Source organism: Streptomyces sp. NPDC058751 (assembly GCF_042746485.1).
In the GTDB taxonomy this organism is placed as follows: Bacteria; Actinomycetota; Actinomycetes; order Streptomycetales; family Streptomycetaceae; genus Streptomyces.
Genome location: NZ_JBHYPZ010000009.1, coordinates 172,342 through 214,724, shown reverse-complemented (window position 1 = coordinate 214,724; position 42,383 = coordinate 172,342). Strand labels below are relative to the sequence as shown.

At 71.1% G+C, this 42,383-nt stretch carries 43 protein-coding genes and 1 pseudogene (1 of these 44 running past the window's edge); 32 read left to right on the top strand and 12 right to left on the bottom strand.

Annotated elements, in window-relative coordinates:
- Positions 1 to 451: 451 nt before the first annotated feature.
- Entirely contained in the window at positions 452 to 3,160 is a 2,709-nt protein-coding gene (locus ACFW6B_RS11830; RefSeq protein ID WP_386594646.1) for a BTAD domain-containing putative transcriptional regulator, read from the top strand.
- 40 nt (positions 3,161 to 3,200) lie between these two features.
- On the opposite strand, the gene ACFW6B_RS11825 is transcribed toward ACFW6B_RS11830, so the two are convergent.
- The gene (locus ACFW6B_RS11825; protein ID WP_386594644.1) at positions 3,201 to 4,034 is read right to left on the bottom strand and encodes a PIG-L family deacetylase; all 834 of its coding nucleotides are present in this window, start codon (positions 4,032 to 4,034) and stop codon (positions 3,201 to 3,203) included.
- 373 nt (positions 4,035 to 4,407) lie between these two features.
- Between ACFW6B_RS11825 and ACFW6B_RS11820 the strand changes: the two genes are divergently transcribed.
- The 6 genes from ACFW6B_RS11820 (at position 4,408) to ACFW6B_RS11795 (ending at position 10,824) form a co-directional block, all read left to right on the top strand.
- Complete coding sequence (locus tag ACFW6B_RS11820; protein ID WP_386594642.1) at positions 4,408 to 5,427, top strand: sugar ABC transporter substrate-binding protein; 1,020 nt, start codon at positions 4,408 to 4,410, stop codon at positions 5,425 to 5,427.
- Entirely contained in the window at positions 5,424 to 6,479 is a 1,056-nt protein-coding gene (locus ACFW6B_RS11815; RefSeq protein ID WP_386594640.1) for an ABC transporter permease, read from the top strand. Before ACFW6B_RS11820 ends, ACFW6B_RS11815 begins: the two co-directional genes overlap by 4 nt.
- Positions 6,480 to 6,487: 8 nt before the next feature.
- Complete coding sequence (locus tag ACFW6B_RS11810; RefSeq protein ID WP_386594638.1) at positions 6,488 to 7,405, top strand: ATP-binding cassette domain-containing protein; 918 nt, start codon at positions 6,488 to 6,490, stop codon at positions 7,403 to 7,405.
- A 177-nt stretch (positions 7,406 to 7,582) separates the two neighbouring features.
- A complete protein-coding gene (locus tag ACFW6B_RS11805) occupies positions 7,583 to 8,155 on the top strand; it encodes a TetR/AcrR family transcriptional regulator (RefSeq protein WP_386594636.1) in 573 nt (190 codons plus the stop codon).
- 305 nt (positions 8,156 to 8,460) lie between these two features.
- The gene (locus ACFW6B_RS11800; RefSeq protein ID WP_386594634.1) at positions 8,461 to 9,642 is read left to right on the top strand and encodes an acyl-CoA dehydrogenase family protein; all 1,182 of its coding nucleotides are present in this window, start codon (positions 8,461 to 8,463) and stop codon (positions 9,640 to 9,642) included.
- A gap of 141 nt (positions 9,643 to 9,783) precedes the next feature.
- Positions 9,784 to 10,824 (top strand): vWA domain-containing protein, encoded by a 1,041-nt coding sequence (locus ACFW6B_RS11795; RefSeq protein WP_386594632.1) that lies wholly within the window; start codon positions 9,784 to 9,786, stop codon positions 10,822 to 10,824.
- A 180-nt stretch (positions 10,825 to 11,004) separates the two neighbouring features.
- On the opposite strand, the gene ACFW6B_RS11790 is transcribed toward ACFW6B_RS11795, so the two are convergent.
- Entirely contained in the window at positions 11,005 to 11,781 is a 777-nt protein-coding gene (locus tag ACFW6B_RS11790) for a DUF6082 family protein (protein ID WP_386594630.1), read from the bottom strand.
- 635 nt (positions 11,782 to 12,416) lie between these two features.
- Between ACFW6B_RS11790 and ACFW6B_RS11785 the strand changes: the two genes are divergently transcribed.
- The 9 genes from ACFW6B_RS11785 (at position 12,417) to ACFW6B_RS11745 (ending at position 19,801) form a co-directional block, all read left to right on the top strand.
- The gene (locus ACFW6B_RS11785) at positions 12,417 to 14,279 is read left to right on the top strand and encodes an ABC transporter ATP-binding protein (RefSeq protein ID WP_386594668.1); all 1,863 of its coding nucleotides are present in this window, start codon (positions 12,417 to 12,419) and stop codon (positions 14,277 to 14,279) included.
- 495 nt (positions 14,280 to 14,774) lie between these two features.
- Positions 14,775 to 15,110 carry a hypothetical protein gene (locus ACFW6B_RS11780; protein WP_386594629.1) on the top strand — a complete coding sequence of 112 codons (336 nt, stop codon included), beginning with the start codon at positions 14,775 to 14,777 and terminating at the stop codon, positions 15,108 to 15,110.
- Positions 15,107 to 15,763 (top strand): M15 family metallopeptidase, encoded by a 657-nt coding sequence (locus ACFW6B_RS11775; RefSeq protein ID WP_386594627.1) that lies wholly within the window; start codon positions 15,107 to 15,109, stop codon positions 15,761 to 15,763. Before ACFW6B_RS11780 ends, ACFW6B_RS11775 begins: the two co-directional genes overlap by 4 nt.
- A 42-nt stretch (positions 15,764 to 15,805) precedes the next feature.
- Entirely contained in the window at positions 15,806 to 16,585 is a 780-nt protein-coding gene (locus ACFW6B_RS11770; protein WP_386594625.1) for a class I SAM-dependent methyltransferase, read from the top strand.
- Entirely contained in the window at positions 16,555 to 17,322 is a 768-nt protein-coding gene (locus ACFW6B_RS11765; RefSeq protein ID WP_386594623.1) for a hypothetical protein, read from the top strand. Before ACFW6B_RS11770 ends, ACFW6B_RS11765 begins: the two co-directional genes overlap by 31 nt.
- A 151-nt stretch (positions 17,323 to 17,473) precedes the next feature.
- Complete coding sequence (locus tag ACFW6B_RS11760; RefSeq protein WP_386594621.1) at positions 17,474 to 17,788, top strand: hypothetical protein; 315 nt, start codon at positions 17,474 to 17,476, stop codon at positions 17,786 to 17,788.
- 64 nt (positions 17,789 to 17,852) lie between these two features.
- Positions 17,853 to 18,374, top strand: a complete 522-nt coding sequence (locus ACFW6B_RS11755) for a DUF6234 family protein (protein ID WP_386594620.1) — start codon at positions 17,853 to 17,855, stop codon at positions 18,372 to 18,374.
- Positions 18,375 to 18,770: 396 nt separating this feature from the next.
- The gene (locus ACFW6B_RS11750) at positions 18,771 to 19,238 is read left to right on the top strand and encodes a hypothetical protein (protein WP_386594618.1); all 468 of its coding nucleotides are present in this window, start codon (positions 18,771 to 18,773) and stop codon (positions 19,236 to 19,238) included.
- Between the two features lie 209 nt (positions 19,239 to 19,447).
- Positions 19,448 to 19,801, top strand: coding sequence for a hypothetical protein (locus ACFW6B_RS11745; RefSeq protein ID WP_386594615.1), 354 nt, complete (start codon positions 19,448 to 19,450; stop codon positions 19,799 to 19,801).
- 835 nt (positions 19,802 to 20,636) lie between these two features.
- On the opposite strand, the gene ACFW6B_RS11740 is transcribed toward ACFW6B_RS11745, so the two are convergent.
- Positions 20,637 to 20,909, bottom strand: a complete 273-nt coding sequence (locus tag ACFW6B_RS11740) for a hypothetical protein (RefSeq protein ID WP_386594613.1) — start codon at positions 20,907 to 20,909, stop codon at positions 20,637 to 20,639.
- A 430-nt stretch (positions 20,910 to 21,339) separates the two neighbouring features.
- Between ACFW6B_RS11740 and ACFW6B_RS11735 the strand changes: the two genes are divergently transcribed.
- On the top strand, positions 21,340 to 22,017 hold the full coding sequence (locus ACFW6B_RS11735; protein ID WP_386594611.1) for a hypothetical protein: 678 nt from the start codon (positions 21,340 to 21,342) through the stop codon (positions 22,015 to 22,017).
- A 426-nt stretch (positions 22,018 to 22,443) separates the two neighbouring features.
- Here ACFW6B_RS11735 and nhaA read toward each other — a convergent pair whose 3' ends face one another.
- Entirely contained in the window at positions 22,444 to 23,775 is a 1,332-nt protein-coding gene (gene nhaA / locus ACFW6B_RS11730) for a Na+/H+ antiporter NhaA (protein WP_386594609.1), read from the bottom strand.
- Positions 23,776 to 24,675: 900 nt separating this feature from the next.
- Between nhaA and ACFW6B_RS11725 the strand changes: the two genes are divergently transcribed.
- Positions 24,676 to 25,527 carry a DUF4394 domain-containing protein gene (locus ACFW6B_RS11725; protein ID WP_386594607.1) on the top strand — a complete coding sequence of 284 codons (852 nt, stop codon included), beginning with the start codon at positions 24,676 to 24,678 and terminating at the stop codon, positions 25,525 to 25,527.
- Positions 25,528 to 25,751: 224 nt separating this feature from the next.
- Entirely contained in the window at positions 25,752 to 26,009 is a 258-nt protein-coding gene (locus ACFW6B_RS11720) for a hypothetical protein (protein ID WP_386594605.1), read from the top strand.
- A 161-nt stretch (positions 26,010 to 26,170) separates the two neighbouring features.
- On the opposite strand, the gene ACFW6B_RS11715 is transcribed toward ACFW6B_RS11720, so the two are convergent.
- From ACFW6B_RS11715 to ACFW6B_RS11705, 3 genes are all read right to left on the bottom strand, one after another.
- The gene (locus ACFW6B_RS11715) at positions 26,171 to 26,932 is read right to left on the bottom strand and encodes an anti-sigma factor (protein WP_386594603.1); all 762 of its coding nucleotides are present in this window, start codon (positions 26,930 to 26,932) and stop codon (positions 26,171 to 26,173) included.
- Entirely contained in the window at positions 26,932 to 27,528 is a 597-nt protein-coding gene (gene sigK / locus ACFW6B_RS11710) for an ECF RNA polymerase sigma factor SigK (RefSeq protein WP_386594601.1), read from the bottom strand. The genes ACFW6B_RS11715 and sigK (ACFW6B_RS11710) overlap by 1 nt, the downstream gene beginning before the upstream one ends.
- A gap of 93 nt (positions 27,529 to 27,621) precedes the next feature.
- Positions 27,622 to 28,062: an ATP-binding protein gene (locus ACFW6B_RS11705; protein ID WP_386594599.1), complete on the bottom strand. Its 441-nt coding sequence runs from the start codon at positions 28,060 to 28,062 to the stop codon at positions 27,622 to 27,624.
- Between the two features lie 198 nt (positions 28,063 to 28,260).
- Between ACFW6B_RS11705 and ACFW6B_RS11700 the strand changes: the two genes are divergently transcribed.
- The 6 genes and pseudogenes from ACFW6B_RS11700 to ACFW6B_RS11675 all read left to right on the top strand — a co-directional run.
- On the top strand, positions 28,261 to 28,635 hold the full coding sequence (locus ACFW6B_RS11700; protein ID WP_386594597.1) for a hypothetical protein: 375 nt from the start codon (positions 28,261 to 28,263) through the stop codon (positions 28,633 to 28,635).
- Between the two features lie 248 nt (positions 28,636 to 28,883).
- Entirely contained in the window at positions 28,884 to 29,564 is a 681-nt protein-coding gene (locus ACFW6B_RS11695; protein WP_386594595.1) for a helix-turn-helix domain-containing protein, read from the top strand.
- 57 nt (positions 29,565 to 29,621) lie between these two features.
- Positions 29,622 to 29,825, top strand: coding sequence for a chaplin (locus ACFW6B_RS11690; protein ID WP_386594593.1), 204 nt, complete (start codon positions 29,622 to 29,624; stop codon positions 29,823 to 29,825).
- A gap of 241 nt (positions 29,826 to 30,066) precedes the next feature.
- The gene (locus ACFW6B_RS11685) at positions 30,067 to 31,698 is read left to right on the top strand and encodes a molybdopterin-dependent oxidoreductase (protein ID WP_386594591.1); all 1,632 of its coding nucleotides are present in this window, start codon (positions 30,067 to 30,069) and stop codon (positions 31,696 to 31,698) included.
- Between the two features lie 117 nt (positions 31,699 to 31,815).
- On the top strand, positions 31,816 to 32,475 hold the full coding sequence (locus ACFW6B_RS11680; protein WP_386594666.1) for a fasciclin domain-containing protein: 660 nt from the start codon (positions 31,816 to 31,818) through the stop codon (positions 32,473 to 32,475).
- 225 nt (positions 32,476 to 32,700) lie between these two features.
- A pseudogene (locus ACFW6B_RS11675) lies at positions 32,701 to 33,465 on the top strand (class I SAM-dependent methyltransferase); the annotation flags it as partial.
- Here ACFW6B_RS11675 and ACFW6B_RS11670 read toward each other — a convergent pair.
- A complete protein-coding gene (locus ACFW6B_RS11670; protein WP_386594670.1) occupies positions 33,409 to 33,531 on the bottom strand; it encodes a hypothetical protein in 123 nt (40 codons plus the stop codon). The pseudogene ACFW6B_RS11675 and the gene ACFW6B_RS11670 overlap by 57 nt on opposite strands.
- A gap of 37 nt (positions 33,532 to 33,568) precedes the next feature.
- Between ACFW6B_RS11670 and ACFW6B_RS11665 the strand changes: the two genes are divergently transcribed.
- On the top strand, positions 33,569 to 33,838 hold the full coding sequence (locus ACFW6B_RS11665; RefSeq protein WP_386594589.1) for a class I SAM-dependent methyltransferase: 270 nt from the start codon (positions 33,569 to 33,571) through the stop codon (positions 33,836 to 33,838).
- Between the two features lie 30 nt (positions 33,839 to 33,868).
- On the top strand, positions 33,869 to 34,135 hold the full coding sequence (locus ACFW6B_RS11660; protein WP_386594664.1) for a DUF1295 domain-containing protein: 267 nt from the start codon (positions 33,869 to 33,871) through the stop codon (positions 34,133 to 34,135).
- On the opposite strand, the gene ACFW6B_RS11655 is transcribed toward ACFW6B_RS11660, so the two are convergent.
- Positions 34,062 to 34,820 carry an anti-sigma factor domain-containing protein gene (locus ACFW6B_RS11655; RefSeq protein ID WP_386594587.1) on the bottom strand — a complete coding sequence of 253 codons (759 nt, stop codon included), beginning with the start codon at positions 34,818 to 34,820 and terminating at the stop codon, positions 34,062 to 34,064. The genes ACFW6B_RS11660 and ACFW6B_RS11655 overlap by 74 nt on opposite strands.
- Positions 34,817 to 35,401: an ECF RNA polymerase sigma factor SigK gene (gene sigK / locus ACFW6B_RS11650; RefSeq protein WP_386594584.1), complete on the bottom strand. Its 585-nt coding sequence runs from the start codon at positions 35,399 to 35,401 to the stop codon at positions 34,817 to 34,819. Before sigK (ACFW6B_RS11650) ends, ACFW6B_RS11655 begins: the two co-directional genes overlap by 4 nt.
- Before the next feature lie 1,102 nt (positions 35,402 to 36,503).
- Here sigK (ACFW6B_RS11650) and dhaK point away from each other — a divergent pair.
- The 3 genes from dhaK (at position 36,504) to ACFW6B_RS11635 (ending at position 38,601) form a co-directional block, all read left to right on the top strand.
- On the top strand, positions 36,504 to 37,496 hold the full coding sequence (dhaK, locus tag ACFW6B_RS11645) for a dihydroxyacetone kinase subunit DhaK (RefSeq protein ID WP_386594582.1): 993 nt from the start codon (positions 36,504 to 36,506) through the stop codon (positions 37,494 to 37,496).
- Between the two features lie 96 nt (positions 37,497 to 37,592).
- On the top strand, positions 37,593 to 38,192 hold the full coding sequence (gene dhaL / locus ACFW6B_RS11640; protein WP_386594580.1) for a dihydroxyacetone kinase subunit DhaL: 600 nt from the start codon (positions 37,593 to 37,595) through the stop codon (positions 38,190 to 38,192).
- Positions 38,185 to 38,601 carry a PTS fructose transporter subunit IIA gene (locus tag ACFW6B_RS11635; protein WP_386594578.1) on the top strand — a complete coding sequence of 139 codons (417 nt, stop codon included), beginning with the start codon at positions 38,185 to 38,187 and terminating at the stop codon, positions 38,599 to 38,601. The genes dhaL and ACFW6B_RS11635 overlap by 8 nt, the downstream gene beginning before the upstream one ends.
- 144 nt (positions 38,602 to 38,745) lie before the next feature.
- On the opposite strand, the gene ACFW6B_RS11630 is transcribed toward ACFW6B_RS11635, so the two are convergent.
- Together ACFW6B_RS11630 and ACFW6B_RS11625 are read right to left on the bottom strand one after the other, a co-directional pair.
- Positions 38,746 to 39,411 (bottom strand): TetR/AcrR family transcriptional regulator, encoded by a 666-nt coding sequence (locus ACFW6B_RS11630; protein WP_386594576.1) that lies wholly within the window; start codon positions 39,409 to 39,411, stop codon positions 38,746 to 38,748.
- Between the two features lie 198 nt (positions 39,412 to 39,609).
- The gene (locus ACFW6B_RS11625) at positions 39,610 to 40,320 is read right to left on the bottom strand and encodes a glycoside hydrolase family 75 protein (RefSeq protein ID WP_386594574.1); all 711 of its coding nucleotides are present in this window, start codon (positions 40,318 to 40,320) and stop codon (positions 39,610 to 39,612) included.
- Positions 40,321 to 40,684: 364 nt separating this feature from the next.
- On the opposite strand from ACFW6B_RS11625, the gene ACFW6B_RS11620 reads away from it, so the two are divergent.
- Complete coding sequence (locus ACFW6B_RS11620; protein WP_386594572.1) at positions 40,685 to 41,668, top strand: fibronectin type III domain-containing protein; 984 nt, start codon at positions 40,685 to 40,687, stop codon at positions 41,666 to 41,668.
- 249 nt (positions 41,669 to 41,917) lie between these two features.
- Positions 41,918 to 42,383: the 5' portion of a hypothetical protein gene (locus ACFW6B_RS11615; protein WP_386594570.1), read on the top strand. It continues 98 nt past the right edge of the window; 466 of the gene's 564 nt are visible here — the first part of the coding sequence; the start codon lies at positions 41,918 to 41,920; its stop codon lies off the right edge, out of view.

Below are 42,383 nucleotides of genomic sequence, written 5' to 3'. Positions count from 1 at the left end.
GTCAGCCCGCCCCCTTGCGGATACCTCATGTCGTCGGCATACCGCAGGGATCACGAAACGTCAGCTACTGCGACACCACGCTTTGAAGGTCAGTAGGTCGTCGTAAGGCCTCGGCCACCGCCCTGCCCTGCCCGGGGTGCGGACCCGCGGTCCATGGCGCCGCACCGCGGACGACGGACGGCGGAATGCCTCACATTCGACAATTGAATTCGGTACGGCTCATTTCCGCCCCGCGGCCCCGGCTGAACGCCCTTCGCGCTTTTCGTGTCGTCCCGCGCACTCGGGTCGAGTGGCGGAGATCACGGGAACCTCACCCGACCCGGCACGTTCTGGACGGACTGGAAGCACCCCTTGTCCAATTCCCGATCCATGCACCCGATTCCGGGGGTGAGCGTGCTTTTCTGGATTCTCGTGAATGTCCGCCCGGACGACATCCAAGGGGACAACGCTGATGGAATTCCGGCTTCTCGGGCCGGTTTCGGCTTTCACGGGTGCCGAAGAGGTGCCGCTCGGCCCTCCCAAGCGCCGAGCCGTGCTGGCGCTGCTCCTGCTCGCCGACGGCATGCCCGTCAGCGCCGAGCGGATCATCGACGCGCTGTGGGACACCCGGCCACCCACCCACGCCCGCACCATCGTCTACGGTCACATCTCCGCGCTGCGCGGACTGACGCGTACGACGCCGGCGGCCGAACTCGTCACCGGGAGCGGGGGCTACGCCCTGTGCGCCGCACCGGACTCGGTGGACGTGCGGCGCTTTCACGACCTGGTGCGCCGTGCCGCGGCGGGCTCTGCCGGGCAGCGGGCCGCGCTCCTCGTCGAAGCCCTGGGCCTGTGGCGGGGCCAGGCCCTCGGCGGGACCGGTGACACCCCTTCGCTGTCGGCGGCCGCCGGTCACCTGATGGAAGAACGCCTCGTCGCGCTGGAGCGGTACGCCGAGGCCCTGCACGCGTGCGGCAACGGAGCGGACGCCCTCACCCTGCTGCGGCCCGCGGCCGAGAACCACCCGCTGCGCGAGTCCCTGATCGCCGCCACGGTCCGTTCCCTGCACGCCGCCGACCGCCAGTGCGACGCCCTCGCCCTCTACCGCCGCACCCAGCGCCTCCTCGCCCAGGAACTGGGCGTCGACCCGGGCCCGGCGCTGTCGACGGCGTATCTCGACGTCCTGCACTCCCGGCCGCCCCACCCTCCCACCACCGGCACACCCCCGCCGGCCGCGCCCGGACCGCGGAAGGCGGCGGACCCGGCCGCCGCCCCGCGTCCCCGCCCGCCGGTCCCCTGCCTCCTGCCGCGCGCCCCGGCCGGCTTCACCGGCCGCACCGCCGACCTCGCCCGTCTGACCACCGTCGCACCGGCCGGCACCGCCACCCTGAGCGTGGTGACCGGCCCGGCCGGCGTCGGCAAGACCTCGCTGGCGCTGCACTGGGCGCACGCGCACGCCGGCGACTTCCCCGACGGCATCCTCTACGCCGACCTGCACGCCCTGGAGCCCGACGGCACCGGAAGTCCGCACGCCGGTGTCCTGCACGACTTCCTGCTGGCCCTCGCCGTCGAGGAGGAACGCCTGCCGCGCCGTGCCCGTGCCGCCGAGACCCTCTACCGCTCCCTGCTCGCCGACCGCCGCGCGCTGATCGTGCTCGACAACGCCCGCGATTCGGCGCAGGTCCGTCCGCTCCTGCCCGGCTCGCCCCGGTGCACGGTGCTGGTCACCAGCCGCAACCGGCTCGAGGGGCTGGTGGCCACCGACTGCGCGCGGCTGCTGCCGCTTCGGCGTCTGGAGCCCGCGGACGGCGTACGCGTTCTGGGCGGTGTCATCGGCGAGCCGCGCACGGCCGCCGAACCCGCCGCCGCCGAGGAGCTGGCCGCCCTGTGCGACGGACTGCCCCTGGCACTGCGGCTGGCCGCCGCCCGGCTCGTGGCACGGCCCCGGCTCACCCTGCGCGCGATGGCCGACGACCTGGCCGACGAACACCAGCGCCTTTCCCTGCTGGCCACCGAGGACCTCGGCGTCGCGGCGACCCTGCGCCTGAGCGTCCAGCGGCTGCCTGCGGCCGGAGCTCTGCTCTTCCGCCAACTGGCCCTGCACGTCGGCTCCGAACTCGACGGCGGTGCCGCGGCGGCGCTCAGCGGCCTGCCGCCCGCCGCCGCACGGGCCGCCCTGGAGGAACTCGCCGCGGCCCACCTCGTCGAGGAACGGGCCGGCGGCCGCTATCTGATGCACGACCTGGTCCGGCTCTACGCACGTTCCCTGGCGGCGCAGGCCGACGCGACAGGACTCGAACGCCTCCTGGTGCACTACCTGGCCGTCGCCCGAGCCGCCGCCGAGGCGGCCGAACCGGGCAGCCAGCCCTGCTGTTCCCTGCCTCCGCAGACGTCCCCGCCCGGCCCTCCGCCGGCCTTCGCCGACCGTGCCGCGGCCATGGCGTGGTACGTCACCGAGCGCGCGAACCTCACCGCCGCGGTGGCCGCGGCGGCCCGGGCCGGACGTCCCGAACTGGCCTGGCGCCTCGCCGTCCAGCTGTGGCCGCTGATCGTGCGGCAGGTCCACGACGGCTGGGAGCCGACGCTCGGACACGGCCTCGCCGCCGCTGTGGCGCTGGGCGACACCGACGCCGAGTCACGGCTGCGCGCGCTGCTGGGCTGGGTCCTCACCGAGAACGGCCGGCACACCGCGGCGCTGACGCACCTCAGCCGCGCGCCCGGCCTGGCCCTCCGGGCCGGAGACCGGCGCGGGCAGGTGATCGCCCTGATCAACTGGGCGGCCGCCCTGGAGCGCACCGGGCAGCTGACCGAGGCCGGCATCCGGCGCGAGGAGGCGGCCGGGATGGCCCGCTCCCTGGCCCACCCCCACACCGAGACGCTGGCCCTGTACCACCTGGCCACCCACCTTCTGACCGTCGGCCGCCCGCGCGAGGCCCTGAGCCGGTGCCGACACGCCCTGGCCCTGGCCCCGCACCAGCAGTCCGAGGAACGCCGGGCCCTGCTGCTCACCACCTGCGGAAACGCCCTGCGGGCCCTCGGCCGTGACAGCGAGGCCCAGCGCTGCCTCCAGCAGGCCGCGGCACTCGGCGGGGACCGGACGGCACACGCGGCCGCGCCCGCACGGGTGGCCTCGCACCCAGCGGCGCCGGCCCCGGTCCGGGCCGACGCCCTGACGGGCTGAGCGCGCGGGTCGCGTTCGGGGCGCTTCCCCCTCGGACGGATCAGCGCAGTCCGGCGAAGAGGTCGTTCTCGGGTACGGGCGCGCCGGTGGTGTCCAGGACGCGTACGAAGGTCTCCATGCCCATCAGCTCGCCGAACCTCTCCTTGCCCATCTTGAGGAAGAAGATGTTCTCGCCCTGACTGGCGTGCGCGGCCAGCGCGTCGAACTTCTGGCCACTGAAGGCAGTGGTGTCCACCCATGTGGTGATCTCGTCGTCGGGGAGACCGATCTCGGCCAGCGCGGCGGCCTCGGCGGGATCCGGCTCCGGCATGTCCTCGTGGAACTCGCGCATGATCTCGCCGAACCGCCGCATCGCCGAGCGGGGCATCGTGGTCCAGTACACCTTCGGCGACAGCTCGGTCATCTCCAGCGCCGCCATGGTGATGCGGTGGGCCTGGATGTGGTCCGGGTGGCCGTAGAAGCCATTCTCGTCATAGGTGACGACCACATCAGGCTGGTAGTGCCGCATGAGTTCCGCGAGCCGGGCCGCCCCTTCCTGCACCGGGGTCCGCCAGAAGGACCCAGGGGCGTCGTTGGTCTGCCAGCCCATCATCCCGGAGTCGGCGTAATCCAGCGTCTCCAGATCGCCGATCTTCAGGACCTCGCAGCTCGCCTCGAGTTCCCGGCGGCGCATCAAGGCGATCGCCGCCGGGTCGTGCCCGGGTTCGCCCGGCTTGACGCCCTCCGGTCCGTCACCGCAACCGCCGTCGGTACACGTCACGAGAACCGTGCGGATGCCTTCCGCCGCGTACCGCGCGAGAACGCCTCCGGTTCCGGTGGCCTCGTCGTCGGGGTGGGCGTGCACTGCCATCAGCGTCAACGGCCGGTCGATCATGAAACAGTCCTCCTGCTGAAATACGTCTCGGTCCACATGCGCGGCAGGCGTACCGCGATCCCGGGGCCCGGCTCCCGGCGGGTCACACGGCCTCGCGGTCCCCGTGGTCCCCACCCGTACGGCGCCGGTCCCCCGGTCGATGCAACCACGCCGACCGGACCGGCTGTTCCCGGCGCGGCCGCCCGACCGTCCGACCATCCGGACAGTGGACCGCTGTGCGCCCGTCCCCGGTGTGGGCAACCGGTCCCAAGTCGTTTCCCGTTCGCGGGTGTTGCCCGTCGGTCCGATTCCGTTCACATGCGTGATGCGGCTGTTGCTGGGGATGTACGGGAGGAGACACACAGGCCCGGTCGCACAGTGAGGTGCTGCAGAGATGGATCGCTCGTTCCGCCCCCGTTCACGGAGAACCGCCCCGCTCGTCGCCCTGACCGCCGCGGCCTTACTGCTCTCCGCGGGCTGTTCCAGCAGCTCGGGCGGCAAGAAGGCCGAGGAGAGCGGGGACGGCGGCACCGCGGGCAAGGCCGACACCCCCCGGATGACGGTCGCGCTGGTCACCCACCAGGCACCCGGCGACACGTTCTGGGACATCGTCCGCAAGGGCGCCGAGGCCGCGGCCGCCAAGGACAACATCGACCTCGTCTACTCGAACAACCCGAACGCGGGCGACCAGGCCAACCTGGTGCAGAACGCGATCGACCAGAAGGTCGACGGCATCGCCGTCACCCTGGCCAAGCCCGACGCCATGAAGGAGACGGTGGGCAGGGCGACTTCGGCCGGCATCCCCGTCGTGGGCCTCAACTCGGGGCTGAGCGACTGGAAGAAGCTGGGCCTGACGGAGTTCTTCGGCCAGGACGAGACCGTCGCGGGCGAGGCGCTCGGCAAGAGGCTGAACGCCGAGGGCGCCGAGAAGGCCGTCTGCGTGATCCAGGAACAGGGCAACATCGGCCTCACCCAGCGGTGCGACGGCGTGAAGAAGACGTTCGACGGCACCACCGAGAACCTGTACGTCAACGGCACCGACATGCCGTCCGTGAAGTCCACGATCACCGCGAAGCTCAAGCAGGACCCCGCGATCGACTACGTCGTCGCGCTGGGCGCCCCGTACGCCCTGACCGCGGTGCAGTCGGTGAACGAGGCCGGCGGCAAGGCGAAGATCGCCACCTTCGACCTCAACAAGGAACTGACGGGCGCCATCGACAAGGGCACCATCCAGTTCGCCGTCGACCAGCAGCCCTATCTCCAGGGCTACTTGGCGATCGACTCGCTGTGGCTCTACAAGAACAACGGCAACTACAGCGGTGGCGGCGAGCAGCCGGTGCTCACCGGTCCGGCGTTCGTGGACAAGAACAACGTGGACACCGTCGCCGAGTTCGCCGAGAAGGGCACCCGGTGACGAGCGCGACCGCGCCGCCGGCTCCCGGCCCCGGGACGTCCGACGGGCGGACCGCGCGGCGCCCCCTGGCGCTGCGGCTGCTCGCCCGGCCCGAGGTCGGGGTGTTCCTCGGCGCCGCCGCCGTCTTCGTCTTCTTCCTGATCGCGGCGCCGTCGGTGCGCTCCGGCGGTTCGATGGCGACCGTGCTCTACCAGTCGTCGACGATCGGCCTCATGGCCCTGCCCGTGGCCCTGCTGATGATCGGCGGCGAGTTCGACCTGTCCGCCGGTGTCGCGGTGATCACCTCGGCGCTGACGGCGAGCATGCTCAGCTACCAGCTCACCGTGAACGTGTGGGCGGGTGTCGTGGTGGCGCTCGTCCTGTCGCTCGCGATCGGGGCGTTCAACGGCTGGATGACGGTCCGCACCGGGCTGCCGAGCTTCCTGGTGACGCTCGGGACCTTCCTGATCCTTCAGGGCGTGAACCTCGCCGTCACCAAACTGGTCACCGACAACGTCGCCACCGACGACATCAGCGACATGGACGGTTTCGGCCAGGCCAGGAGGATCTTCGCCTCGTCGTTCGACGTCGGCGGGGTCCAGGTGAAGATCACGGTCGTGTGGTGGCTCGTCTTCGCGGCGCTCGCCACGTGGGTGCTGCTGCGCACCAGGTACGGCAACTGGGTCTTCGCGGTCGGCGGCGACCAGGACAGCGCCCGCGCCGTCGGCGTACCGGTGACCTTCACCAAGATCACGCTGTTCATGACGGTCGGCTTCGGCGCCTGGTTCGTCGGCATGCACCAGCTGTTCTCGTTCAACACGGTGCAGTCGGGCGAGGGCGTCGGCCAGGAGCTCATCTACATCGCCGCTTCGGTGATCGGCGGATGCCTGCTCACCGGTGGCCACGGCTCCGCGATCGGCCCGGTCTTCGGCGCCTTCATGTTCGGCATGGTGAACCAGGGCATCGTCTACGCCGGCTGGAACCCCGACTGGTTCAAGGCCTTCCTCGGCGTGATGCTGCTCGGCGCCACGCTCGTCAATCTGTGGGTCCGCCGCACGGCGACCCGGAGGTGAACCGACCCATGGCAGACAACGGATCCGGAACCGCGGACGCCGTCCGTCCGGGCACCGCGCCCGAAGAGGGCGGCGCCGCGATCGTCGAACTGCGCGGCGCGGGAAAGTCGTACGGCAACATCCGCGCCCTGCACGACGTCTCCCTCGCCGTCCGTCCCGGCCGGGTGACCTGTGTCCTCGGCGACAACGGCGCCGGGAAATCCACCCTCATCAAGATCATCTCGGGACTGCACCGGCACACCGAGGGCGAGTTCCTCGTGGACGGCACGGCGGTGCGCTTCGGCAGCCCGCGCGAGGCCCTCGCCCGCGGCATCGCCACCGTCTACCAGGACCTCGCGACGGTGCCGCTGATGCCGGTGTGGCGGAACTTCTTCCTCGGCTCCGAGATGACCCGGGGCCCCTGGCCCGTACGCCGGCTCGACATCGCCCGGATGAAGCGGACCGCGGACGAGGAACTGCGCAACATGGGCATCGTCCTCGACGACCTCGAACGGCCGGTCGGCACGCTCTCCGGCGGGCAGCGCCAGTCCGTGGCCATCGCCCGGGCCGTGCACTTCGGCGCCCGCGTCCTCGTCCTGGACGAGCCGACCGCCGCGCTCGGCGTCAAACAGTCCGGTGTCGTCCTCAAGTACATCGCCGCCGCCCGCGACCGGGGCCTCGGCGTCGTCTTCATCACCCACAACCCGCACCACGCGTACATGGTCGGCGACCACTTCAGCGTGCTGCGGCTCGGCACGCTCGAACTCAGCGCCGCCCGCGGCGAGGTCGGACTGGAGGAGCTGACCGACCACATGGCGGGCGGTGCCGAACTGGCAGCCCTCAAGCACGAGTTGGCACAGGTGCGCGGGGTCGACGTGCGGAGGCTCCCGGAGGCGGAGGAACCGGGACCGGCCGCACCGGACTCGCCCGGAGGGACCGCTTCCTGACGCTCTCCCCGTGGGCCGGGTGACCGGTGGAACGGCGCTCGGCCGACCCCGCCCGGCCGCCGGGGACGAGTTCCCCACCCGGCCACCGGGCGGGGTCGGCCCTCCGTCCCGCGACCGGGACCATGCTCCCGGAGGGGTGAAGGTCACGGTGGATGGAGGAACGGTTACGCTGAGATCATGCCGTCCACACGTCGCACCGCGCGCCAGACCGACCTGCTCGAGCGGCTGGTCGCATTGCTGGCGGCGGAGGGCTTCGCGGCGTTCACTCTCGACGAGCTGACCGAGCGGCTGCACTGCTCGAAGACCACGCTGTACCAACTGGCGGGAAGCAAGCAGGAGTTGGTCCGGGAAGCGGTGAAGCACTACTTCCGGGAGGCCGCCCAGGCCGTCGAGAAGCAGGTGGCCGACACCTCCGCGCCCTCCGAGCGCGTGGTGGTCTACCTGAACGCGGTCGCCGAGCAGCTGCGCCCGCTCTCCCGGCAGTTCCTCGACGACATGGCCCGGTTCGACCCGGCCCGCGAGGTGTACGAGGCCAATACGCGCCTCGCCGCGGGGCGGATCCGGCAGCTGATCGCGGACGGCGTGGCCGCCGGGGCGTTCCGCGACGTCCACGCCGCGTTCGTGGGCGAGGTCGTGGCCGCGACCATGCAGGAGATCCAGCGCGGCGAGGTCACCGCCCGCACCGGGCTGAACGACGCCGAGGCCTACGCCGAGCTGGCGTCACTCATCGTGCACGCCGTCTCACCCTGACCCCCGCCACGACGGCACCCCCGCGCCCTGCCGCCCGACCGCCCCGGTCGACGGCACGGCGGGACACGCCCGCATCACCCCCGGAACAGACCGCACGGCCGCACCCTCCGCCCTTCGGCTGAGTGGCGAGCTGCGGCGACCGCGGGCCCTCCAGCCCCTCCCATCACGCGCAAGAGCCACCGTCCAGTCGCCCGCCGACGGGACCGGCCGACGCCCCGCATGGCCTGGCGGTACCAAAAACGATACTGTTGTATCGCCTGGCGTATCAAAATCGTCCAGCGAACCGCCACCACCGAGGACATGTCATGCCCGCGACCCGCACGCTCCCCACGCCTGAAGCCGTCGACCTGATCGCTCTGACCCGCGAGCTCGCCGAGAAGGAGCTCGCCCCGCGCGTCGCCGAGGCGGAGGCCGAGGGACGCTTTCCCCGCGAGGTCTTCCGCACGCTCGGCCGGGCCGGGCTGCTCAGCCTGCCCTACCCCGAGGCGTTCGGCGGCGGCGGCCAGCCCTACGAGGTCTACCTCCAGGCCCTGGAGGAGATCTCCGCCGTGTGGGCGAGCGTGGGGGTGGGCGTCTCGGTGCACGCGCTGTCCTGCTTCGCGCTCGCCGAGTTCGGCACCGAGGACCAGAAGAAGGAGTGGCTCCCGGACATGCTCGGCGGCGACCTGCTCGGCGCCTACTGCCTGTCCGAGGCCCACGCCGGCTCCGACCCCGGCGCGATGCGCACCCGGGCGGTACGGGACGGCGACGACTACGTACTGAACGGCGCCAAGGCCTGGACCACGCACGGCGGCCACGCCGACTTCTACACGGTCATGGCCCGTACGTCCGACGAGGGCTCGCGCGCCATCTCCTGCTTCCTCGTCCCGGCCGACACTCCCGGCGTGGTGGCCGATCCGCCGGAGCAGAAGATGGGTCTGACCGGGTCCGCCACGGCCACCGTGCGCCTGGAGAACGTACGCGTCCCCGCGAACCGCAGGCTCGGCGAGGAGGGCGACGGGCTCAGGATCGCGTTCGCCGGCCTGAACTGCGGACGGCTCGGCATCGCGGCGGTGGCCACGGGCCTCGCCCAGGGCGCGCTGGACCACGCGCTGCGCTACTCGCGGGAGCGGGAGACGTTCGGCCGGCCCATCATCGAGCACCAGGGACTGGCCTTCGTCCTCGCCGACATGGCCGCGGCGGTCCAGGTCTCCCGGGCCACCACGCTCGCCGCCGCCCGGCTCAAGGACGAGGGGCTTCCGTTCCAGTCCGAGGCGTCGATCGCCAAGCTGATCTCCACCGACAACGCCATGAAGGTCACCACCGACGCGGTCCAGGTGCTGGGCGGCGCCGGCTACACCCGCGACTTCCCGGTCGAGCGCTACATGCGCGAGGCCAAGGTCATGCAGATCTTCGAGGGCACCAACCAGATCCAGCGCCTGATCATCGGACGCGGCCTGAAGGAGAGCGACCGCGGCAGCCTCCGCGTGAGCCGCGCGGGGAAGTAGCGTGCGGAGCCCCTGGCGATCACGGTCGTGCATCCGTCCGCCAGGGGTTCCGTCGTTCCGTGGACCGCTCCGAAGCCAAGATCGATTGTCAGTGGTGGGTGGGAGAGTAGGGGTACCGAGTCGGAACGAGGGGGATCTGCCATGACCGGAAGCCAGAACTACATCAATCACGTCGCTCTTGTGCTGGACGCCAGTTCGTCGATGTCGCACCTGAGCGGCAAGGTCGTCGAAGTCGCCGACCAGCAGATCGCGTATCTCGCGCGCCGGTCGAGGGAGCTGGACCAGGAGACCCGCGTCACGGTGTACGTCTTCGCCGACAAGGTGGAGTGCGTCATCTACGACAAGGACGTGCTGCGGATGCCGTCGCTGAAGCAGCTGTACCGGGTCGGCGGAATGACGGCGCTGCTGGCGGCCGCGCTGAAGTCGCAGCGGGAGCTGGCGCAGACGGCCCAGCTGTACGGCGACCACAGCTTCCTGACGTTCGTGCTCACGGACGGGCAGGAGAACGCGAGTCATCGCGGTCCGGACTCCCCTTCCAGGGATCCGCGTGAACTGGTCAAGGCCGTGGCCGAGATGATCGCGACGCAGGAGGACAACTGGACGCTGGCCGTCCTCGTTCCGGACCAGATGGGCAAGCGCGAGGCCATGCAGTGCGGTTTCCCGAAGGACAACATCGCCGTCTGGGACGCCACGAGCACGCAGGGCCTGGAGGAGGCCGGGCAGGTGATCCGGGAGGCCACCGAGAAGTTCATGGTGGGCCGCTCCCAGGGCATCCGGGGATCGCGGGCGGTGTTCTCCATGGGCGCGGAAGCGGTCAACAAGGACACCATCGAGGCGGCCGGGCTCGCCGCGGTGGATCCGTCGGGGTACCGGCTGGTCCCGGTGACCCGTGACGCGGCGATACGCGACTGGGTGGTCGAGTGCGGGCACACCTACCGCACCGGCGGCGCTTTCTACCAGCTGAGCAAGTCCGAGAAGATCCAGGCGCGGAAGCAGATCGCGGTGCTGGAGAAGAAGACGGACCGGGTGTACTCGGGACCCGAGGCCCGCGCCCTGCTCGGCCTGCCGAACGTGGAAGTGCGCGTCAAGCCCGACCACAACGACGACTTCACGATCTTCGTGCAGAGCACCAGCGTGAACCGGAAGCTCGTGCCGAACACGCGTCTGCTGCTCATGCTCTGACGCCTTGAAAGCCGCGCGGGGTCCGGAAGCGCTTCGTCGTCCGGACCCGCCCTCGGCGCTCCGGCGGGTGACGCGCCCGCACCGCGGTGAGGGGACAGGACGGGCCGGTGGGACGGAAAGCCGGAGAACCGGGCGCGGTGAACGCCCGGTCCCCTGGCGGGACCGGGCCTTCGAGAGGGCCTAGCGTCGGCCGCGCAGGAGCGATCCGAGCGCCAGACCGGCGCCCAGGCCGATCAGGGCGCCGGCCGATGCCCGCCATGCACGCGATCCCCCCGTGACGGGCGCGGCAGGTGGACCAGGGGTGGCCGGCGAGCGGGTCGGCGGTCCGGCAGCGACAGCACGAGCGTGCTCCTCGCTCACTACGGCCAGGAAGCGACGGCCGACACGGCTGCCGGACGAACGGGCGATCCACGAAGCGTGAGCCCTGCTCCAGTAGTGCCGCCCCGCCTCTCCGGTGAACATCCCGGCCAGCATGTCCCTCAGCAGGCTCTCGCGGATGGTCCCGATCTCGAAGCCCATCCATGCGTAGTTCATCATGAGATCGGCATAGACGTGCCGCTTCCGATCATGCGGATCGGCGATGTCCGTGTCACCCCAGACGGGCTGGAAGAGCGCCATGTCGTCAAGTTCGAGCCGGACCAGCTCGAGGTAGTAGCTGCGAATCCCCTGGACCTGCTCCGCCTTGGCCTGCCGGTTCTGAACGATCAGGGAAACGGCCACACCGGCCAACGCCAGCGCGGAGACGACCGCCGACGTGAAACCGTACGCCGCGCCGATGTCACTGAGCCTGTTCCAGTCCACCCCCTTGGCGCTGGAGATCTCCTCCAGCACGAGAGGCGACAACAGCACCACCGTCAGCACGGCTGCCGCGGCAGCGACCACGCCCACAGCCCTGCTCGTCCGGCGAGCCACCGACACCGCGGCCGCGGACCGATGACGAAGTATCAGATCGATCACCCCCGGGCGGCCCTGTCCCTGTGACCGGGCCGAGCCCGGGGCAGCCTACTTCCAACCGCCGTGCGCTCCGAAGGCATTGCCGGTTCTCATCGGCGGGGCTCCTCTCGCGCGAGGCACCCGCCTGACGTTCCCTCATGGGGTCGCCTCGCTCGGGCAAGTGCCGGGGGCCATGCCCGTGCCGTCCGCAACCCCCTGGAGGAGTGAACCACCCTGATCGAACGAGTTTGAGCCGCGACCACCCAGAGCTCGCCCGCCCTGCACTCGGGATAGGAACTCCTGTTCAGCAAATGCCCTCCGATCAGGCCGTGACGGGACCGGATCCACCGCGTTTTTAGAGCATCAGTGCCACACCGACGCCCAGACGGAGGACACGCCATGCATCCCACCCCCGCCCTCTCGCAGCAGCCTCCCAGAATCGAACGGCGGCCCGGCGTGATCACGCACGGCGTTGACGGCGAAGTCGGCTCAGCACGTCCGGATACGGGGTGGGCGGCATGAGTGAGCCCACCGATGTATCAGCCGACAGTGTTCCGGGACCGCGCACCACCCCCGCGGCGTCACCCCCCGCTCCGTCCGCCGGACAGCCCGCACCCCCACCGGCGGACGCTTCGCCCGCGCCCGCTCCCGAGCCGCAGATGCGGTACGTCGACCTGACCGGCAGCCGCGAGGCGGCGGGCCGCTCGATCCGGATGCGCGACATGGCCCGCCGCCTGCCGCAACTGGTGCGCCGTTCGCTGGCTCTCGCCTGGCGCGTCGACCGGCGGGCGACCGTCGGCCTCCTGCTGTGCCAGATCGTCACCGGCGTGATGCAGGCGCTGGGCCTGGTCGCCATCGCCGGCACCCTGACCGCCCTGCTGCACGACGGAGACGTCTACCACCGGCTCCTTCAGGCGTGGCCCTCCGTCGCCCTGCTCGCCGGAGCCGCCGGCGTGCGCGCGCTCCTCGGGATCACCGTCAACTGGCTGTCCTCCCGGCTGGGCCCGCTGATGTCACGCGAGGCCGAGCAGATGCTGCTGACCGGCTGCGCCGAGGTCGAGCTGTGCGCGTACGACGACCCCGACTTCAACCGTGACCGGGAAGCGGCCGACCGCGGCGCCCAGGTCACCGGCGACCTGATCAACGAGGGCCAGGACCTGATCGCGTCGGGCGCCGGCTTCCTCGCCGGGGCGATCGTGCTGGCCGGCGTGCACTGGGTCCTCCTCCCGCTCCTCGTCGCGGCCAGCCTGCCGCAGGCCCTGGCCCAGGTGAGCGCCGCGCGCGTCCGGTACCTGGCGAACCTCCGCAGCAACGGCGACAACCGGATGCTGTCGGTGCTGCGCTGGCACATCTACACCAAGGAGGCCGCCGACCAGATCCGCGCCGGCACCATGGCCGACTTCCTGTCCGGCCGGTACCGGCACACGGTCGCCCGGATCAACCGCGAGGACCGGGTAGCGGCCGACAAGGGCGCCCGGATGTCCCTGGTCGGCGCGGTGTGCGGAGGGCTGGGGTCGGCGGTGGTGTGGGCGGCGGTCGTGTGGCTGCTCGCGACCGGCCGTATCACCGTCGGGCATGCCGGGACGGCCGTCTTCGCCCTGCAGACGGCGGGCATGTCGGTACGCGGTCTCGTGGCCGTCGGCGCGCGCGCCGTGCGGACCGGGCTGTACATGGACGACTGGAGCGGCTTCCTCGACAAGGCCGGCGGCTTCCGCATGCGCCGGGGTCCGCACCACCCTGAGCCTCCGGAGGCGATCGAGGTCAAGTCGGTCACCCACCGGTACGCCGGCAAGGACCGCGACGCGCTGTCCGACGTCTCCCTCACCTTGCGCCGCGGCGAGGTGACCGCGCTGGTGGGCTTCAACGGCTCGGGCAAGTCGACGCTGTCGAAGCTGGTCAGCGGTCTCTACCTGCCCACGGACGGGCAGGTGCTGTGGGACGGCCTCCCCACCGGCGACTGCGACCCGCGGGCTCTGTGGCGGCAGGTCGCCCTCGTTCCACAGGACTACGCGCACTGGCCGCTGACCGTGCGCGAGAACGTGACCCAGGGACAGCCCACCGCGCGCGGCGACGCGGCGGTCCGCGAGGCGTGCGAGGCGGCCGACGCCGACGAGGTCGTCGACAAGCTCGGCGCCGGCCTGGACACCCTCCTGGCCCGCGAGTGGCTCAACGGGGAGGAGCTCAGCGGCGGCCAGTGGCAGCGCATCGCGCTGGCGAGGGCGTTCTTCCGCCAGGCCGGTCTGCTGGTCCTCGACGAGCCGACGGCCAACCTGGATCCCCGCGCCGAATACCGCATCTTCCAGCGGCTGCGGACCCTCGCCCAGGACCGGGCGGTGCTGCTGGTGACCCACCGGATCACCAACGTGGCCATCGCCGACCGCGTCGTGGTCCTCGACGAGGGCAGGATCGTCCAGGAGGGCACCTACGCCGAGCTCTCCCGACAGCCGGGCCTCTTCCAGCAGTTGCTGTCCTACCAGATCACGTCCGAACCGGGCGGCGAGAAGCACGGGACCCCCGCATGATCACCCCCGGCGGCGAACCGCCGGCGCACGTGGCCAGCGCGTCCCCGTCGTGGCCCGCCCTCGCCGTCGTCGAGCGCACCGCCGAAGGACGGATCGTGACGGAGCTGCGGGCCGTGGATTTCGCTCACCGGGCCGGACACGGCATGGACCGGATCCGGCCCGGTGAGGAGTTCCGTCGACGCATCGCCACCGGGCCGGGCACCTGGACCCGGCGGAGCATGCCGGCGCCGCCCGCGGACACCGACCGGGGCCTGTGGCTGGCGGCGGATCATCTCCTCGGCGGGCTGGTGCGCGACTTCGGCGCCGAGCACCTGGTGATCGGTGCGCCCGACTGCGGATCGTGGCTGCGGGTGAGGCCGGTGGGGCGCTCCCGCCGGGAGGCCACCGGCCACGGGCCGCGCGACATCTGGAAGGAACCCCAGGACCTGGCCGCCCGGTGGCGGGCGGCCGACATTCCCGGCAGCTGTCGCCGCCCCGCACGGGCCGGCCGCTCGCGTGCAGACGGTCGCCTGCCTGTACGTCACCGACGAGGAGACCCGGCCCCTGCGACAGCGTCAAGGGCCGCCCCGACTGACGGCCCCCGTGTACGGGCGGCCCCGGGCACAGCGCCCCTGCGGCACCCCTCAGCTCGTCTTCGACGGCGGGCGTCTCGCCCCCGAACGGATCCGCGCCATCACGTTCGACGCGCGCGAGCACGACGAGGCCCGTGTCCTGCCACTTCAGCGGTGGCAGCCACTCATGCCGAAAGGCGACTTCGCGCGACTCCGCGCGGTGGAGGAGGCCCGCCGTACCGGCGTGGCCGCATACGTCGACACCTGGGAGAACACATGAACAGCGACGTCATTGTGCTGATGTCCGATGCGAGGGTCGCGGCGGTCCCCGTGCAGGACCTCGGCGAGGCTCTGGTCGACGTCCGCGCGCACGGCCTGACGGTCGACGACCGTAAACGCGACGCCACCGGGGCCTGGGCCCACGTCCGGCACGGAGTCCTCAGTCGGCTGTTGCACGCCCAGTCGCTGCTGCCCGACGGGCTGCGGTTGCTGTTCATCGAGGGGTACCGGCCTCCGGCGCTGCAGCGGCAGTACTTCGAGGAGTACGCGAAGGGGCTCTCCCGCGCCAACCCGGACTGGTCGTCGGCTGAGCTCCGTCAGGCCGCCAGCCGCTTCGTTTCTCCTCCGGAGATCGCGCCGCACTCCGCCGGAGCGGCCGTGGACGTGACGCTGACCGACCACCAGGGCCGCGAGCTGGACATGGGCACGCGCGTCAACGCTTCCCCGGAGGAGTCCGATGGCGCCTGCTACACCGACGCACCCGGTCTCAGCGACCAGGCCCGCACGAACCGGGCCACGCTGGGCCGCGCGCTGTCCTCCGCGGGCTTGATCAACTACGGCACGGAGTGGTGGCACTGGTCGGCCGGAGACCGCTACTGGGCGCTGCAGACCAAGCAGCCGGCCGCCTTCTACGGCCCCGTCGAACTGCCCTGACACCGCACCACCATCCCGCCTTTCAGGAACGAGGAGCGATCTGTGGGACACACCCGGACCGACTGGTCCGAGTACTACACCGGCGGGCGAGATTTCCGGCGGCTCGGGGAGGAGGAGAAGAGCCTGCTCGTCGAGCAGGCCCCGGCGCCGAAGGACGGGCGGGCGCTCGACGTCGGCTGCGGCACCGGCGAGCTGGCCGTCCACCTCGCCTCCCTCGGGTACACCGTCGACGGAGTCGATTTCGCCGAGGGCGCGCTGGAGCGGGCCCGCGCGGAGCACCCCGAGGCGGAGCGGGTGCGCTGGCTGTGCGTGGACGTGGAGCACGACGACCTGTCCGGCCTCGCGGAGGACGGCTACGACCTGGTCGTGCTGCGGCTGTCGATCGCGTTCGTCCGCGACCGTGCCCGTGTCCTGCGCCGGCTGGCCGCGCGCCTGCGCGAGGGAGGGACGCTGGTCGTCATCACACCGGTCGTGGAGCACACCCCGAGGGAGCGGCGCCGCATCGCGCTGGACGAGAGGGAACTCGGCGCGCTCACCGACGGGTTCGAGCAGGTCGAACGGTTCGACACGCAGAACCTGGCGGTGCTGGTCCTGCGCGGACCGGTCGGCTCGTTCAGTGCGGAGAAAAGGCTGCGGCCCGAGCCACAGGCCGTCTTCGGCGCCGCGGTGGTGGTCACCGACGCGTCCGGACGTGTCCTGCTGGGCCGTTCGGCCCGAGGCATGCGGGAACTGCCGGCGGCGGCCGGGTCACCGCCGTCCTCGGCGACGGTGGTCTCGGCGCCCCCGGTCACGTGCCCGCCGGTGGATTCGGCGGGATCATGATCACGCACAACGCGTCCGACATCGCCCCGGCCTGGCGGGAGCAACTCGCCGAAGGAGCACGCTTGGTCGTTCCGCTGGAGATGGGCGGCTACACCCTCGCCCTCGTCCGGCGCGGCGACGTGCTGCACTGCGAGCACTGGACGTACTGCGGGTTCGTACGGGACCGCGGCGCCGCCGCCCGTACCGCCCCCGCCGTCCCGCTGGCCGACGGCGAGGTCACCGTACGGTGGGAGGACGGTGAGCCAGGCTGTGCCTCCGGTATCGAGGCAGCGCTGAGCGGACCGCGGCACGAACTCACCACGGGCCTCGTCCTCCGCGGCACCTTCAATTTCGAGACCCTGCAGATCTACGCGGCGACCACGCTGCCGGGGTTCTGCCGCCTGGCCACCTCAAAGGTTTCCGCGCTGGTCGCGCGGCAGGACGCCGCGGCGATGCTGTCGGACGGCTCCCTCGCCTACCTGACCCACCGCAAGGTCAAGGACACCCCGGATCCGGCCGACCGCCTCACGGAGTTCTTCATCCACGGCTACGGCCCGGCCGCCGACGAGCTCTCGGAGCGTTTCGCCGACTGCGTGCGCACATGGGACCAGCAGGTGCGCGAGAGCGGCTACCCGCCACTGACCGTCCACCCGGCCGGCACCCCGGACGAACGGCTACCGGCCGGCGACGTGCTCGACAAGCCCTCCGCGAGGCTGGTCTTCCAGTGGCCCGGCCGCGCTCCCGGCGGGACGGCATGACCTGCCTGCAGCGCGCGCTGGACGCTGATCGCCAAGGCTGTTTCCCCCACGGTCCACGACACCGCCTCGATCGGCGCGATCGGCGCGATGGGCGCGGAACTCCCGCTCGCTCGAAGTGGATCCGGCTCACCGTGTGCGCCATACTCCAGGCGTGACTACGCCGATCGGCCCCGTGATCATCTTCGATGACGAGTTCCACATGTATGTCCTCAAGGACCGGGCGGTCGCCGAGGCGTGGTGGGAGATGCCTGATGAGTACGCCTGTGGATTCGACGCTCTGGCCAGGCCGTTGCGCATGACGGGTGAGCCCCGTCTGGTCACCCTCGAACTCTCGGGCGAGGAACCGGCCGAGGCGGACCTGCGTCGCTTGGTCGCCGGCCATTACCGGCGTTTTCTGCACGGGCAGACTCCGCCCGCAGCATCCGACCTCGCGGCATTCGTGAACGCGCTGCCCATCGAGGGCTGACGGGAATCCGCACGTTCAACCGGTACTCAGGACCCGGTCCTGCCGTCGAGGGAAACTCGTGCCCATGAACGACCCCGCCTCCCCGAAGCCTTCCGGCCTGCCACGGTTCCGCGGCGAGAACGTGCCGCCCCCACGGACCGGACGCCGATGGCTGCCCCTTGCCGGAGACATCGCACTGGCCGTCGGGCTGCTCGTCCTCGACTGCATCGCGGCCGTCGCGACCTTCCTGCTCGGCATCGACTACAGCGGCTGGCAGCCGTTCGACCCCGCCGCGGACAACTCCGACGTCTCCCTCACCCCCAACTGGCTCCACGTAGGCATCTCCGGCATCGTCATGGTGCTGAGCGCGGTGCTGCTCTACCGGCTCCGCGCCGTCGTCAGCACCTGCCTGCAGGTACTCGTCGGCGTCGGCGTCCTGGCCGTCGCCGTCGGCGGCACGCAGATCGACGAACACCGCGACGCCCGGGCCGACGCGTCCGTGTCCGGCCCCTGCTCGCATCGCACCACCGATCGCGTCACCGATCACCTCAGCCGTCCGACCCCGGGTGCGGCGCAACCGGTGAACCGACCTCTGGTTCGCCTGTGACTCCATTACGGCGCAAGGGACTTCGCCGACCTCTTCGAAGAGGCCGGCGACCGGCACGACGGTAACGCGGGAACCTGAATTCGGCGCCCACAAGCGTTCCGCCGCACCCGATGCCCGGATCGGTACGTCACCGCCTGATCGCAGATCTCCGTGTGCGGCGCAGATCCGGCTGTCCGTACGCCCTGGGCGGCCGGGCCTTCGCCCGCTCGGGGTGAGCGTGTCCGGACCCGGGGCCGGGTCGGCTGTACTCCGGTGGTGCGGGTCCGCGGCCAGGGATCCGGACGGGTCTCGGTGGCAGGCACGATCTGTCATGGGCCGGGGAAACGGCCGGCCTGCGCAGGCCCTACGATCACAGCACTCCGCCGAACACATGTGCCCGACGAATTGAGTGAGCCCATGAGCGACGACGTCCTGTCGATCATTCCGACCGATCCCCAGTGGCAGCCCGACCGGCCGGCGGCCGAGCGGACCGCCGCGCTCGCCGCGGACCTGGCTCCCGGCCTGTCCGATGGCGCGGATGTCGAGATCGACGTCACCTGGCACGACGCCCTCATGCCCGTCGACTGCGGTGAGAACCTGGAACGGATCGGCTGCCCGCACTGCGGTGCCTCGATCGGCACCGAGTGGTACGCCGACCTGCTGGAAAGCCACGGTGAGGACGGCTTCGCCACCCTGGCCGTGGAAGTGCCCTGCTGCGGCGCCGCCACGTCGCTGGATGTGTTGGACTACGACTGGCCGTGCGGCTTCGCCCGCTTCGAGATCGCCATCTGGAACCCCGAACGTGACTGGTTCGGCGACGAGGAACTGGCCACGATCGGCGACACGCTCGGTCACCCGGTGAAGCAGATCAGAGCCCACATCTGACTCCGGCCCCAGCGGGAACCGAGTACGGCCGTCCAGCCCGGCACCACCCATTCGATTTCAGCGGCAGCGGGACAACCGCGTATGCCGGACCGGCACGTCACGGCGCTGGTCATGATGCGGAAACTGCGTGGCTGCCGAGTCCGCGGTGCCGGTATCGTCCGCTCTCCCGACCCGCCGTACCGGCGACCCGTGTTCAGAGAGCGATGCAGATGACCAGCCGACAAGCGACGACGACCCTGTGGCGGCCCACCGGCCCCAAGGAGCTGGATCTGGTTCGGGAGCTGAACTGGCGTGCCTGGCCGCCCCGGCTGCCCGAGCAGCCGATCTTCTACCCGGTCCTCAACGAGGACTACGCGATCAGGATCGCGCGGGACTGGAACGTGAAGCACAGCGGCGTCGGCTTCGTCACCCGTTTCGAGGTCGAGTCGGAGTTCCTGAGCCGGTACCCCGTCCAGCAGGCCGGCGGGCGGACGATCCTCGAGCTCTGGGTTCCTGCCGAGGAACTGGACGACTTCAACGCCCACATCGTCGGCGAGATCCAGGTGGTCCACGAGTTCCGCTGAGGCGAGGAGGCCTGCTGGGGACACGCCGGCCTGGTGCGACGGTCTCGGTGCGGTCGGTGGCTTCGCGTGACGGGCCACGGAAATCCGACGGTGCGGCGCAGCCCTGGCATCAGGAACCGCCGGATGCGTGAAGTGAGGCCGTCCGATGGGATCGTCACCCTGTCCTCCTGCGCCTGGACGATGTCGAGGCCCGCCTCGCGGGCGAGGACGAACTGCTCGTTCGCCGGCTCAACGCCGACCCCGGCGCCCGGGAGGGCGTCGAAGCGTACTTCCAGCACTGCCGGGACCAGTGGGAGGCCGCCGGTCCGATCCGCGCGTTCGGCATCCGGGCCGACGCCGACGAGGTGCTCGCGGGGACGATCGACTTGCGGTTCGCCGGGGAGGGTCTGCTTCCCCGGCCAGGTGAATGTCGCGTACGGCCTCTACCCATCCTGGAGGGGGCGCGGCCTGGCGGCCCGCGCGGTCCTCCTGCCCTCCCGGCACGCGGCCGGTGAGGGCGGGACGGAGGCAGTCATCCAGGTGGAGCCGGAGAACCCCCGCGTCTGCCGCGGTGGCAGAGCGGGCAGGTGGGGCTCACTCGCGCAACGGCGCCTGTACGAACTTCCGGATCAGCTCCATATGTTCCGGTCCGTACCCGCTCAGGCGGGAGATCGCGGGGAACCACGGTCGCTCCCGGCGAGGAGGAACACGGAGAGCCCCGACCGATCCTGCTGGTCGGAGGCTCTCCACCACTGCGGCGGGTATGGGATTCGAACCCACGGCGACTCGCGTCTCTCGCTGTCGTACAAGCCCGTACACGACTTCCAGGCGGTCACCGCTCCCGGGGCCCGTCGGCCTATCGAACGGGGTGGGTGTCGAGCCAGTTGTTCAGCTTGCGTGCCGGACCGAGCACGGGAGGGAGGCGGGCCTCCCCGCTCAGTCCTGCGGCGGTGGTGAACCCCTTCTCCAGCTCGTCGAACAGACGAATCGGCTCGTCGTAGCCCGACGCTCCCGACGTCTTCATCCGATCCCTGAGCAGCAGTCCGGCGTTGAAGACCTTCCCCAGGGTCGTCCCGCAGTCCGCGGAACAGTCGACCGCGGTCAGCTCCTGGAAGTCCTTTTGGAACATGAACGCCGCATCCCGCAGAGTCGCAGTGTGCCAGGACGGGGTCGGGGTCGGGCTCGCGCTCGCTGCCGGCTCCTTCTTGTCCGCGGCTGTGTCCGCCCCTTCCCCGCAGCCACTCGTGGCTGCTGTCGCCATGGCGAGCAGAGCTCCCGCCACGGTCTTCCCCCACCGGTATCTCCTCATGACGGTGGATCATGTCATGTTGATCGCAAGGGAGTTGCCTCGTTCGTGATCGTTTCACGATCCACGGGCCGTGCCGCTTCCTCGCCGGAACGAACGGAAACTCACGAAGAACCGTGGTTCGCAGGGGTAGTTCGACAGGACTCGGCCCAAGGCAGGAAGTCGCTTCGACGGAGGATGGGGGAAGAGAGCGGGTCCGCGTGGTGAAGTGTGGGCCTCTGACCAACTCCGACAGCAGGGAGCGTTCCTTCCGATGACCCCACAGCCCGCACGCCCTGAGCGCAACGGTCCCGAGACCGCCTCGGTCATGGGTGTCTCGCCGTTCAAGCCTTCTCTCGTCAAAGCGGTGTTCAGGGACGTGACTCCGATGCACGTCTCCCGGTCGGCCGCGTGGACCGCCGCGTCGGTGACGCGGACAGTGCTGACGGAGATCATCGACGGCGCGAGGAGAGCGGCGGCGGAGGCGGCCCGCAAGAAGCTGACTCCCCGGGACCTCGTCTCGGCGATCGACCGGAACGTCGAGATCGAGGTGGGGTGCGCGTGGTACCTCCACAGCCCGACGTTTCACGGCCTGACCGGTGTCCTGTACGACGCCGAGGGTGTCGTCGTGCCTGTTCGTGAGCGCAGGGGGCCACGCAAACCGAGTGCCGTGGCCGGCGCCCACAGGTTCGAGGCCGGGGTCAGGAAGCTGCTGCGGAACCAGGGGGCGACGGCCGCCCCGGCGATGGTCCGCGACCTGGACGGAATCGCGAGCGTGTTCCTGACGGACCTCGCCCGGGACGCGGCCACGACCGTCCGCAGGAGGGACGGGCGGACCATCGGCAGGGATGACGTCCTGACCGCCACCACGATTCAGCTGTTCGGCGGCGGCATCAGGCAGCGAGCCCTCAGCGAAGCACGCGAGGCGACGCGGAACGCTTCGGCCGGCTGAGCGGGTGCGACCGGCATCGCCGCCTCACCCTCATCTGCTGCCGCAGGCTCGCCGAACGAGACGGCCTCTACAGCGGGGGCGCAGTTCGAATCCTGCCGGGGACGCCATCAGGGCCGGGGAGACGTCCGGACGGCGGATCACGCCAGGGTGACGTGCATGCCGCCCTGGTCCAGGGCGCCGAGGACCACAGCGAACAGGTCGTGAGGGGTGGCCATCCGGTGTCAGGGCCTGGGACAGGTGCCCGCGTGCGGTCACGGCGTTCCGCCAGAGCAGGGTCAGACCGATGACGAGCAATGGCCCGGGGGTTTCCCGCGAACACCCACTGGCGCCGGGCGCTGCCCGGGTGTTCCAGCTCGGTGAGCGCGGTACGGATGACCAGGGCGGCGATGATGACCACGGGTGCCAGTGAGGTCTCGCCGCCGGCCGTCACGGGTGCTTCCCGTCAGCACGGGCGGCGCCGCTGTGCGTGTCTGCCGTGGAGTCGTGCTGGTAGATGTCGGGGATTCCGTCATTGTCGGCGTCGAGGTTCTCCGCCTCGTACAGGCGCCGGTAGAGGGCGTTACGCCGCCGCAGCAGGAGGGCGGCGAGCATTGCGGCGATCAGTGAGGCGATCAGGACGGCGGCTTTGACGTGCTCGCCGCTCTGGCCACCGGGGAAAGCGAGTTCCCCGATGAGCAGGGCGACGGTGAAGCCGATCCCGGCGAGCACCGACAGGCCCAGGACGTCGGCCCAGGCGAGGTCGGGGTTGAGCCGGGCCCGGGTGAACCGGGCTGCGAGATAGGTCCCGGTGAAGATCCCCAGCGTCTTGCCGGCCACCAGGCCGATCACCACGCCGAGGGGTTCGGGGGCGGTGAATGCCGCGCCCAGAGCCGGACCGGAGACGCTGACCCCGGCGGCGAACAGCGCGAACAGCGGCACGGCGATCCCGGCGGAGAGCGGGTGGACGAGGTGCGCGACCCGGGCGGCCGGCGAGGCGTCCTCGCCGGGGTCGCGGGTGGTGCGCAGGATGAGGCCCATGGCGACGCCGGCGACGGTGGCGTGGACGCCGCCGTTGTACATCAGCGCCCAGATGGTCACCCCGAGCGGCACGTACCACCACCAGCCGCGTACCCGCAGCCGATGGAGCAGGTGGAACAGAGCCAGGCCCGCGAAGGCTCCGGTGAGGGCCCACGGGTTCAGGTCGGCGGTGAAGAACACCGCGATGATCAGGATCGCGCCCAGGTCGTCGACGACGGCGAGAGTGAGGAGGAAGGCGCGCAGTGCGGCCGGCAGGTGCGTGGACAGTACCGCCAGGGCCGCGAGCGCGAAGGCGATGTCGGTGGCCATCGGGACCGCCCAGCCGGCCCGGCTGCCGCCCCCAGCCGTCACCGTGACCAGGTAGAGGGCAGCGGGAACGGCCATCCCGCACACCGCGGCGACCACGGGAAGGGCGGCGGTGGCGGGGGTGCGTAGTTCCCCCACGACCAGTTCGCGTTTCAGCTCGATCCCGGCCACGAGGAAGAACACGGCCAGCAGTCCGTCGGCCGTCCAGTGCCCCACCGACAGATCCAGACCCAGGGCCGGTATCCCGAAGTGGAAGTCGCGGACGGCAGCGTACGCCGCGTTCCAGGGACTGTTCGCCCAGATCAGCGCGAGGACCGCCGCGCCGAGCAGGACCAGTCCGCCGACGGTCTCGGTGCGCAGGGCTTGGGCGATCGCCTGGCGCTCGGGAAGGGGGAGAAGTCCGAGGAAGGGGGACCGCGAGCGGGTGCCGGCCATGGCGGGGTCTCCGGATGTCAGCGACGAGAGGGGCACACTGCCCCAGGACGCCGACCAGACTTCCCGGCACACCGCACGCCAGCTCTTGACGTGTTCTCTACACCCTATCCACCTGGCGCGCGGCTGTCTGCCGCACCCGCCCGCGCCCGACCACATCGGTGTCAGGTCGTGATCATGTCCGATACGGCAGGGCCTCGGCGCCGACCGGTGCGGAGCGATGATCTCCGGTCCGGACGGGGCCTCGGCCTGCTCGGCTTCGGCGAGCGCACGGTACGACGAGGCGACCGAGGGGTTCTTGCCCGCGTTCTTCCCGGTCTCGCTGGTCAGCTTCTTCGCGATAAGGCCGGCTATCGATGTGCGATGGCACCACCCCTACTGGCAGCAGGCCAGAACCGGGCAGCGCTGCGCCTCTCGGCGCAGGAGCTGGAACCGGGGACCCGGCAGGTGACCAATCCACACGATGACCAGCGAGCTGTTGGATCCCCCCTCCGGCCGACATAGCGCTGACACTGCCGGACGGGCAGGAGTTCTCTGGAGTAGGTGCTGTGGCACGAGGCAGATCTGGGGGATTTCCGCAGCAGGCGTTGCACGACCGCTGGTTCGGGTAGTGCGCCCCCAGAGGGGAGCACTCGTGTTGGTGAGGGTGAGCCTCTCTCTGGCGCGCCGAGCCCAGCTTGATCTTCGAGTCGGGTGGCTGAAGCGAAACCGATCCTCGTTCGCTTCGTCTGCCCAGGGCGTGCGCGAGGGCCGTACGGGTGATGCGCGGGGGGCCGTACGGGTGGCGGGCGGGGGCCGTACGGGTGGCGGGCGGGACGAGCTCCCATCCGTGCCTGACAGGGCGGCGGATTCCCTTCAGAGCTCCGGGCGATCTTGTCCGGGGTACGGGAAAGGGAAGAGAACATGCGTAAACGTGTGATGGCGGCTTCCGCTGTCGTCCTGGCGGCTTCGTACGCGGCTCCTGCGCTCGCGCTCGGTGACGTCCCGGCGTCGGCCGGGGGTGGCGGGCTGACCGCGATCGGTCTGACGAGTGATCAGCGGCTGGTCGGGTTCGATGTCGACAAGCCGGCCAGGGCCTGGTCGACGGGCAGAATCTCCGGACTGGCCGGAGACAGCAGACTGGTGGGTATCGACTTCCGCGTGCAGAACGGAAAGCTGTACGGCGTCGGTGACAGGGGCGGCATCTACACCCTGGACGCCCGCGCGAAGGCGTGGAAGGTCTCCCAGCTGACGGTGGCGCTTTCGGGCACCGCGTTCGGGGTGGACTTCAATCCGGCCGCGAACCGGCTGCGGGTCGTCTCCGACCTCGGGCAGAACCTGCGGCACAACATCGACGACCCCGCTGCCCCGCTGACCACCACCGTCGACGGGACGCTCACCAACCCGACCATGCCGCCGTCCACCGCGCTGGGCGTGACCGGGGCCGCCTACACCAACAACGACCTCAGCACCACGACGGCGACGACCCTGTTCGACCTCGACACGATGGCCGACCGGATCTCTCTGCAGTCCCCGGCCAACGCCGGCACCCTGGGGCCCACCGGGAACCTCGGTGTCGACGCGGCCCCGGACGCCGGGTTCGACATCTACTACGCCCCGGCCACGGGCGTGAACCACGGCTTCGCCGCCATCGGCAGGGCAGGTGCCTACCGCCTGTACGGGGTGAACCTGCTGACCGGCAAGGCGACGGACAAGGGCTCCTTCCCGAAGAAGTACCAGGTCACCGACCTGGCCCTGCCGATCAACCAGCAGTAGCCGCACAGGACGGCAACGGTTGGAAAGCGGCCTGTGGGAGCTGTCTCCCGCAGGCCACCCGGCTCGTGTCAACAGTCGGTGCCGGAATCGGTGCCGCGTGTACATGGTCGCGGCTGCCGTTCACGAGCCGGGGTGTTCGGTGCGCCCGGCGGCCGGCGGCGTGGCAGCAGGACGACCCCGGGGGTTCCCTCCGGACGAGCAGCGGTCCAGACAGTGAGGTTCAGATGGCGTTCGGACCAGGTCACGACGTTGCCCCCGAAAGGGCGGGCAGCCCGAACAACGGTGATCCCGGAGTGCATCAGCCGCAGCCGGAGAAGGACTTCCTTCGCCGCATGGGCGTCGTGGAGCTGGACGGGGTGGGCCACGACCAACAGGGGCAGGCCGCGGGTGCCCGCCACGAGATGCCGTATACGGCTGTCGATCTCTTTGCCTGGGTCGTGACCGCGGGAGTCCTTCCTCATGGCCGGTGCGGCTTCGACTGACGCAGAGCCGCGGGTGGGCCGGTCCGCGCGGGATGTGCGACATCCCGCGAGCCGGCCTGCCGGGCTCCGCAGCACGGGCAGGGCGGTACCACATCCGCCATGCCGCTTCGTCGTCGCTCACATCGTCTCTTCGCCGGCGCAGCCGCGCCGTGGAGATCGCGCTAGGAGCCGACGGGGACGATGCCGAGGGGTTCGGTGGTGGGCCGGCGGGATCCGCCAGCCGGTTCGACGGTGATGCCGACGGCCACCGTCTGGCCGAGCGACCGGTCCAGGACACGGGCGGAGCGACCTCCGCTACCCGGCAGGAGGCCGGCTGGGCGGAGGCCGCCCGAGGGGGCCGCGTACCAGAGTTCGTAGACCTTGTCCGAGCTGAGGGCGGGCAGGTCCGCGGCTACGAAGGCGGCTCGGTCGGCGGCGCGGGAGACGATGACGGCGGCGGAGGCGCCGTCGGCCAGTTTCGTGGTGTGCAGGGTGGCATCAGGTGCGGTCAGCACGCCGGCCAGTGCGTCGTTTCCGTTCTGCAGTGCGTCCTGCAGTCCGTTCGCCTGGTTGCGGGCGTCATCGGCCCGGACTGACTGCCAGGCGGCGATCCCGCCGAACATGGCAGCGGTTGCGAGACTCGCGGCCAGGGCCCAGGACATGAGGTGCCGCTCACGTCGGCCGGGCGACGGGCCGGTGGGTACGTGTTCCTGCGGGGGCCGGCTGATCTCGTCCAGAACACGGTCGAGGAGGTCTGCCGGAACGGCATCGGCCCGAGCGGGAGTGAGCGCGAGGCGGGCTGCTGCCTCGGCGAGTTCGGCCACTTCGCGCCGGCAAGCGGGGCAGCCGTCCAGGTGCCGTTCGAAGGCGGCTTCCTCGTGCGGAGGGAGAGCGTGCAGGACGTAGGCGCCGACCGACTGGTGCGGGTCTTCCCCGGCTGTCATCACCGGGCCTCCAAACAGTCGCGCAACAGGCGCAGTCCGGTGCGCATCCGGGACTTGACGGTGCCGGCCGGTGCGGACAGAGCGGCCGCCACCTCGACGTAGGTCAGCCCCTGGTAGTACGCCAGCACGAGGGGGACCCGGTACATGCGGGCGAGCCGGGCCACGCACTCCTGGGCGCGTCGGCGTTCGTCATCGTCTTCCACGGCCTCGGCCACCTCGTCGTGCTCACGGCCCGCGAGTACAGCCCCCGCGCTGCGCTCACGCTGCGCTGCCGCCTGCGCGTGACGGACCCGGTCCACCGCCCGGCGATGGGCGAGGGTGAGCACCCAGCCCTTGGCGCTCCCGCGTTCGGGCCGGTAGCGGCATGCTGTGCGCCAGACCTCGACCATCACCTCCTGCGTGACCTCCTCCGCCTGGGCCGGGTCGCGCAGGATGCGGCAGGCCAGCCCCATGACCGGGCGTGCCAGGGCCTCGTACACGCCCATGAACGCGTCCTTGTCCCCGTCCGCGACCCGGACCAGTAGTGCCCCGACGCTGTTGTCGGCGTCGTCTCCGGCAAGCGGCTCGGGTTCCTCCTCGTAGGCCGTGCCGGGCATGGTTCTCACGCTCCGTCGACGTGCTCGTCCCCGGCCGACCGTGCGCCCCACGACGGGGCCCGCAGCCCGGGGCCGCCATACGGCTCAGCGCGCTCACTCGGCGAGGCCATGGGGTGCCTCACAGCAGAGGTCGAGAGTGGCCTTCACCACCTTGCCCCACGGTGTCGGGGTGACGGTGAGCCGGGCTCCCATGTCGTGCAGCAGCGCCAGACCACGCCCGCCGTCTTCGTTCGCCGCCGAACCCGCCCGCATCCGCGGGAGCTGGGTGCTGGTGTCTGCGACGGTGATGCAGACCGTGGTGGCGTGCGCGGTGAGCGTGAGGGTGCAGGTGCCGCTGCTGTGACGCAGGGTGTTCGTGACCAGCTCGGAGACGACGAGCAGCGCGTCGGGCGCCGAGCCGGAGGACACGCCGCGTGCGGCCAGCCACCGCGCCGTGATCCTTCGGGCAACCGCAGGAGCGTGACGGCTGCGGGCCAGTGCGACACAGTGACCGGTGTCGGTGCGGTGGACGGGTGGCGTGGCGATGGTGATCATGACCGGTCCCTCAACGATGGCCTTGACACGGTTTCGTCAGGGATTCGATGCCACCCTGGCTGTGGATGACTTCTGATGAAGTCGCATGCTCCGCTTGTCGGATGAGAATTTTCCCGGCCGGTGAGTCATACGCGGGCCTGAGTGCCTCGAACCCCTTGTGCCAACTGCAACCGACTTCGAAGGATGAGGTGAACCTCCATGGCTGTATCCATGCGAGTCCGCCGTCTGGTGGCCGGTGCCGCCGCCACCGGACTGCTGGCCGGCGGCACCGCCCTGGGCCTCTCCGGCACGGCCACTGCCGCGTCGGCGCCCACGACCACGGCCACGGCGCCGGCCGGGGACCACCACGACCGGTGCGAATGGGTCAAGGGGCACTGGGCCAAGAAGTGGGTCAAGGGCCACTGGGAGAAGAAGGTCCACTACACCAAGACCTGGCACAAGGGCCACTACGACAAGCACGGCACGTGGCACAAGGGCTACTGGGACCACGACCGCCACTACAAGTGGGTCTATGTCCAGGCACACTGGCAGCCCTACTGGGTGAAGGGCCACTGGGACTGCCACCACAGGTGACCTCACAGCCCGCGCGACCACGCGGTGCGTACCGGGCAACTGGTACGCACCGCGGAATGTCCACCGCAAGCCGACGGACCGCCCGCTGTTTCCCACTCCCTTCCTTGCGAGTGATCGGTAGCGTCCGTGGCGATCCATGCGGGAGCCTCTTCATCGCCTGGTGTCCTGCGCCAGTGGTCGATCGTCAGAAGTTGCGTGACTCTGCTGGCGGTGCGTCAGTTCCCCGTCGGGGCCCGAAGCCGGAACCGTTGCTGCTGTCCGATGACGAGCGGGCGGTGTCGGAACGGTGGACGCGTCGGGCTGCATCGGCCCTGGCCCTGCGGGCACGGATCGTGTTGGCGTGTGCGGGGCCGGAGGTGCCGGCGATCGTCGCGGGCGCCCGGGATCTGCGGGTGAGTGCGGACACGGTCCGCAAGTGGAGGCGACGCTTCCTGGCCGAGCGGCTGGACGGCCTGGCCGACGAGCCCCGGCCGGGCCGGCCGCCCACCGTGGGCCGGATCCGGCGGCAGTTCCAGCTCAAGCCGCACCTGGCGGACACCTTCGAGCTGTCGACGGACCCGTTGTTCGCGGAGAAGGTCTACGACGTCGCCGGCCTCTGTTTCAACCCGCCCGAGGGTGCGGTGGTGCTCTCGGTGGACGAGAAGTCGCAGATCCGGGCGCTGGACCGGTCCCAGCCGGTGCTGCCGATAATGCCGGGCGTGCCCGAGCGGCGCACACAAGAACATCCAGGCTCTGAAAGCCGACATCCGGGCCTGGGTCAAGGACCGGAACGAAGACCCCAAGCCCTTTATCCGGACCAAGACAGCCGAAGAAATCCTCGACTCCCTCGCCCACTTCTGCCGACGGATCTCTCCTGGCCGCTGCCGAACGGCCAGGACGCACCCGCGCCGGACGCGAAGTCGTCACCGCTGCCAGGGTCGCCGCCCTGATCCCCTCACCAACGGCGGCGCAACCGCCTCGGTCACCGCAACATCACCGGTGGCACCGTGTCCCGCCCAGCGATCTGCCGACACCACGATGCACGCCTGTCCTGGGGAGCGCAGGGGGTTGCGGTCGGCTCGCCGGGTGTGCTGTCGGGCAACGTGGTGCAGATCCCGATCAGCATCCCGGTCAACGCCTGTGGCAACACCGTCAGTGTGATCGGCTTGCTGAACCCGGCCTTTGGCAACACCTGCGTCAACACCGGCTGACGCGCCGCGATATGAGCCGGCAGGGTCACCGCGAGGTGACTGCCGGGGCCTGGGCTCCGGCACAGGCCCCCCCGGGGGCAGGGCATACGTCCGTTCTCCGGGGGCAGCGGTGCTGGTGATCTCTGTCAGCCGACAACTGGGTAATCCGTTGCGGAATGCGGGGCGGATTGGTGGGAAATCTCTTTTCACCTGATCAGGTCCGGGACCAATCCGCGCCGGTGTGCAGGACCGGATTCCCGGTGTGAGGGACGAAGAGAAGGACCAGCAGGTGCGGCCGGGTTGGCCGCGTCCGGCGCTGGGTGCGCTGAGCGGGGCGCTGGCCGGTTTCACCGCGCTGGCGGTGGCCGAACTGGTCGCGGCTGCGGTGCGTCCGCAGTCCAGTCCGGTCATCGCGGTGGGTGGCGCGTCCATCGACGCGACGCCCGCCGCGGTCAAGGACTGGGCGATCCGTCACTTCGGCACCGACGACAAGCTCGTACTGCGGCTCGGCATCCTGACCGTGCTGACCGTGCTGGCGCTGGTGCTGGGTGTGCTGGCGGTGCGGTTTCGGCGGGCCGGAGTCTCCGGGGTCCTTCTCTTCGGGGCCGTCGGTGCAGCTGCCGCTGTCGGCCGGCCCGACTCCACCGGCCTCGCCGACGTACTGCCCTCGGTCGTGGGAGCTCTTGCCGGGGCTCTGCTTCTGTACGTCCTCACGGGCCGTCTGACCACGGTGAGGCGGCCACCGGTGTCCGGGCACGAGGAGGTGCCTGAGAAAGCCGGGGCCGGTCTGCCCGCGTCCGCGGGATGGGACCGGCGGGGATTCGTCCTCGTGGCCGCGTCCGCCGCAGCGGCCTCTGCCGTGGTGGGCGGTGCCGGCCGGTCGCTGAACGCCTCGCGCGGCCAGGATGCCGTTGCCTCACGTGACAAGGTCGTGCTGCCGCGACCGGGGTCACCGGCCGAGCCGGTACCCGCGAGAGCCGCGCTGCGTGTTCCGGGGATCAGCCCTTTCACCACCCCGAACAGCAGTTTCTACCGGGTGGACACCGCGTTGGCGGTGCCGAAGGTGGACGCCACGACCTGGCGGCTGCGCGTCCACGGCCAGGGCGTACTCCGTGCGGCCACCTACTCCTTCGACGACCTGCTGCGCAGGGAGCTGATCGAGCGGGACATCACGTTGACCTGTGTCTCCAACGAGGTCGGCGGCCCGTACGCGGGCAACGCCCGCTGGATCGGCGTGCGGCTGGCCGACCTGCTGGCCGAGTGCGGGGTGAAGCCGCCGTCCCGGGGAGGCCCGGCGGACCAGCTGGTGGCGCGTTCGGTGGACGGCATGACGATCGGCAGCCCGGTCGAGGACCTCATGGACGGCCGCGACGCGCTGCTCGCCCTCGGCATGAACGGCGAGCCGCTGCCCTTCGCACACGGTTTCCCGGTGCGGATGGTGGTCCCGGGGCTGTACGGATTCGTCTCGGCCTGCAAGTGGATCGAGGACATAGAGCTCACCACCTTCGACGCCTACGACCCCTACTGGGTCAAGCGAGGCTGGGCACGCAGGGCCCCGGTCAAGACCGCCTCGCGGATCGACACCCCCAAGCCCTTCGCCCGGCCCGACGCCGGCACGGTGATGATCGCCGGGGTCGCCTGGGCACAGCACCGGGGCATCGACAAGGTCGAGGTCCGCGTCGACGACGGGCCCTGGCAACAGGCCCACCTGGCCGCCGAGGACACCCGGGACACCTGGCGGCAGTGGTCCTTTCCCTGGCGGGCCACCCCGGGCAGCCACACCCTCACCGTACGGGCCACCGACCGCACCGGCACCGTGCAGACCGACCGACGCACCCGCACGATCCCCGACGGCGCCAGCGGATGGCACTCCGTCGTCGTGACCGTCGACTGACCACCTGTCCCAACTGACCACCTGTCCCAAGGGATCTGCGCTCTTTTCTAGCCGGCTTTCCGCAACAACCCCATGGGCAGCCGCATCATGCTGCCCCCCGTTCAACAGGAGAACATGATGAGCACCCGTATCCGTCGTACCGTCGGCCTGCTCGCCGCTGCCGCCGTCCTGCCCCTGGCCCTGACCGCCTGCTCGAGCGGCAGCGACTCGGACAAGTCCGGTTCCGCCGGCACGGCCGCGGCTGCGGCGACGAAGAGCAGTGACGACATGGCCGGCTCCGGCAGCAGCGCGAGCAGTACGGACCAGCCGTTCGGCCCGGCTTGTTCCTCCGTTCCGAAGGACGGCGCCGGCTCCTTCGACGGCATGGCCAAGGACCCGGTCGCCACCGCCGCCTCCAACAACCCGGCGCTCTCCACCCTGGTGACGGCGGTGGAGAAGGCGGGTCTGGTCGACACCCTCAACAACGCCCAGAACATCACCGTGTTCGCGCCGACCAACGACGCCTTCGCCAAGATCCCCAAGGAGACCCTGGACAAGGTCCTCAACGACAAGGCCCAGCTCACGAAGATCCTCACCTACCACGTCGTCGGCCAGAAGCTCACCCCGAAGGACCTGGAGAACGGCTCCTTCACCACCCTGGAGAAGTCGAAGCTCACGACCTCCGGCTCCGGCGAGTCCTACACGGTCAACGACTCCGCCGAGGTCGTCTGCGGCAACGTCAAGACCGCCAACGCCAACGTCTACGTCATCGACACCGTCCTGATGCCCAAGAACTGACACCCGTGCGGGCCGAGGACGCACAACCCCGCCCGGTCGCCCTGACGGGAGTGATCCGGGCGGGCGCGTTCCTCGTGCCGGGGCATCCGGCCCGCCCGACTGCCGGCAGGGCGGTAGGGCGGCAGGCGGACCGGATGCCCTTCCGCACGGCCGGTCTGCCGGTCACAGCGCCGACAGACCAGCCCTGTGAGGTTGCCGTTCACCGTCCGGGAGGGAGAGAACACCATGCAACGACCGTCCGGTGCGACGCCGAGCGGACGGGCAACGGCGCACATCCTGGCCCGCACCCACCATGTCACGCTCTACGAGGCCGACGATCGGCTCGGCGGCCACCAAATCACCCCTGTCGAATCTGACCGCTGGTCCAATGTGACCGCCGTACCCAGGGCGTCCTGGCCGGTGCGGGCCGTCACCGCGTCCGTGGTGGAACGCGCCCTACGACGACTCCCCTTGCGAGTCCGGTTCGCGGACGGCACCGCCCTTGGCCTGGGCGGCCCGCTGATAGAGGTGCACGACCCGAAGGCGTTCCACTCCCGCGCCAGCGCCCACGGACTCATCGGTTTCGGTGGGTCGTACATGGCCGGCGAGTGGGACGCTCCGGATCTCGTCAGCGCGCTCACCGTGCTCGCCGCGCACGCGGCCGACCTGATTCCGCCCCGGTCGCGGCGGATGCGCGGCCTGTGGACACAGCGTCAGCCGGGCGCGCAGCACAACGCCCCGGACGGGTCGCGCAGCAACATCACCTGTCACTACGACCTGTCCAACGACCTCTACCGTCTCCTTCTCGACGGCACCATGACCTACTCCTGCGGCTACTGAACCGGTGCGGAACCCGGGACCGGCCCGGCCGGTACGCAGCGCGCCAAGCCGGAGTTGATCTGCCGCACGCTCGCCCTGGTACCCGGGACCCGGCTGCTGGACATCGGCCGGGGCTCACTGACCCTGTACGCGGCGCAGAAGCACCAGGTGCAGGTCACCGCCGTCACCCTGGCTCGGGAGCAGGCCGTATACGTGCGGGAGCAGGTGCGCGTCCGCGCCCGGCGGCGGCGCGTTCATCGCGGTGTACCTCTCTCCGGACACGCGCATACGACCGGTGGGCGAGACCGCCGACCTGCTGGAGGCGGCGGGCCTGGAAGTCCGTTCGGTGGAGTCGCTGCGCGAGCACCATGTGCGCACCATCAACGCCTGGCACCGCCTCCTGGAGGAACGCTGGGACGACTTCGTCCGGCTGGCCGGTGAGGAGACGGCCTGCGTATGGTGGCTGTGCCTGGTCGGCGCGACCCTGGCCTTCGAGGAGCGACGCACGGGCGTGGACCAGTTCCTGGCCGTACGGCCCAAGGCCACGGGGGACAGCGCGGCCTGACGGGGGCGGAGACGGCCAGTTGGTACCGGCATCCGGAGGACCGGTGACCTCGTTCGCCGGGCCGGCGGCCACGGCGAAAACCCTCGTTACGAGGCGTTGCCGGCCCACGTGCGCGGCAGCCGGAACCTGTACGCCCTGCGAATGGTCTACCTGCTGCAGGGAGCCCTGGTGTGGTTGGTGTCCCTACCGGTACAGGCGGCCCAGTACACGCCCCGGCAGGTGTCTACGCCGGAACGCCGAGCAGGGCGATCGGTACCGAGGTGGGCCGCTTCGATCCACCAGCCGGCTCCACCGTGATGCCGATGTCCGAGGCGCCGTCGACCGCCCCCCGCATGAGCACGGCCTGGCTGCTGCGGCCGGGTTCCATCAACCCGGCCGAACGCATCCTCCCGCCGTCGGCGAACCACAGCTGGTACACCTTGCCCCGCGGCGGCGGTGCCATCCCGGAGACCACGAACACGGCCCGGTCGCGGACGGCGGAAACCACCAGCGTGCCCGCACCGCCCGCCACCTTCACCGAACGCGACCTGGCATCAGGCGCGGCCAGCACTCCCGCCACGTCCTCAGCGTGCCGCTCCGCCCGCACCGCCCGGACTTGAGCGCCCTGCGCGCGTTCGTACTGCCATACGGCGGTACCGCCGAAAGCTGCTGCGGCGGCTGCGGCGGCCACACAGGCAGCCGGCGCCCACCGTCCCGGGGCCCACCCGTCCCGCCCGCCACGGCGTACCCGCTCCAACGCCGCAACACCGGGCGGCACCTGGCGCACCGTGGTGATGCGCCGCAGGACCTCCTCCCGCATGACGGGGCGCGTGCGCACCGTGGAGGCCCGGGCCAGACGTCCGACAGTGGCCGTGAACTCCGCGACCTCCTGTCCGCAGGCATCGCACGAGGCCAGGTGACGCTCGAAGGCGGCACGTTCCCCGCCATGCAGCGCGTGCACCGCGTAGGCGCCAGTCAGCGCGTGCAGATCGGTCGCAGTCATGCGGTCACCCCCAGGCAGTCACGGAGCCGGATCAGCCCATCGCGCAGACGCGTCTTGACCGTCCCGACCGGCAACGCCAGCGCCTCGGCGACCTCCCGGTAGGTCAGCCCGCGGTAGTACGCGAGAGTGACCGACTGCCGCTGCAATTCGGTCAGGGAACGCAGGCAGCGCCGTACCTGTTCTTGCTCCAGCCGGCTCTCGACCTCCTCGGTCACCTGGTCGTACGCAGGCTGATGATCGAGCAGAGCGGCTTTGGTGTCACGGGCCGCAGCCGCCTCCACCGACCGCACCCGGTCCACAGCCCGCCGGTGAGCGAGGGTGAGAATCCAGTTGATCGCCGTGCCCCTCTCGGGCCGGTAGCGCGGAGCCGTGCGCCACACCTCCACCAGCACGTCCTGTGCCACCTCCTCGGACTGCGCCTGATCACGCAGAACAGCCCGGGCCACCCCGAGAACGGAACCGGCCACAGCGTCGTAGACCGCGGCGAATGCCTCCTGGTCACCCAGCGCCACCTCCTGCAGCAGACGCTGCAGGTCAGGTTTCACAGACAGTCTCGCGCCGATGCGTACCGGTTCCTTCACAACAGTTCTCCTGTGTACGTGACAGGACGGAACGTCCCTGTGCAATCCGGGGCCACACAGACTGCGGATTGGTCGCATGCAAAAGGCGGCCGACATGCGGCGTTTCCCCTGGCCCGGAAGATGTACGCGGCCGGCGGCGGGGTCTCCGCCCACGGCGCCCGGGCCAGGCCGTCGAACGCTCCGCACTCAGTCCCAACGCAGATCCATCGCACCTGGCAACGGCACATCCAATTCGAAACCATGCTCGATCAAACCTGAGAGCGGCAGGTCGCCCAGACTGCCGCAGTAAACACTGGGCTTACCGTGATAGAGGCCCTGCCGCGATCACCGCCACCTGCGGTGAGGTTCTCGGCCACCGGGGCGGGTGCGCGCATTCACCACGCCCCGACACCTCCGGCACCAGGCGATCGCTTTCGTCGGCGCGACGAGCAACTCCCCGGTCACACCGCCCTGACGCATGTCCGAAGGTCGCCGTGGCCGTCGTTGTCACCCAGCCCCTTGCCGAAGTACTCGGCATGGTCGCCTACATCCGCTTCCTTCTCCGGCTAGCCCCTGAGCGGGTCGCAGCCGAGCCTTCCGCGCCCACCCGGCGCCCCCTGGCCGCAGCCGCTCGCGCCCTGGCCGCCCCAGCTCCGCGGTCTCTCGACGCTGACCCTGCAGGCCCGCCTGCCGCTCGGTTCCAAACACGAACCGCTGACACCAGGCACGGACAGTCAAACCAGTGGCCGAATAGAGTCACGCCAGGCAGTCCGCACACGCCAGAAGTCGATCATCTTCCGGGATCCGGTCCGGCTTGCCCCCACCCCGAACGCGGACAGCGGAGAGCTGTCCGAGTACGCGCGTGCATCCCTGAGCGTCCGCGCGCGTGACCTTCGCTGCCGCAAGGTCAATACTGCAAGGGACGGCGCTCCCGCCGGCTCCCGTCCGACCGCTCCACGCATCCGACAGGCCGTCACGAAAGTCAGCATCGGGTCAGCATCAGTACTGCCGGAGTCCGACGGCGAGCGGCATGAAGCGCCAAGATCAAAAAACTATCCGCACCAGACTTGACCAGGGAAAACACAGATCAGAAGCCCATCTGTCAATCTCACCGGAGGTACCCGTGAAGATGCTCATCAACGTGGCGGAGACGGTGGTGGCGGACGCGCTGCGGGGTATGGCGGCGGCCCATCCGGAGCTGACGGTGGACGTCGACAACCGCGTGATCGTACGCAGGGACGCCCCGGTCGCGGGAAGGGTGGGCCTGGTCTCCGGCGGCGGGTCCGGGCACGAGCCGCTGCACGGCGGATTCGTGGGCCCCGGGATGCTGTCGGCCGCGTGCCCGGGCGAGATCTTCACGAGTCCGGTTCCTGACCAGATGGTGCGGGCCGCGGCGGCCGTGGACAGCGGCGCGGGCGTGCTGTTCGTCGTGAAGAACTACACCGGCGACGTCCTCAACTTCGAGATGGCGACGGAGCTGGCCGAGGACGAGGGCATCCAGATCGCCAGGGTCCTCGTCGACGACGACGTGGCGGTCACCGACAGCCTGTACACGGCCGGCCGACGCGGAACGGGCGCCACGCTGTTCGTGGAGAAGATCGCGGGCGCCGCGGCCGAGGAGGGCGCGCCCCTGGAGGTGGTCGAGGCACTGGCCCGCCGGGTCAACGAGAAGTCCCGCAGTTTCGGCGTCGCGCTCAGCGCCTGCACGACCCCGGCCAAGGGCAGCCCGACGTTCGACCTGCCGCCCGGCGAGCTCGAGCTCGGCGTCGGCATCCACGGCGAGCCGGGCCGGGAGCGGCGCGCGATGATGACGGCGCGCGAGATCGCCGACTTCGCGGTGCACGCCGTCCTGGACGACCTCTTCCCGCGCAATCCGGTGCTGCTCCTCGTCAACGGCATGGGCGCCACTCCCCTGCTGGAGCTGTACGGCTTCAACGCGGAGGTCCAGCGCGTGCTGATCGAGCGGGGCGTCCCCGTGGCGCGCACCCTCGTCGGCAACTACGTCACCTCCCTCGACATGGCGGGCGCCTCGGTGACCCTGTGCGAGGTGGACGAGGACCTGCTGCGCCTGTGGGACGCGCCGGTGAAGACGCCGGCGCTGCGCTGGGGCGTGTGAACGGGGTCGGCGTACCGGGAACGGCCGCAACGGCACCCGGCCCATGGGCTCCTGGCCGACAGACAGGTCAACTTCCGTACCACGCAAGGAGATTCCGTGCTCGACGCCGATTTCTTCCGCCGCTGGATGACGGCGACCGCCGCCTCGGTGGACCGTGAGGCGGAGCGGCTCACCGATCTGGACTCGCCGATCGGTGACGCCGACCACGGCAGCAATCTGCGGCGCGGGTTCGCCGCCGTGACCGCCACGCTGGAGAAGGAGGACCCGGACACCCCCGGTGCCGTTCTCGCGCTCGCCGGAAGGCAGTTGATCTCGACGGTCGGCGGTGCGTCCGGGCCGTTGTACGGCACCCTGCTGCGCCGGACCGGCAAGGCGCTCGGGGACGCCGCCGAGGTCACCGACGAGCAGTTCGCGGACGCCCTGCGCACCGGCGTCGACGCGGTCATGGCGCTGGGCGGAGCCGCGCCCGGCGACAAGACCATGATCGACGCTCTGGTGCCCGCGGTCGACGCGCTCACCGGGTCGTTCGCCGCGGCGAGGTCCGCCGCCGAGGAGGGGGCCGTGGCGACGACGCCCCTGCAGGCCCGCAAGGGGCGGGCGAGTTATCTGGGCGAGCGCAGCATCGGGTACCAGGATCCGGGCGCCACGTCCTCGGCGCTGCTGATCGCGGCACTCGTGGAGGCGGCCGGTGAGTGACACCGAGGAACGACGCGTCGGCATAGTGCTGGTCTCGCACAGCGCCGCCGTCGCCGCGTCCGTCGCCGAACTGGCGACGGGCCTGGCCGGTGGCGGGACACTCGCTCCGGTCGCGCCGGCGGGCGGCACCCTGGACGGGGGGCTCGGCACCAGCGCGGACGTCATCGCCGCCGCCGCGGCCGCCGTGGACCGCGGCGCCGGGGTCGCCGTACTCACCGACCTGGGCAGTGCGGTGCTCACCGTCAAGGCGTTGCTCGCCGAGGGCGATGAACTCCCGGACGGGACAAGGCTGCTGGACGCCCCCTTCGTCGAGGGGGCGGTGGCCGCGGTCGTCACGGCCTCGACGGGCGCCGACCTCGCGGCGGTGGAGGCCGCGGCGACGGAGGCGTACACCTACCGGAAGGTGTGAGAAACGGAGAGCGCGAGGACCGGCAGGCGTGAGAACCGGCAGGCGGTCGGGGCGAACGGTGCGGCCGCCGGGACGAACCGGGGCCGGAGGGCCCAGAGGCAGCGGGCGCCGGATCGTACGGGGCCGGGGAACGCGAGGGCCCTGTCAGGTGATCCCGTTCGCCGCGACACCCAGGGCCGACCGGATGGTCGCCGCCAGCTCCGACCGGGCCGTCGCGGGATCGGGTTCCGCTTCGTCCGTGCGCCAGGCGTAGTGCTCGACCGCCGTCCGCAGCGCCGCGTTGAGCATGGCGGCCTGGATCTCCGAGCGCAGATCGACGGCGCCGAGACCGGCCCGGTCGGCGAGCGCGCGGGCGAACACCGGCTCGGCCTCGTCGTGGGCCTGGAGCCAGACGGCGCGCAGTCCCGGCTCGGTGCGGGTGAGCCTCAGCAGCGTACGGACCCTCGGCGGCTCCGGCCTCACCAGCGGGCCCTCGCCGCTCGTGGACACCCGCTCCAGCGCGTCCTCCAGGGGAGCGCCCGCGGGCCAGGTCCGTAACGCCGCGGCGACCGCGTCGATCCCGGCCGCGAACAGCGGGCTCACGCAGCTCTCCTTGCCCGGGAAGTAGCGCCACAGGGTCCGTGTGGACAGGCCGACGGCCCGGGCGATCTGCTCCCCGGTGGTGGCGGTGACACCCTGGTCGACGAACAGTTCCACCGCGGCACGGGCTATCTCCAGCCGGATCCGGGCCTTGCGTTCGTCGGTGAGCGGCGGCCGTCCGGTACGTCCGCGGCCTCGTCCGGGGTGTTCGCCGATCGCACCGTCCGGCACTGGTGACTCCTCGGTTCTGGGTCCGTCCGCGGATGCCGCCCGGAACTGCGGCTGCGGCGAGTGTAGCGATCTCCGCAGCCTCCCAAGACTTTCCGTCACGCAGTGCCGACACACAGTGCCAACACACAGTGCCGACAAGCCGTACCGCGACGGCGCGAGGCGTCGTCCTCGGCCCGGTCCTGGCTCTGGCCCTCGCCCTCAGCCCTCGCCCAGGAACCTGCGGGCCAGCCGCTCCCCCGCCGCCGCCGCGGCGGCGTGGTCCTGGATGGGTGACACCCGGGCGTCCTTGAACACGAGGTAGGTGACCCCGGAAGGGGCGCCGCCGCCACGGGGATCGGGGCGGATCCCGAGTCTCGCGGCCGTCGCGTACGAGGCCTCGCCGATGATGCCCTCCGGGCCCACGTCACCGACGACGGCGTACTGGACGCGGTCCCGGTAGATCACGGCCGCCACCGAGCCGGGTCCGATGCCGTGGTCCCGGAAGTTCCAGATGTCGCCGGGTGCCGGTACGACGATGTAGGGCAGGGTCTCGGCGCTCAGGTACCGGCCGTCGGGCTGCTGGAAGGCCGTGGACTCGGAGAAGAGCGGGTCGGTGCGGCTGTTGCACAGCGGGCCCGGCCTGCCGTCGCAGTCGATGTCCATGTCGGCCGTCCAGAAGACCGCGTCCGGGGTACCGCAGACCGGGATGTCGGCACGGGTTCCCTCGTCGCTGCGGTATCGCCCGTGCGAGACGGGGGCGCAACCACCGAGTTTCGCCAGCAGGTCGGCGGCCCGGACGGAGCCCTCGCGGGCTGGGGTGGCGGGGCTTCCGGGACGGCCCGTGGTGGCGGTCGTGGACAGCACCACCGGGGCCGAGGCGAGCAGGGCGGCCACCGCGACCCCGGCCAGCGTCAGCGACTGGACACGCACGATGGGAGACCCTCTCCTGGGGGACATGGACGCTCATTTGCCCAAATCTGGTGGGGGTTTGGCGGCGCGTCCACCGGGAGGGGGCCGGACGGTGCACGGCCGTGTCCGCGGGCGCCGCACGGCCGGGGACCCGAGCCGCACCCGGCGCAGGCCGCCCGGCCGTACGCGTCGGCGCGGGATCAGCGACGACAGCGTTCCGCGCCGCGGGCAGGAACTCCCCTGACAGCGGGGCGAGTTCACACCACGTCGGGATCAGCATACGTATCCGCGCGAAGGCACGGTCAACGGCGCCCACCCTCTTGATGTGACCGCGCCACCCGTGTCTTATAGGTACAGACCAATCCCGTCGAGGGAGGGCAGACCCGTGCGACGCGTTCCCCTCACCGTTCCGCCCGCCCTGGTGTGCGGTGCGCTGCTCGCGCTCACCTCCTGCGGGTGGGGCGCCCCGGCGTCCGGGCAGGGCGAACGGGTGCCCGCCGCGGCGACGGGCGTGACCGCCGCCGCGGGCAGCTCGACCAGCGTGCACGTCATGTGGAACCTGGCCGCCGAGGACCCGGGGATCACCCGCTACGAGGTATATCGCGGCACCACCAAGGTCAAGGAAGTACCCGGTTCAGAGCACATGGTGGACATCACCAGGCTCGAACCGTCCACCTCGTACGTCTTCAGGGTGCGGGCCCGTAACGCGGACGGGGTCCCGGGCCCGCTCAGCCGGCCGGCGCGGGCCACCACCCCGGCGGCGGCAGCGGCCGACCGCGTCGCGCCCACCCGCCCCGGCGGCCCGCGCGGGAGGACCGTCGGCGGCCGTGCGGTCCAGCTCTCCTGGACGGGGTCCTCGGACGCTCAAGGTGTGGCGTCGTACGACATCTACCAGGGCACGTCGAAGATCCACAGCGTGGGGGGCGCACAGACGGCCGCCGTCGTCACCGGGCTGCGGCCGGGCACGGCCTACGTGTTCACCGTGCGGGCCCGTGACGCCGCCGACAACGTCTCGCCGTCGAGCGGCCCCGTCCGGATCACCACCGCCGCGGGCCCGGCGGACGACCGGAGCACGGCACCGGCCGGCTTCCGGGCGACGACCCGCCTGCGCGACGGGGCGTACTACATCGACCTGGCGTGGACGGCGCCCGAGGTCGACGGAGTGATCACGGAGTACCAGATCCGGCTCGACGGACGTGCCGTGACCTCGCTCGTCTGGGGCGGCAGTCCTCCCCGCGGCACCTGCACCCACAGCTTCTACATCGGCCGGGAGGCGGACGTGACGCACCGGGTGCGGATCCGGGCGAAGCTGCCCGACGGCACGTGGGGCGCGCCGTCCGCGGAGCGCTCCGTGACGACGGGCCGGTGACCCGCCACCGCCCGCCCGCCGCGCGGGTCCCGCGCAGGTCCCGTACGCGTTCCCGCACCACGGGCCGGTCCTCGCGCCGGCCTTCGCGCCGGCAGTCCGCCGGACGATGGAATCCGTCACCTGCCCGGTCCCCGTCCGCATGCGGGCCCCGGCCGGGACGCATTGGCTCGCACTGAGGCAGCACGGGCCTTCCAATCCTCGGCGGCGCATGGGATGTACCGCCAACCGTGCCGCTGGAGGGCAGTTCCTATGCGTACCACTCAGAGACTTCTCCGCTCCGGCCTGACCGTGGCCGCCACCACTGCGCTTCCACTCACCCTGGCCGCCCCGGCGGCCGTCGCCTGGGGTTCCGGGATCTCCGTGAGCACCAGTGGCAGCGCGGTCTCGGTCACCACCAGCGCCTGCCCGAGCAACGGGAGCAGCTTCGGCAACGCCTCGCTGCTCTCCAGCGGCCAGACGAACTTCGCCCAGGGGCGGCAGATGCCGCTCACCGGGACGAGCGACAACCAGTCGGCGGCCTGGACCGGCGTGAGCCCGGGAACGTACACGGTCATCGTCGTCTGCCAGGACGGCACGACGGCGGGCACCCAGGCGATCGTCGTCGCGGCCGGCTCGACTCCCACGACGTCCGCCACCCCCACGATCTCGACGACGATCTCCCCGTCGCCGTCGCGCGGCGTCATGGGCGGGCTCGGCGGAGCCGTGAAGGACTACG

Excerpts from the sequence above, each read along its gene's own strand:
- ACFW6B_RS11830 (WP_386594646.1), top strand. The coding sequence starts at position 452 with ATGGAATTCCGGCTTCTCGGGCCGGTTTCGGCTTTCACGGGTGCCGAA.
- ACFW6B_RS11825 (WP_386594644.1), bottom strand. The coding sequence starts at position 4,034 with ATGATCGACCGGCCGTTGACGCTGATGGCAGTGCACGCCCACCCCGAC.
- ACFW6B_RS11820 (WP_386594642.1), top strand. The coding sequence starts at position 4,408 with ATGGATCGCTCGTTCCGCCCCCGTTCACGGAGAACCGCCCCGCTCGTC.
- ACFW6B_RS11810 (WP_386594638.1), top strand. The coding sequence starts at position 6,488 with ATGGCAGACAACGGATCCGGAACCGCGGACGCCGTCCGTCCGGGCACC.
- ACFW6B_RS11805 (WP_386594636.1), top strand. The coding sequence starts at position 7,583 with ATGCCGTCCACACGTCGCACCGCGCGCCAGACCGACCTGCTCGAGCGG.
- ACFW6B_RS11800 (WP_386594634.1), top strand. The coding sequence starts at position 8,461 with ATGCCCGCGACCCGCACGCTCCCCACGCCTGAAGCCGTCGACCTGATC.
- ACFW6B_RS11795 (WP_386594632.1), top strand. The coding sequence starts at position 9,784 with ATGACCGGAAGCCAGAACTACATCAATCACGTCGCTCTTGTGCTGGAC.
- ACFW6B_RS11785 (WP_386594668.1), top strand. The coding sequence starts at position 12,417 with ATGCGGTACGTCGACCTGACCGGCAGCCGCGAGGCGGCGGGCCGCTCG.
- ACFW6B_RS11775 (WP_386594627.1), top strand. The coding sequence starts at position 15,107 with ATGAACAGCGACGTCATTGTGCTGATGTCCGATGCGAGGGTCGCGGCG.
- ACFW6B_RS11755 (WP_386594620.1), top strand. The coding sequence starts at position 17,853 with ATGAACGACCCCGCCTCCCCGAAGCCTTCCGGCCTGCCACGGTTCCGC.
- ACFW6B_RS11750 (WP_386594618.1), top strand. The coding sequence starts at position 18,771 with ATGAGCGACGACGTCCTGTCGATCATTCCGACCGATCCCCAGTGGCAG.
- ACFW6B_RS11745 (WP_386594615.1), top strand. The coding sequence starts at position 19,448 with ATGACCAGCCGACAAGCGACGACGACCCTGTGGCGGCCCACCGGCCCC.
- ACFW6B_RS11740 (WP_386594613.1), bottom strand. The coding sequence starts at position 20,909 with ATGTTCCAAAAGGACTTCCAGGAGCTGACCGCGGTCGACTGTTCCGCG.
- ACFW6B_RS11735 (WP_386594611.1), top strand. The coding sequence starts at position 21,340 with ATGACCCCACAGCCCGCACGCCCTGAGCGCAACGGTCCCGAGACCGCC.
- nhaA (WP_386594609.1), bottom strand. The coding sequence starts at position 23,775 with ATGGCCGGCACCCGCTCGCGGTCCCCCTTCCTCGGACTTCTCCCCCTT.
- ACFW6B_RS11725 (WP_386594607.1), top strand. The coding sequence starts at position 24,676 with ATGCGTAAACGTGTGATGGCGGCTTCCGCTGTCGTCCTGGCGGCTTCG.
- ACFW6B_RS11720 (WP_386594605.1), top strand. The coding sequence starts at position 25,752 with ATGGCGTTCGGACCAGGTCACGACGTTGCCCCCGAAAGGGCGGGCAGC.
- ACFW6B_RS11715 (WP_386594603.1), bottom strand. The coding sequence starts at position 26,932 with ATGACAGCCGGGGAAGACCCGCACCAGTCGGTCGGCGCCTACGTCCTG.
- sigK (WP_386594601.1), bottom strand. The coding sequence starts at position 27,528 with ATGCCCGGCACGGCCTACGAGGAGGAACCCGAGCCGCTTGCCGGAGAC.
- ACFW6B_RS11705 (WP_386594599.1), bottom strand. The coding sequence starts at position 28,062 with ATGATCACCATCGCCACGCCACCCGTCCACCGCACCGACACCGGTCAC.
- ACFW6B_RS11700 (WP_386594597.1), top strand. The coding sequence starts at position 28,261 with ATGGCTGTATCCATGCGAGTCCGCCGTCTGGTGGCCGGTGCCGCCGCC.
- ACFW6B_RS11680 (WP_386594666.1), top strand. The coding sequence starts at position 31,816 with ATGAGCACCCGTATCCGTCGTACCGTCGGCCTGCTCGCCGCTGCCGCC.
- ACFW6B_RS11670 (WP_386594670.1), bottom strand. The coding sequence starts at position 33,531 with ATGAACGCGCCGCCGCCGGGCGCGGACGCGCACCTGCTCCCGCACGTA.
- ACFW6B_RS11655 (WP_386594587.1), bottom strand. The coding sequence starts at position 34,820 with ATGACTGCGACCGATCTGCACGCGCTGACTGGCGCCTACGCGGTGCAC.